Source organism: Massilia sp. ZL223, from assembly GCF_018119395.1.
Taxonomy (GTDB): Bacteria; Pseudomonadota; Gammaproteobacteria; order Burkholderiales; family Burkholderiaceae_D; genus Telluria.
This window is the reverse complement of sequence record NZ_JAGPWD010000036.1, coordinates 1-55,932: the sequence shown is the minus strand read 5'-3', so window position 1 is coordinate 55,932 and position 55,932 is coordinate 1. Positions and strand designations below refer to the sequence as shown.

Below are 55,932 nucleotides of genomic sequence, written 5' to 3'. Positions count from 1 at the left end.
TGGTGGGGGGGCGGGGGTGGGGTTGGGGGCGGGGGGGCAAACTTGGGGCCCGGGCGGGCGCGGGCACGACGTTGATGCGTACGTGACCAAGGGTCAGGGCAGCGTAATCGTCACATTCGCCGCCTTCGGCGGCAGCTTCACCAGATCGTTATACTGCGCCATCGCCACCTCGGACTCCCGCGCCAGCACCGTCCGGAATCCCAGGTACCCCCCCAGCCCCGCCAGCGTGAACACCGCCATCAGCACCCACAGCGACAAATCGCTGCGCAGCCGGTTGACGATCTGGTCCGGCCTTTCCGCATGCGGCGCGAACCCCCGCGTGCGCCCGCGCATGCGCGAGATTTCGTCTCCCAGCCTGGCCACCAGGTAATCCAGCTTGTCCCGCCCGTCCAGCGCATAGCGCCCCTGGAAGCCCAGCAGAAGGCACATATGGAAAACTTCCAGCGCCTCCACATGCACCGCCCCCTTGGCGCGCAGGTCTTCCAGCCGGTGGAAGAAGTGCTCCCCGGCAAGCTGGTCGCCGAACACGCGCAGCTGGAGCGGCCGCGTTTCCCATGCCTCGCGCACCTCGTAGCTCGAGCCCAGGATGATCTCGTCCACCGCCGAGCAATAGGCGTACTTGGCCGCCGTGACGTCGTCCGCCGGTATCCCCTGGGCCTTGGCGTTGCGGTCGACGTCCGCCAAGAACTGGGTCATGTTGTCGGCGAAGGCGCCCTTGTCCTGCGGCCCGCAGCCGTTCTTGAGCAGGAACAGGGCGTAGAAGCCTTCGTACATGATATCGACCAGGCGCGGGACGCGGCCGGGTGCGCGTTGCGGCGCCGCGCGGCGCTCGACGAAGGCGCTCATGCCGCCACCGCCATCAGTTCCAGGTGGAGGTCGCGAATTCCATTGCCCTTGCCGCCGCCCTCGTCGGGCACGTAGATCGAGATCGCCTGCGACTTGAGCATGGCCTCGTACAGTGTGCCACGGTTCTCCAGCACGAAGTAAAAGGTATCCGGCCGCACCGGCAGCGCCGCCGGCACCTGCGGGGCGTGCACCAGCTTCACGCCGGGCAGGGCCGACAGGACGAACTTGTCGACGTCCTGGGGCGCGCCGACCTTGAATTGCAGCGGCACCACCTCCACCAGCTGCAGCGCCGGCATGTCGGCCGACACGGCGAGGTAGAGCGTGGTGTGGGCGTCGATCTTGCCTGAATCGAGCCGGCCCAGGTAATAGGAGCTGCGCTCGTGGCGCAGGGCGATCGTGAAGTAGCGCGAGGAGATCACGGTGTCGAGCAGTTCGCGGATGATGCCGTCCAGGCGCGCGAACTGGGGCCCCGGGTCGGCGTGCACATAGGAGGGCAGGTCTTCCAGCTTGACCGAACGCGAATAGGTCATCAGGCCGCCGGCCAGCGACAGCAGGGTGGCGAACAGGCGCTCCGGATGCAGCTCGCGGTGATGGAACAGGTGCGACAGCTCGGCATAGCCCGCGCTGGCGGTGTGCAGCAGCCAGAACGAGGACATGTCGCCGCCGCGGATCTCGACCACGTTGCGGCTCGGCTCGCGCAGGTGGCCGTACAGGGCGTTCACCTTGGCCAGCATTTTCTCCATGAGACGCGCCAGGCTGGCCTGCAGCGCCGGCACCGCATTGATCGCCAGGCAGGGCGGCATGAAGGAGGGATCGGGTTCGAAGCCGCCGGTGGCCACGCGGCGCAGGCGCACCAGGGGGAAGCTTTCGAAGGCTTCCAGCGCTTCGCTCTCCGGCACCAGGCGCAGCGCCTTGCGCAGGTAGGTCACCGGCGCCTCCGCGGCCTGGGTGTACAGGTCCTGGGTCTCGCGGTCGTGGCGCGCATAGCGTACCCCGGTGAGTTCTCCCGCCTCCTCGCCGATGGCGCAGTTGTCGCCGTGCGCCTTCAGGATGGGCAGGGCGGCGTGATAGGTCACGGTCTGCACCTCGGGCGGCAAGTCGCCCAGGCGCACCTGCAGCGGCAGCACGTCGCCGTCCGGCGCGCGCACCACCTCGCCGTCCGGGAACAGCAGCGACACTTCCTCGATGCGCAGCAGGTCGTTGCGCAGCGCGTCGTGGTCGATCACCAGCTTGCGCACGCCCCAGGCATAGGGATGCAGCGCGCACGCCGTCTGGTTCAGGCGGGCTTCATGGTAGCGGTCCTGCTGCTGGAAATGCTGGGGGCGCAGGAACAGTCCCTCGCCCCAGAGCACCTTGGATGGCATGCTCACGTTGTCCTCGCTATGTTTGTCGGAAGAGATTAGCTTGCAGGAAACTGTTTGAAACTTATTGACAGCGCACAGACCCGAGCGTCGCCGTTCCCACGCTCATGGCGCAGGTGTGCAGGCCGACGGTGATGCCCTCGCGCTCGGCGTCCAGCGCATTGAATGCGGCGCGCCAGCGCTGGGCGGCGGGGCGGTGGAACAGCGCGACGATGCCGATGTGGCCCGCCTCGCGCCCGACCTTTTCCGTCACCTCGTAGCGCTGGCCCGGCACCAGCATGATCTCGCGCACCTCGATCAGGTCGGCGCCCAGGCTTTCGCGCTCCAGCTGGGGATTGAGGAAGGCGGCGTAGGGCATCTGCTCGAAGGCCGCCTTCTGGCGCAGCTTGTACAGGCGCGCCGACAGCGCCAGCGGATGCCCCTCGCTGTCGGCGTTCAGCTTGCCGGCCGCGTGCAGGCGCAGCGGTACGTTGCGCGGCGGCTTCTGCGACTCCGGCAGCTCGGGCGGCTTGCGGATGCCGGCCGCCTCGAGGGCGACATTGGCCAGCGGCGCCAGGGCCGCGCCGCCGCAGCCAGCCAGGATGATGGATAAAGAAAGGGACACCAGGATACGGATGGTCGGCATGCTTTCTCCGGAGAATTGTCGCTCCGTAGATTGAACTCGAATGCCGCGGACATGGCCTGCGCGGGCGCAAGTTTCACGCGCATCAGGGCCCGGCATGCCAAGTCATCGAAAGTTGACAGCGCACAACTTCGCCGGGGCGGCCATGCGAATAATGGTGGCTTGTTCATAGTCCTGGAGAACACGCATGATCCGCAAACAGTTGATGCCCCTGATGGTCGTGGCCGCCCTGGCCGGGTGCGCCACGGGAAGCGGCGGTACGGCCGCCGTGTCCAGTACCGTCGCCGCCGACACCGCCTTCGCCGAGGCCGACGCCGCGCTGGCCGCGGGCCAGGGCGAGAAGGCGGTTTCGCTGCTGAAGGCCGTCGCCGTCGCCCATCCGGTCGACAAGAAGCCCTGGGTGCGCATGGCCCAGATCCGCTTCGACGCCAACGATTACGGCGACGCCATCACCCACGCCCAGGAGGCCTTGGAGCGCGACCCCGACGACACGCTCGCCTACAGCATCCTGGCCGTCAGCGGCTTGCGCGTCGCCAGCAAGGCCCTGGCCGACCTGACCCGCAAGAACAACCTGCAAGGATCGGTGCGCAGCGAGGCTCAGGACCTGGCCAAGCTGCTGCGCACCAGCCTGGGCGAGGACATTCTCGTGAACCAGCGTCCGGCCGCGCGCAAGGAGACGGTGCGCTCCAGGTCCGCGGCGCCGGCGCCGGCGCCGGCCGTATCCAGCGCGCCACGCAGCCAGGCCAAGTCGGACAAGGATCCGTTCGACATCCTCAAGTAATCCTTATTTAGTCGAATTCGCCCCCTCACACCAGGAGTCGCCATGCCCAAGAGTGAAAGCGTGCAGAAGCGCTTGCAAAAGGTGCGCGCCCCGCGCATCCAGATGACCTATGACGTCGAGATCGGCGACGCCATCGAGAACAAGGAACTGCCTTTCGTCGTCGGTGTCCTGGGCGACTTCGGCGCCGATCCCGACGCCGAGAAGAAGCGCCTGAAGGACCGCAAGTTCGTCAACGTCGATCCCGACAACTTCGACGAGGTGCTCGGCGGCGTGGCGCCCAAGACCAGCTTCAAGGTCGACAACCACCTGACGCCGGAGGGCGGCCAGATCGGCGTCACGCTGCAGTTCCGCGAGATGGCCGACTTCCGGCCGGAGTCGGTGGTGAAGCAGGTGGCGCCGCTGGCCGGCCTGCTGGAGGCGCGCAACAAGCTGGCCGACCTGCGCAACAAGCTGGCCGGCAACGACAAGCTGGAGGACATCCTCAGCGAAGTGCTGGGCAATACCGAAAAACTCGACAGCCTGCGCAAGCAGGGCAAGGAGGGCTGAGATGTCGGCGGTACTCGAAACTTCCAACACCAGTCCCGCAGCGGCGGTGGAACTGGACAGCTCGCTGCTCGACCAGATCGTCGAAGAGAGCAGGGTGGCCAAGTCCAGCAGCGAGCACGAACGGGCGCGCGACATCATCTCCGAGCTGGTCACCCAGGTGATGCAGGGCACGATGGTGATCTCGAATAACCTCTCGGCCACCATCGACGCGCGGCTGGCGGAACTGGACCGCATGATTTCGGAGCAGCTCTCCGCCGTCATGCACGCGCCCGAGTTCCAGAAGCTGGAACGCAGCTGGTCCGGCCTGAACTACCTGGTCAAGAACAGCACCACCAGCACCAGCCTGCAGATCCGCATGCTCAACGTCACCAAGCGCGAGCTGGTGAAGGACTTCCAGGGCGCGATGGAGTTCGACCAGAGCGCCATGTTCAAGAAGATCTACGAAGAGGAATTCGGCACCTTCGGCGGCGCCCCCTACGGCACCCTGATCGGCGACTTCGAGATCTCGCGCCAGCCCGAGGACATGTACTTCCTCGAGCAGATGTCGCATGTGGCGGCCGCCGCCCACGCGCCCTTCATCACCTCGGCCGCGCCGGAACTGTTCGGAGTCGAGAGCTTCGGCGACCTGGGCAAGCCGCGCGACCTGGCCAAGGTCTTCGACACCGTCGAATACGCCAAGTGGAAGGCCTTCCGCGAGTCCGAGGATTCGCGCTACGTCGGCCTGACCCTGCCGCGCTTCCTGGGCCGCCTGCCTTACCACCCGGTGGACGGCATGACGACCGAAGGCTTCAACTACGTCGAGGACGTCGACGGCAGCGACCACTCCAAGTACCTGTGGTGCAACGCCGCCTACGCCTTCGGCGCCCGCCTGACCAAGGCCTTCGCGGACTACGGCTGGTGCGCGGCGATCCGCGGCGTGGAGGGCGGCGGCCTGGTGGAGAACCTGCCGACCCACACCTTCAAGACCGACGAGGGCGAAGTGGCGCTCAAGTGCCCGACCGAGGTGGCGATCACCGACCGCCGCGAGAAGGAGCTGTCGGACCTGGGCTTCATCTCGCTGGTGCACTGCAAGAACACCTCGTATGCGGCCTTCTTCGGCGCCCAGTCGGCACAGAAGGCCAGGAAGTACAACACCGACGCCGCCAACGCCAACGCGGTGCTGTCCTCGCAGCTGCAGTACATCTTCGCGGTCTCGCGCATCGCCCACTACATGAAGGCCATGATGCGGGACAAGGTCGGCAGCTTCGCCGCGGCCTCCAACGTCGAGGACTACCTGAACCGGTGGCTGACCCAGTACGTGCTGCTGGACGATAACGCCAGCCAGGAGCAGAAGGCCCAGTTCCCGCTGCGCGAAGCTTCGGTCCAGGTGTCCGAGGTGCCCGGCCGGCCGGGCGTGTACCGCGCGGTGTCCTTCCTGCGTCCGCACTTCCAGCTCGACGAGCTGTCCGTTTCCCTCCGTCTGGTCGCGGAGTTGCCGCAGTCGACCAAAGGCTAGACCTTTCCTTTAACTTGAATGGAGTAGAACATGGCAATTGACGTGTACCTGCAGATCGATGGGATCAAGGGCGAATCGCTGGACGACAAGCACAAGGACTGGATCGAGTGCACCTCGGTGGCCTGGGGTGTGCTGCAGCCGCGCTCCGCCACCGCCTCGACCGGCGGCGGCCACACGGCGGAGCGCTGCGAGCACCAGGAAATCCAGCTGACCAAGCTGGCCGACCTGTCCTCGCCGATCCTGCTGCAGACCTGCTCGGCGGGCAAGACGATCCCCAAGGCCAGGCTGGAGTTCATGCGCGCCGACGGGCAGGGCGAGCGCATCAAGTACTTCGAGATCGAACTGGAAAACGTCCTGATCGGCGGCGTCAGCCCCAGCGTGGCCGAGGGCAGCATCATCCAGGAGAGCGTGGGCCTGAAGTTCTCGAAGATCAAATGGAAGTACACCCAGCAGAAGATCGGCGGCGGGTCTGGCGGCAATACCTCCGGCGGCTGGGATCTGGCGGCCAACAAGACCGTCTGAGGCCTGAAAGAAGTTCGTTAGCGTGTACGTCGTTCCGGCGAAGGCCGGGACGACGGTTTGGTAGCTTCCGGAGACACCATGAACGGATTTCTGCCTGGCTTGCTCGATCGCCTCATGGACGAGCGCAAGGACGCCGCTCCAGGTGCCCCCGTCAACCTCGAACAACTCAAGGACAGCGTGGCCCGCGACCTCGAAGCCCTGCTCAACACCCGCGTGGCGCTCCCGGCCTCCACGTTGGCCGGCTACCCTGCATCCCGCGCCTCGATCCTGCACTACGGCGTGAGCGATTTCGCCGCCTTTTGCCTGAGCAGCAGCGCCGACCGCGCCGCCATATGCGCGAGCCTGAAGGACGCCATCGAGATCCATGAACCGCGCCTGCGCGACGTCAGCGCCGCCCTGGTGCCGGAAGCCGGAAGCGTCAACCGGCTCACCTTCGTCATCCACGCCCGCCTGGCCGTCGATTCCGTGGCCGAGCCGGTGAACTTCAACGCCGTGCTGCAGCCCTCGTCGCTGCATTACGCGATCAACCGCAGCGCACGCCCTGCGAGGGCGTGAAGCGCCTGCCCACCACGAGGACACGATGGACATCAATCTCAAGACCCTGATCGGCAAGCTGAACGACACCACCCGCGCCGCGGCCACCCGCGCCGCGTCCATCTGCGTGGGCCTGGGGCAGTACGAAGTCGAGATCGAACACCTGTTCCTGGGCCTGATCGAACAGCCGGACAGCGACCTGGCGCTCATCGCCCGCCAGTGCGATATCAGCATCACCAGCCTGGAGAGCGACCTGCGCAACGAGATCGCCCGCTTCGCCACCGGCAGCGCGCGCACGCCGGTGTTCTCCCGCCACCTGCCGCTGCTGTTCGAGCACGCCTGGCTGATCGCCTCGCTCGGCAACGGCCATCCGAACCAGATCCGCTCTGCGCACCTGCTGCTGGCGCTGCTCACCGAGCCCTCGCTGGCCCAGCTGGCGCAGCGCGCCTCGCGCAGCTTCGCGCGCTTCCCGCTCGACCGGCTCAAGCACGACCTGGAGCGCCTGACGCGCGGCTCGATCGAGGCGCGCGCCGCTGCCGCCGCCGAAGAGGCGGAGGCGGCGACCGACCCGGCCACCGAGCTGGCCCAGGGCGCGGGCCGCGCCACCCCGGCCCTGGACCAGTACACCACCTGCCTGACCCAGCGCGCGCGCGACGGCAAGGTCGATCCCGTGATCGGGCGCGACGCGGAGATCCGCCAGGCGATCGACATCCTGATGCGGCGCCGCCAGAACAACCCGATCCTGACCGGCGAGGCCGGCGTCGGCAAGACCGCCGTGGTCGAGGGCCTGGCGCTGCGCATCGCCCAGGGCGAGGTGCCGGAGGTGCTCAAGGGCGTCGAGATCCACACCCTGGACATGGGCCTGCTGCAGGCGGGCGCCAGCGTCAAGGGCGAGTTCGAGAACCGCCTCAAGAACGTGATCGAGGAGGTGAAGAAAAGCCCGCACGCCATCATCCTTTTCATCGACGAGGCGCACACGATGATCGGCGCCGGCGGCCAGGCCGGGCAGAACGATGCCGCCAACCTGCTGAAGCCCGCGCTGGCGCGCGGCGAGCTGCGCACCATCGCGGCCACCACCTGGGGCGAGTACAAGAAATACTTCGAGAAGGACGCCGCACTGGCGCGCCGCTTCCAGGTGATCAAGGTCGAGGAGCCGGAGGAGGACATCGCCTGCGCCATGCTGCGCGCGATGGCGCCCCTGATGGAGCGCCACTTCAACGTGCGCGTCTACGACGACGCCATCCTTGAAGCGGTACGCCTGTCGCACCGCTACATCAGCGGCCGCCAGCTGCCGGACAAGGCGATCAGCGTGCTCGATACCGCCTGCGCCAAGGTGGCGCTGGGCCAGAGCGCGACGCCGGCCCTGCTGGAAGACTGCACCCGGCGCATCGAGCGCATCGCGGCGCGCATCGCGGCCCTGGAGCGCGAAGCCAGCGCCGGCGGCCAGCATGGCGACATCCTGGCGGAACTGCGCCGCGAGCGCGACGCGGCGAGCGCTGAACAGCAGGCCCTGCGCGCCCGCTGGGAGGAGGAGCAAGCCCTGACCGCCCAGATCGGCGAACTGCGCGCCGGGCTGGAGGCGGGCCGGGCCCAGGCCGACAGCGCTGCCTTGCAGGTTCGGCTGAATGAGCTGCTCGAACGCCTGCGCGGCCTGCAGGGCGAGTCGCCCCTGGTGCCGGTGCAGGTCGACGGCCATACGGTGGCCGAGATCGTCGCCGCCTGGACCGGGATCCCGCTCGGGCGCATGGTCAAGGACGAGATCCGCACCGTGGTCAACTTGCAGGCCATGCTGGACGAACGCATCCTGGGCCAGCAGCATGCGATGCAAGCCGTGGCCCAGCGGGTCCGCACCGCGCGCGCCAACCTGGACGACCCGAACAAGCCGAAGGGCGTGTTCCTGTTCGCCGGCACCTCGGGCGTGGGCAAGACCGAGACCGCGCTGGCGCTGGCCGACATCCTCTATGGCGGCGAGCGCAAGCTGGTCACCATCAACATGAGCGAGTACCAGGAAGCGCACAGCGTCTCCGGCCTCAAGGGCTCGCCGCCGGGCTATGTGGGCTATGGCGAGGGCGGCGTGCTGACCGAAGCGGTGCGGCGCAATCCCTACAGCGTGGTGCTGCTCGACGAAGCGGAGAAGGCGCACCCGGACGTGCTGGAGCTGTTCTTCCAGGTCTTCGACAAGGGCGTGATGGACGATGCCGAAGGGCGCCAGATCGACTTCCGCAACACCATCATCATCCTGACCTCGAACGCCGGCTCGAGCCAGCTGATGCAGGCCTGCCTGAACAAGCCGGCCAACGAATTGCCGACGCCGGAGCAGCTGTCCGAGCTGCTGCGCCCGGCCCTGATGAAGCATTTCAAGCCGGCCTTCCTGGGCCGCCTGAGCGTGGTGCCTTTCTATCCGATCCGCGACGAGGTGCTGTCCAACATCATCCGCCTCAAGCTGGACCGCATCGCCGGCCGCGTCATGGACAACCACCGCGCCGGCTTCGAGTACGACGATGCACTGGTGGCGGCGGTCCTGAACCGCTGCACCGAGGTCGATTCCGGCGCGCGCAGCGTCGACAATGTCCTGAACGGCAGCTTGATGCCCGAGATCGCCGACAGCGTGCTGGCGCGCATGGCCGAAGGCGGCGGCATCGCGCGCGTGAAGGTCAGCGCGACCAAGGCGGGCAAGTTCAAGTACACCGTCGAACCGGCATAAGGAGGCGTCCATGCTCAACATCGAGGCGCTCCTGGCGCCCATCGGCCCCGACGATCCCTGTGGCGAAGACCTGGCCTTCTCGCCGGAAGTCGACGAGATCGCGCGCGCCCGCCTGGCCGACGATCCATCGCTGGAGCAGGGCGCCTGGGTCACCGCGCTCAAGGAAGCGGACTGGAAGTTCGTGGGCAAGCGCTGCGCGCTGCTGGTCGAGGCGCGCAGCAAGGACTTGCAGCTGGCCGTCTGGCTGGCCGAGGCCAGCGCCAAGACCGGCGGCCTGCGCGGCCTGGCCGACGGCCTGCGCCTGGTGGCGGCCCTGTGCGAGCGTTACTGGGACGGCCTGCATCCGCGCGCCGACGAGGATGGCTTCGAGCGCCGCATCGGCAGCCTGGCCTGGATCGCGGCGCGCATCTCGCCCCTGGCGAAGGGCGTGCCGGTGCTGGAAAGCGGCGCCACCCTGATGCAATGGGAAGCCGCCCACGGCCGCGACGGCGAGGCGGCGGCCCAGCTGGAGACGGCGCGCACGCGGACTCCGGCCAAGTTCTCCGAGGCGTTGGCCCAGGATGCCGAGGCCTGCATCGCGGCGCTGGACGAGCTGGAACGGGTGGTCGACGAACGCCTTGGCGCGGACGGCCCCAGCTTCAGCGTGGCGCGCGCGGTGCTGGCCGATGTAAAGGACTTCGCCACGCCGGCGGCGGCGGCGCCACGCCAGGGACAGGAGCTGGCCCCGGCTTCGGGAACCGCCATCGTGCGCTCGGCCGCGCCGCTGCTGCTGGCCGAAGGACCCCTGCAGCACCGGGACCAGGCGCTGGCCCAGTTGCGGCAGGTGGCCGAGTTCTTCCGGCGCACCGAGCCGCACAGTCCGGTGGCCTACCTGGCGGAAAAGGCCGCGCGCTGGGGCGAACAGCCGCTGCATGCGTGGCTGCGCTCGGTCATCAAGGATGATGCCTCACTGGCGAGGCTGGAAGACTTGCTCGGTATCGAGCAGATAGACTGAAAGAATATTTCACCGGGCCCGGCCTGGTGAAATATTCTTTCAGCGAGTGCGGCTTAGCCTGCCTTTGCTTCGCCGCCGGCCTGGCCCATGCCGGGCTGCACCATCGAACTGGCGCGCTCGAACTGGGCCTCGACGGTCTGCACGGCCTGGCGGGTGGCCTGGGTCACCTGCTCATAGCCCTTGAAGGCATTGTCGATCGCTGCCTTCATGATCTCGACCGCGTTTTCCGAGCCTGGCTTGACGTTTTCCGTCAGGTCGTAGATCAGTGCGGACAAGGTGCTCTTCGCCTCGGCCACGTGCGAGTCGGCCGCGTGGCGGAAATCGTCGTGCATCTCGTCGATGATGGCCTTCAGCTGGGCGCGGTATTCGCTGGCATTGGCCACGCCCGGCTGCATGCGCGCGGCCAGGGCCTGCACCGCCGCCTTCGGATCCGTGGCCTGGGCCATATTGCGTCCGGTTTCCAGCGTACTCGCTACCGAATCCTTGGCGGCGCTCATATTCAGCGCCACCACTTGTTCCACGCCCTTGACCGTCTTGCTGGCCAGGGCGTTAAAGGTCTGCATCTGGAGTTCGAACAGGGTCTTGGTGGCGTTGGCGAACTGTTCCGGGCTGGTAAACATAGTGTCTCCTCAGTGAATGCTCAGTGAAATGAGTCGGAAGCGCTGCGCGTCTTGCGGGCATTACTCACTGCATTATTTAGCAACAATACGTTTTTCGCAATGCGCGTCCCGGTACGGACCGCTTGCCTTGACCCAGCCTTCGCCGAGCGGCGTCTGGGAACAGGCGAGGGCGCCATTGAGCGTGCTGCGCCATTGGTAATAGGGCGCGGGCGCGGCGACGGCCATGTGCGAGAACAAGACGAGGGCCGCGAGCGAGGCGGCGATCCGAGTGGAGATCATGGTCCGCCCAGCTTAACCGTACTATGAGGCAAGTCAAGCAAAGGCTTGACCTTCCCATCATGGGAAGGTGTATTCTTCGCCGGGATACAACAGGAGAGCACCATGAACCACTGCCAGACTTCGTCCTCCGCATTGAATATCGGCGACGCCGCGCGCGCATCCGGCGTCTCGGCCAAGATGATCCGCCACTACGAATCGATCGGCCTGATCGGCGCCGCGCGCCGCACCGAGGCCGGCTACCGCGTGTACACCGGCCAGGACGTGCGCGTGCTGCAGTTCGTCCACCGCGGCCGTGCGCTGGGCTTTTCGCTGGACCAGATCCGCGACCTGCTGGCGCTGTGGCAGGACAAGGGCCGGGCCAGCGCCGACGTGCGGGCGCTGGCCCAGACCCATATCGACGAGCTGAACCGCAAGATCGCGGAAATGGAAGCGATGCGCCGCACGCTGGAATCGCTGGCCGCCTCCTGCCACGGCGATGCGCGCTCGGACTGCCCGATCCTGGACGATCTCGCCGCCAGCTAGCCTGTCCAGCAAGCGGGCATTATTTTCCGTACACTAAGTGTCCGGATTATTTTTACTTACTGACATGCTCATCGACCTCAAAGGAATGGCGGCGGAATTTCCGACGGCCTGGAAATCGACGATCTTCGGCAAGGTGGCCAGCGCCAACCTGAAAGTATTGCGGATGGATGAATGCGCTTATGACGCGGAGACGCACGATTATGCCGAAGCCCTGATCGTGCTGGACGGATGCATGCACCTGTCGATCGCGGACCGCACGGTGACGGTGAAGGCCGGCGAAGTGTTCGTCGTGCCGCCCGGCCTCCACCATGGCGTGGCGCCGGGAAGCCATGGAACCCTGTTGATCGTCGATCCCTCCGCCGCTGCTTGAGTGAAGAGGGCAGGTAAACGCAAAACGCCGTAACCCTCTGAGAAAGGCTACGGCGTTTTGCGGAACAAACGTTCAATTCGGTAGAGTTTGGTGCCCACGGAGGGACTCGAACCCCCACACCTCGCGGCACATGGACCTGAACCATGCGCGTCTACCAATTCCGCCACGTGGGCACTGATACTGCATCAACTCAACTTGCTTACAACTAGGTAGCTTTTGGTGCCCACGGAGGGACTCGAACCCCCACACCTCGCGGCACATGGACCTGAACCATGCGCGTCTACCAATTCCGCCACGTGGGCATAACAAACAACATTCACTACCTGAGTCAGCTTTTGGTGCCCACGGAGGGACTCGAACCCCCACACCTCGCGGCACATGGACCTGAACCATGCGCGTCTACCAATTCCGCCACGTGGGCACTGCACTTGCTAACTCTGCTACAATATCAGGTCTTGTCATTTTTCGCTAGATCAACTTTCGTCGATCACCGCGTTGAATCCCACCTGCTACTGCTGCGTTCTTCGCTGCGACCTTGCAGTCGTTGCTGAAGAGACCGAGATTATAGCGGATGAATTTCAAAAGTCAAAGACCCTCGCGAGCGCTGCAAGCGCGTACGCTTGGGTGAATCGCGTTAGGCGAATCGCGCGGACCTCCGTTACACTACGCCTGCCAAGGTGTCAATGAAACCACGGCGCCTCCTGGACCATGTTCAGGCGCCATTATCACTAAGAAAAAGAACCGATTTGAAGCAACCTACTCATACCATTCCAAGCCGCGAGGAAATCCTCGCCGTCTTTCGCGACGCCCCCGAGCCGCTGGATGCGGCTGCGCTGGCGCGCGCCCTGAAGGTCAAGCCCGCCGCCCAGGAAGTGCTCGGACGCCGCCTCAACGCCATGGAGCGTGACGGCCAGATCCGCGCCGACCGCCAGTCCGGCACCTATATGCTGACCGATCACACCGGCTTCGTGGCCGGCCGTGTCAGCGCGCACCGCGACGGGTATGGGTTCGTGATTCCCGACGAAGGCGGCGACGATCTGTTCCTCTCCGACCGCGAAATGCAGAAAGTGCTGCATGGCGACAAGGTGATGGCGCGCGTGACCGGCACCGACCGCCGCGGCCGTCCGGAAGGCACGATCGTCGAGGTGGTCGAGCGCGCCAACACCCACGTGATCGGCCGCCTGCTGAATGAAGGCGGCGTCTGGATCGTCTCCCCGGAAGACCAGCGCATCAGCCAGGACATCCTGGTGTCCGGCTCGCCGGGCAAGGCCAAGGCGGGGCAGGTGGTCAGCGTCGAGCTGATCGAGCAGCCGGGCCGCTTCCAGCAGCCCACCGGCCGCATCGCCGAAGTGCTCGGCGAACTGGACGACCCGGGCATGGAGATCGAGATCGCCGTGCGCAAGTTCGGCGTGCCGCACGTGTTCTCGGCGGCCGCGCAGAAGCAGGCCGCCAGGCTGCCGAACGAAGTCATCGAGGCCGACTTGGCCGACCGCGTCGACCTGCGCGACGTGCCGCTGGTGACCATCGACGGCGAAGACGCGCGCGACTTCGACGATGCGGTCTACTGCGAACCGGTCAAGATCGGCCGCGCCAAGGGCTACCGCCTGCTGGTGGCGATCGCCGACGTCAGCCATTACGTGAAGCCGAACGATTCCTTGGACGCCGATGCGATCGAGCGCAGCACCTCGGTCTATTTCCCGCGCCGCGTGATTCCGATGCTGCCGGAGAAGCTCTCCAACGGCCTGTGCTCGCTGAATCCGGCCGTGGACCGCTGCTGCCTGGTGTGCGACATGGTCGTCACCGTCGATGGCGAAGTCACGGCCTACCAGTTCTATCCGGCCGTGATGCACTCGGCCGCGCGCCTGACCTATAACGAAGTGGCCGAGATCCTCGGCAACACCAACGGTCCGGAAGCCCAGCGCCGCCTGAATGTGGTGCCGCACCTGCTGAACCTGAACGAGGTCTTCCGCGCGCTGCTGAAGGCGCGCCAGGAACGCGGCGCGATCGACTTCGAGACCACTGAAACCTATATCGTCTGCAACCCGCTGGGCAAGATCGAAAAGATCATCCCGCGCACCCGCAACGACGCGCACCGCCTGATCGAGGAATGCATGCTGGCCGCCAACGTGTGCGCCGCCGACTTCCTGATCCGCCACAAGCACCCCGGCACCTTCCGCATCCACGCGATCCCGACCGAGGAAAAGCTGAACCAGCTGCGCACCTTCCTCAAGCAGGTGGGCCTGAACCTGGGCGGCGGCAGCAAGCCGACCGCGCGCGACTACGCCGAAGTGATGCAGCAGATTAAGGAGCGCCCTGACGCGGCCCTGCTGCAGACCATGCTGCTGCGCTCGATGCAGCAGGCGGTCTACAGCCCGGACAATGTCGGCCACTTCGGCCTGGCCTACGAGGCCTATGCGCACTTCACCAGCCCGATCCGCCGCTACCCGGACCTGCTGACCCACCGCGCCATCAAGGCCCTCCTGCAGGGCAAGCGCTACGACCCGAAGGGCATCGAGCTGGGCAAGCTGAATACGACCTTGTCGAATTCCGCGCGCAAGCAGGCCGCCAAGGACAAGGCCGAGGGCAAGCAGAAAGCCGAGAAAGACCTGACGGTCTGGGACGCGCTGGGCGTGCACTGCTCGGCCAACGAGCGCCGCGCCGACGAAGCCTCGCGCGACGTCGAGAACTGGCTGAAGTGCTACTTCATGCAGAACAAGCTGGGCGAGGAATTCACCGGCACCGTGTCCGGCGTCACCCCGTTCGGCATCTTCGTCACCCTCGACGAGCTGTACGTCGAGGGCCTGGTGCACGTGACGGAACTTGGCCAGGACTACTTCCAGTACGACGACGCGCGCCACGAGCTGCGCGGCGACCGCACCGGCAAGCGCTACCAGCTGACCGACCGCGTGACCGTCAAGGTGGCGCGCGTGGACCTGGAAGCGCGCAAGATCGACCTGGTGCTGGGCGAGTCCGCACCGGAGGCCGTCCCGACGCCGCTCGAGCGCGCGCGCCAGGCGGCCCAGGAAGCGATGGAGCCGAAGCCGCCCAAGTCGCGCAAGGCGCGCGCCAAGGCGCAGGCGGGCGAGCTCCTGAGCGCTGGGGCGCCAGCGCCCGTGTTTGAGGAAGAGGCCGAGGAAGAAGACGTTGTCTTCGTACCGCCGCCGCGCCGTCAGCGCACCGCCGTCAAGACCGCCGCGAAAGCGCCTGTGAAGGCGCCGGCGAAAACGGCCGCGAAGGGCGCGGCCAAGGTCGCAGCCAAGAAACCAGCAGCAAAAAAGAGCGCCGCCAAACAAGGCGCACAAGGTGTATCCAAAGCGGCCAAGACCGCATCCAAAACTAGCAAAAAGAAGTAACGAATGAAAAACAAAATGATTTTCGGGTTCCACGCGGTGACCTCGCGGCTGCGCCATGAGGCTTCGTCGGTGGAAGAAATCTTTGTCGACGCCGAGCGCAACGACCGCCGCATGCAGGACCTGATCGCCAACGCCAAGGCGGCCGGCGTGCGCGTCATGCCGGTGGAGCCTTCGCGCCTCGACAAGATCACCGGCACCCGCCGCCACCAGGGCGTGATCGCCTTCGCCAGCCAGCTGGCGCTGGCGCGCAACCTGGACGAGCTGCTGGATGCGATCGAGGGTCCGCCGCTGCTGCTGATCCTGGACGGCATCACCGACCCGCACAACCTGGGCGCCTGCCTGCGCGTGGCCGACGGCGTCGGCGCGCATGCGGTGATCGTGCCGAAGGACCGGGCGGTCGGCCTGAACGCGACCGCCGCCAAGGTGGCCAGCGGCGCGGCCGAGACCGTGCCTTACATCACCGTCACGAACCTGGCGCGCACCATGCGCGAGCTGAAGGAGCGCGACATCCTCCTGATCGGCACCTCGGACGATGCGGACAAGGGGCTGTACCAGGCCGACTTCACCGGGCCGGCGGCGCTGGTCATGGGGTCGGAAGGCGAGGGCATGCGCCGTCTCACGCGCGAGACCTGCGATGTGCTGGTGAGCATTCCGATGATGGGTTCCGTGGAGAGCCTGAACGTGTCGGTGGCCTCGGGTGTATGCCTGTATGAGGCGCGTCGCCAGAGGATGGCGCGGGAAGGCTGAGCGGATTGGCTTTATAGGTCTGCTGAGGAACTTGGGTCCCCGCCTTCGCGGGGATGACGTTGGTGAATACGCGTCGAAATCAACTGAGCGATTTCGGACAAGTACTTCAGAACGTCATCCCCGCGAAGGCGGGGACCCAAGTCCGTTGCACAGCCCTGGCGCACCCACCGCCCACAACTCTACAATCCGTATTGACCCCACATAAGCAAGCCACCCCAACATACGCTACCATGTTTGTGGACTTGCACCGGTACCCCATTATGTTTCCCAAGTTGCGCGAAGATATCAAGAGCATCATCGAACGCGATCCCGCCGCCCGCAATGGCTGGGAGGTGCTCACCTGCTATCCGGGCCTCCACGCGGTCATCATGCACAGCTGGGCGCACGCCTGCTGGAAGATGAACCTGAAGTGGCTCGGCCGCTTCATCTCCTACATCGCCCGCGTCATCACCGGCATCGAGATCCACCCCGGCGCCGTCATCGGCCGCCGCGTCTTCATCGACCACGGCTTCGGCGTGGTGATCGGCGAAACCGCCGTGGTCGGCGACGACTGCACCATCTACCAGGGCGTGACCCTGGGCGGCACCACGCTCACCGCCGGCACCAAGCGCCATCCGACCCTGGAGCGCGGCGTGATCGTCGGCGCCGGGGCCCAGGTGCTGGGCGCCTTCACCGTGGGCGAATACGCCAAGGTCGGCTCCAACGCCGTGGTCGTCAAGCCGGTGCCATCGGGCGCCACCGCGGTCGGCAACCCGGCCCACATCATCCGCAAGGAAGACCAGTCGCGCAGCGCGCGCATGTTCGCCGCCTATGGCGTCACGCCCAATGGCGACGACCCGCTGTCCAAGGCGCTGCGCAACCTGATCGACCACGTCGCCCGCCAGGACGAGCAGATCGAGCGCATGGCGGCCTCCATGAAAGCCGCCGGCCTGTGCTGTCCGAACATGAAGGAGGGTGATAAACTCGATTCGGAACAACTGAACCGACTGGTTGACTAAGGATACGCATGACGAATGAAGCAACCGGCGGCGCCGACGGCGCGGCCGTGCTGGACCCGATAGAGATCCGCGTGCTCGCGGTGCTGGCCGAGAAAGAAGCGCTCACCCCCGACAATTACCCGATGTCGCTCAACGCGATCGTCAACGGCTGCAACCAGCTGTCGAGCCGCGATCCGGTCATGCAGCTGACCGACGAAGTGGTGCAGGACACCCTGCAGCGCCTCATCGAGCGCAAGCTGGTCAACGGCATCTCGCAAGCCGGCGCGCGCGTGACCAAGTACGAGCACCGCATGCGCATCAAGTGGACCCTGGAGCAGGACAAGGTGGCCGTGCTCGCCGTGCTGATGCTGCGCGGCCTGCAGACCGCCGGCGAGATCCGCACCCGCACCGGGCGCCTGCACGAGTTCAAGAGCGTGGCCGAGGTCGAGACCGCGCTGCAATTCCTGATCGATAAATATCCGCCGCTGGTCGCGCGCCTGGAGCGGGCGCCGGGCACCAAGGAGCCGCGCTACGGCCATCTGCTGGGCGGGGAGATCACCATTGTCGCCGGCAGCGAGCAGGTGAACAGCGCGGCCGCCGGGATGACCCAGGGCGGCCGCATCGGGCAACTTGAACAGGAAGTCGCCGCCTTGCGCGGCGAACTCGAAGACCTCAAGGCGCAGTTCGAGGCGTTTCGCCAGCAGTTCCAGTGAGCGGAGCCGCGTAGCTCAACTCCACCACCGCGTCGTCGCTCCATTCCGGCGACGCGAGCGGCACCTCGAAGGAATCGCCTTTCGCCTTCAGCTCCAGGGTGCGATCGCCTTCGCGCAGCAGTGCGGCGCTGACCGGACCGTCGGCGTGGAAGCCGAAGCGGGCCTTGCGCTTCTCGTCGAAGAAGCCGCACCAGTCGCTCGTCAGCATGATCGTGTTGATGGTCAAGACCCAGAACAGCGGAATCTCTTCCTTGGCGATCGCCACCATCACCTTGCATTCCAGGCGCAGGTCGCCCAGCCGGCGCTGGTTGGCGGCCAGGCCGGGCGTCCTGATATCGGGCATGGTGCGGTAGAGGCGGCGCTTGCGGTTCAGTTCCAGCTCGCTGTCGGCGTCGGCCGCCGCTTCGCTGCGCGGCACCTCGAAGCGGCCGCCGGCGTCGATGGGAACCGGCAGGCTGAATCCGCCGTCCCCGACCAGGCGCGCCGCCAGGGGCGCCGGCGCGTCGTCCGCCTTGCGCGCCGTGAGCCGGAACACCAGCCGATCGACCGCCGGGGCCAGCTTGTGGTGCTTGTCGAAGGCGTCCAGGCCGGCCAGGATCGCCTTGTACTTGCGAAGCTCCGGATCGCGGATCGCGTTGACGTGAACCGGATCCAGCTCACGGACCGGTTCGTTCTCCGCGGCGATTGCGGCGCCGCAGAAAAGAAGGCCCGCAACAGCAGCTATGGCGAGGGCGCGCATGCCGCGATCAGCCCTCATCGCGCCAGCGGCGCAGGCGCATGGCCGCGAAGATCATCGCCGCGCCGGCCAGGGCGCCCAGCCACACACCCGGGCTGGCCAGTGCGGTGTACGAGTGGGCCAGCAGGATGGCGCCGTTCAGGTGGCCGTCCATCTGGGCCAGGCTCGAGTTGTCGAGGTCGGCGAGCCAGATGCCCGGCAGCAGACCCAGCAGGCCACGGGCCACGACTTCCTCGACGAACCAGTCGACATTCAGGGACAGGTTGGCGAAGCGGCCGATGATGAAGTCGACCCATTTCAGCACCACGATCGCGACCAGCGGCGTGCCCACGGCCCACAGGAAGACCTTCGAGCGAGCCCAGGCCGAGACCATCAGCAGCCAGCCCACGGTCGGCAGCGCGAACAGGATGTACAGCGGCAGGAAGGCGAACAGGTAGAACGGCGACAGGTACAGGTTGCCGTCGGCCAGCACCGGTGCGATCAGGTTCAGGCCCTTGGCGGCGGCGCCGACCAGGCCGATCATCAGCAGCAGGAGCGAGGAAGCAACGCCTACGGCGATCGTGATCATGGGCGCGACCACCAGCGCGGTCAGGACCTTGGACAAGACGGTTTCCTGGTCCGACATCGGCAGCGACTTCCAGAACAGGATGCTGCGGTCGCGGCGGTCGTCGTACAGGGCGGCCATGCAGTAGAAGAACACGACTACCGGCAGCATGATGAACAGCGGGGCCGCGGCGCCCAGGTAGCCCGAGGCGAGCAGGTCGGCGATCCTGCCGCGCACGTGGTGCGGGATGCCCTGGATCGACGCCACATGGGTGCCATCCACCTGGATGTTGGCCATGTCGGTGGTCGCCAATCCGTAGACGTAGCCGCCGCCCATGAGCAGGACCAGCGCGGCCGCCACTACCACGGGCGCCCAGAAGAAGGCGCCCTTGTGCTCCCAGAACTCGCGCCGGAGCAGCCATTTCATCGTATTCATGCGTAGGTTCCTTTCATGGTGGCGACGAACAGGTCGGCCACGCTGGGGTTGCGGGTTTCGCCGAGGGCGGCCAGCTGGTCGCGCGAGACACCGGCGCGGTTGGCGTCGAACAGCATCACGGACTTGCCGAACACGGTGCGCTGGTCGAGCGGCTGGAGGGCATTGGCGGCCGGGATCTTCTCGGCCGGCACCATCACTTCCATGTAGCGCTCGCCGATCTCGTCCATCGAGGCCGACAGCACGATCTTGCCGTCGCGGATGAACAGCAGGTCGGTCAGGATGTGCTCGACTTCCTCCACCTGATGGGTGGTGATGATGATCGTCTTGCCTTCGTCGAAATAGTCTTCCAGCAGGTTCTGGTAGAACTGCTTGCGGTAGATGATGTCCAGACCCAGAGTCGGCTCGTCCAGCACCAGCAGCTTGGCGTCGATGGCCATCACCAGCGCCAGGTGCAGCTGGACGATCATGCCCTTCGACATTTCCTTGACCTTCATCTCCGGGCGCAGCTTGGTGTGGGCGATGTAGCGCTCGGCCTTGCTGCGGTCGAAGCGTGGATGCACGCCGGACACGAAGTCGACCGCATCCTTGACGCGCAGCCAGCGCGGCAGGATGGCGACGTCGGCGATGAAGCAGACATCCTTCATCAGCTCGTCGCGCTGGGTGCGCGGGTCGAAGCCCAGCACCGACAGCTCGCCTTCGAAAGGCACCAGGCCCAGGGCTGCCTTGAGAGTCGTGGTCTTGCCGGAACCGTTGGGACCGATCAGGCCGACGATGCGCCCGGCCGGGATATCGAAGTCGACGCCGTCGACCGCCACCCGCTTGCCGTAGCGCTTGGTCAGGCCGCGCGCGGAAAGCACGGTGCTCATGCCGCACCTCCCGGGTTAGGCAACGAATCGGGCGACTGCGCCGCGGCGCGCAGCAGCTGCTCCAGGTTCAGGCCCAGGCGGCGGATGCGCTCGACCATCGCGGGCCATTCCTCGCGGATGAAACGTTCGCGTTCCGTCGACAGCAGTTTTTCGCTCGCTCCTTCGGTGACGTACATGCCAATTCCCCTTCGCTTTTCCACTAAGTTCTCGTCGACCAGTTCCTGGTAAGCCTTCGAAACCGTGATCGGATTCAATTGATATTCGGCCGCGATCTGGCGGACCGAGGGCAGGGCGTCGCCGGCCTTCAGCACGCCGTCGAGCATCATGCCCACCACCCGCTCCTTAAGCTGGCGGTAGATCGGGGTGTTATCGTTCCAGCCGACTGACATCGTGGGCCTCCCTAGCGTTGCGGCGCAGCGTGGTGATCATCCCTGCCTCCTTGTTGGTGATGTGATGAAGTGGTGTTGTAGTGAAGTATAACAGTGGTTTTGTTAGTGTCAACCTACATACGCCAACTATTTCGGCAGGGGCGAGCGGGCGCGGTCCGGCGCAGCGCTTTGGTAGGATGGCGGCTGACAAGCGAAGGAGATCGAACATGCTGAAATGCCCGAATTGCGGCGTCTCGCCCCTGGTGCACGCCACCCGGGACATGGTCTACACCTACAAGGGAAAGAGCACGACGATTCCGGACGTGATCGCGGATTACTGTTCCGGCTGCCGCGAGGTGGTGTGCACGCGCGGGGAGGAAGAGCACTACGGGGAGCTGATCAAGGCTTTCCGCAAGCAGGTCGACCTGGAGGCGGGGCAGGATATCCGCAACATGCGCAAGAAGCTGGGGCTGACCCAGCAGAAGGCGGATGAGTTGTTTGCGGACGAACCGGGCGAGTTCGCCAGGTTCGAGGGTGGGCAGGCGGAGCCGCCCGCGGCTCTGGTCAAGATGCTGCGGCTACTGGGTGCGCATCCGCAGCTGCTGGACGAGGTACGTTAGCCACAAAACCGTCGCACCGGCGAAGGCCGGTGCCTAAGTTCGTTGTACCGTCGGAGCGCAAAACTTGGGCGGAACAATGCCAGTGGCATTGTTCCGGCCGTCACCGGAACGACGTGCTAGCGGCGCGTGCTGGGTTTTAGAGCTCGGACAGGTCGTGGCGCGTGATCGTGCCGTCAGCGGCCAAGGCAATCCACCCGCCCCGCACCGGTTCCGCATCGAGCTCCCAGTCCGGCAGCACATAGCGCAGCCTGCCCTCCGTGTCGTGCACGGCGGGACGGTGCGTGTGTCCGTGAATGATGATCGAAGCCTCGGCCTGGTCGAACAGCTCCTGCACCGCTTCCGGCGTCACATCCATGATTTCGTAGGACTTGCCCGCATGCGCTTCGCGGCTGCCTTCGCGCAGCCCGGCGATGATGGCTTTGCGCTGCGCCAGGGGCATGCCGAGGAACTGCTGCTGCCACGCGGGATCGCGCACCTGGGCGCGGAACGCCATGTACCTGGTGTCGAGCGTGCACTGGGCGTCGCCATGCACGAGGGCGATACGGCGCCCGCCGGCTTCGATCAGGTGGGGTTCCCGCGCCAGGCTCAGTCCCGCGGCTTCGGCGAAACCGCTGCCGACCAGGAAGTCGCGGTTGCCGGCCAGCCAATAGACGGCGACCCCCGCATCCGCAACAGCGCGGATGGCGGTGATGACCTGCTGATGGAAAGGCTCGGCGAGATCGTCGTCGCCGGCCCAGTATTCGAAGATGTCGCCGAGCAGGTAGAGCTGCTCGGCATGCAGCGCCGGCCCGGCCATGAAGCGGAAGAAGGCCTCGGCCGTGCGCGGGTGCGATTCCTGCAAATGCAGGTCAGAAATGAAAAGCGCGAACGAGCGCGCGGGCATCGTCATTGGATCGACAGGTGCTGCATGTGCCTGCGCGCTCCCTGCTTAGACGACTTCGACTTTTTCGATCACGACCGGATCGACCGGCACGTCCGAGTGCATGCCGCTGCGGGTGGTCTTGACGTTGTTGATCGCGTCCACCACATCCTGGCCCGAGGTCACCTTGCCGAACACGGCGTAGCCCCAGCCGTCCTGGCCCGGGTAGTTCAGGAAGGCGTTGTCCTTGGTGTTGATGAAGAACTGGGCCGATGCCGAGTGCGGCGCCGAGGTGCGGGCCATGGCGAGGGTGTACTTGTCGTTCTTCAGGCCGTTCTTGGCTTCGTTCTCGACGGTCGCGTCGGTCGCCTTTTGCTTCATGCCCGGCTCGAAACCGCCGCCCTGGATCATGAAGTCCTTGATCACGCGGTGGAAGATGGTGTTGCTGAAGTGGCCCTTGTTCACGTAGTCCAGGAAGTTGGCAACGGTCTTCGGCGCTTTCTCATCATCCAGTTCGATGGTGATGTTGCCCTTGTTCGTGGTCATGAGTAAGGTGGTCATGAGAGTGTCCTGTTCAGTTGGTTATTGTTGATGGTGTTCAGTGGGCGCTATTTTACAAGCTTGTCGCCCTTCAGGAGGGTGGCGGACTTAATGAAGATCGGGGTGACCGGCACGTTTTCCATGCCGCGCACGTCGTCCACCACCACGGCCTTGATCTTGTCGACCACTTCCTGGCCCTTTACGACCTTGCCGAACACGGTGTAGCCGGAGCCGTTCACGTTCGGGAAGTCGATGCCGGAGTTGTCGGCCACGTTGATGAAGAACTGCGAGGTGGCGCTGTCCGGATGGTTCTCGCGCGCCATCGCGATCGTGTACGGCTTGTTCGACAAGCCGTTATCCGATTCGTTCTTGACCGGCTTGCGGGTATGGCGGCCCTCGAACTTCTCGTTCATGCCCCCGCCCTGGATCATGAAGCCGTCGATCACGCGGTGAAAGATCGTGCCCTTGTAAAAGCCCGATTTCACATAGGCCAGGAAATTGGCGACGTTCTTGGGAGCTTTTTCCTGGTCGAGCTCGACGACGATCTCGCCCATGCTGGTCTTGATCGAGACCTGGGGCAGGTCGGCGGCCAGGGCCGCGCCGCTCAGGAGCAGGGCGCCGGCGGCGGCGGCGAAACTGGCGAGGATGGAACGGCGGGACGTCTTCAACGTGGTCATCTGGCTTCCTCTGATGGACATGGCGCAAAGTGCTGTCAAGGGTTTACCCGAAAATAAAGCTGGGCCATATGCGGCCAGACGGGATTTTATCAATGCTATACTTTGTGCAGAACGACCCATTCTATCAAATAAGAACAACACCGAGGATACAGACGAACCCGACACTGGCCGCCAGGCTTTGCCCTTGGCGGCTATTGCTTTGCCGGTCCGACTTCCTCCCGGAACCAGATTTCAATGAGCCAACTCAAGATTTACAACACGCTCGCGCGTGACAAGCAGGTGTTCGTGCCCAAGGTGGCAGGCAAGGTCGGCATGTATGTGTGCGGCATGACCATCTACGATTACTGCCACGTCGGCCACGCGCGAATGATGATGGCTTTCGACGTCGTCTACCGCTGGCTGCGGGCTTCCGGCTACGACGTCACCTATGTGCGCAACATTACTGACATCGATGACAAGATCATCAAGCGCGCGGTCGAGAACAACGAAACTATTCAAGCGCTGACCTCGCGCTTCGAGAAATACATGGACGAAGACACGGCCGCGCTGGGCATCCTGCCGCCGACCGTGGTGCCGCACGCCACCGCCTACGTCCCGCAGATGCTCGACATCATCGAGAAGCTCGAGCAGAAGGGCCTGGCCTACAAGAGCGAGGACGGCGACGTCAACTACGCCGTGCGCGGCTTCGACGGCTACGGCAAGCTATCCGGCAAGTCGCTCGACGACCTGCGCGCCGGCGAGCGCGTCGACGTCAGCGGCGGCAAGCGCGACCCGCTCGACTTCGTCCTGTGGAAGGCCGCCAAGGAATCCGAACCCGAGGAAGCCAAGTGGGATTCGAAATGGGGCAGGGGCCGTCCGGGCTGGCACATCGAGTGCTCGGCCATGTCCTGCGCCACCCTGGGCGAACACTTCGACATCCACGGCGGCGGCGCCGACCTGCAGTTCCCGCACCACGAGAACGAGATCGCCCAGTCCGAAGGCGCCTTCGGCGGCACCATGGTCAACTACTGGGTCCACAACGGTTTCGTGCGCGTGGATAACGAGAAGATGTCCAAGTCGCTGGGCAACTTCTTCACGATCCGCGACGTGCTCAAGAAGTACGACGCCGAAGTGATCCGCTTCTTCATCCTGCGCGCCCACTACCGCAGCCCGCTGAACTATTCCGACGTCCACATCGACGACGCCAAGGGCGCCCTGAGCCGCCTGTACACGGCGCTGGCCGATGTCGACCTGGGCAGCGAAGCGCCGGCCGTCAACTGGGACGAAGAGCACGCCGTGCGCTTCCGCGAAGCCATGGATGACGACTTCAATACCCCGCTGGCCGTGGCCGAGCTGTTCGACCTGGCCAGTGAAGTCAACCGCACCAAGTCCGTGGAGACCGCGCGCCAGCTGAAGGCCCTGGCCGGCGTGCTGGGCCTGCTCGAGCGCACTCCCCAGGCCTTCCTGCAGTCGGGCGGCCAGGAACAGGGCGGCCTCGACGAAGCCGCGATCCTGGACGCCATCGCCCGCCGCGCCGACGCCAAGAAGGCGCGCAACTTTGCCGAAGCGGACAAGATCCGCGCCGAACTGACTGCTGCCGGGATCATCCTGGAAGACAAGCCGGACGGAACGGGCTGGCGCCGCGCGTAATGGCAGCGAACAAGGACAAGGCGGGCGTGGCCACGCCAGGGGCAGCCGTTGCCGACTCGGGGTCGGCCGACTCAGCGGGAGCCGCGTCCGACATGCTGTCGGTGCCCGCCTACTGGGCCGAGGCCAAGCTGGAGCTGATGCAGCGCGACCGCATCATGAACAAGCTGATTCCCCAGTTCGGCGACCTCCACCTGCGCGGCCACCCCGACCCCTTCACCACGCTGGCGCGCTCGATCGTGGGCCAGCAGGTGACGCCCAAGGCCGCCGATGCGGCCTGGGACAAGCTGCTCGTCCTGTGTCCGAAACTCTCGCCCAGCCAGGTCATCAAGGTGGGCGCGGCCCAGCTGGCCGGCTGCGGCCTGTCCAAGCGCAAGACCGAATACATCCTCGACCTGGCCGACCATTTCAAGGCCAAGCGGGTCCATGCCGACCTCTGGTCGCAGATGGACGACGAGGCCGTCATCGCCGAGCTGGTCCGGATCCGCGGCATTACGCGCTGGACAGCGGAGATGTTTTTGATATTTAATCTGCTCCGGCCGAACGTCCTGCCCCTCGACGACCCCGGCCTGATCCAGGGCATCAGCCAGAATTACTTCTCGGGCGAGCCGGTGTCGCGCAGCGATGCGCGCGAGGTATCGGCCAATTGGGAGCCCTGGCGAACAGTTGCTACATGGTATTTATGGCGCAGCCTCGACCCAGTATCTGGGGCGGGTACGGTAAAATAGCGCCCAGACTTGCCGCGCGCACGGAAACGCAGCGGCCACGAAATAATCCGGAGGTACAATGACTAAAACAACTTTCCTCAATTTTGAGCAGCCTATCGCCGAGCTGGATTCCAAGATTGAAGAGCTGCGGTTCGTGCAAGACGATTCCGCCGTCGACATCTCCGAAGAGATCGACCGCCTGGCCAAGAAGAGCCAGCAGCTGACCAAGGACATCTACGCCAAGCTGACCCCATGGCAAGTTTCGCAGATCGCGCGCCACCCGCAGCGTCCGTACACCATGGACTACGTGAACGCGATCTTCACCGACTTCCACGAACTGCACGGCGACCGCACCTTCGCGGACGACCAGTCGATCATCGGCGGCCTGGCCCGTTTCAACGGCCAGCCCTGCATGGTGATCGGGCACCAGAAGGGCCGCGACACCAAGGAGCGCGCGATGCGCAACTTCGGCATGCCGCGTCCGGAAGGCTACCGCAAGGCCATGCGCCTGATGAAGCTGGCCGAGAAATTCGGCCTGCCGATCTTCACCTTCGTCGATACCCCGGGCGCTTTCCCGGGCATCGACGCGGAAGAGCGCGGCCAGTCGGAAGCGATCGGCCACAACCTGTACGTCATGGCCGAGCTGAAAGTGCCGCTGATCGCCACCATCATCGGTGAAGGCGGTTCGGGCGGCGCGCTGGCGATCGCCGTCGGCGACGCGGTGCTGATGCTGCAATACTCGACCTATTCGGTGATCTCGCCGGAAGGCTGCGCCTCGATCCTGTGGAAGACCTCGGAGCGCGCCTCCGATGCGGCCGACGCCCTGGGCCTGACCGCGCACCGCCTCAAGGCCATCGGCCTGATCGACAAGATCGTCAACGAACCGCTGGGCGGCGCCCACCGCGACCCGGCCCAGATGGCCCAGCTGCTCAAGCGCGCCCTGGCCGACACCCTGCGCCAGTTCCAGGGCATGAAGACCAAGGACCTGCTCGAAGCCCGTCACCAGAAGCTGATGGCCTACGGCAAGTTCAAGGAAACCCTGCCGCGCGAAGAGTGAGTCGTTCCAAAGCCGGGGCCCTCCCGGCGGCATTTGCGCAGGCCCTCCACGGCCTGCGCACGCAGTATCCCTTTGCTTCCCTCGCAGTAGCCCTCAGCGGCGGACTCGATTCCATGGTCTTGCTGCGCCTTGCCCATGCCTGGGCGCGGGAAGAGGGCATGCCGCTGTTCGCCTTCCACGTCCATCACGGACTCAGCCGCAACGCCGACGACTGGCTCGTCCATTGCGAACGCGCCTGCGGGGAACTGGGCATCGCCTTCGACGTTCGCCGCGTCAATATCCCCAAGGACAAATCCGGCACGGAAGCCGCCGCGCGGAAGCTGCGCTACGCGGCCCTGGGCGAGATGTGCCGCGCGCATGGCGCCGGCGTCCTGCTGACCGCCCACCACCTCGACGACCAGGCCGAAACCGTGCTGCTGCAGCTGCTGCGCGGTTCCGGCCCGGCCGGCTTGTCGGGCATGGACGCCGCCAACCGCGCGCCCGGCCTGCTGGGCAGCGAGGAGCTGGTGATGGCGCGTCCGCTGCTGCCGCATGCGCGCGCGCAGCTGGAAGCGTATGCGTTTGAGGCGGGCCTGGCCTGGGTCGAGGACGAGTCGAACCTCGATCCGCGCTACGCCCGCAACGCCTTGCGCCACCAGGTGATGCCGGCGCTGGCAGCGAACTTTCCCGGCTTCCAGGACCGCATCGCCCGCAGCGCGGCGCACGCGGCCTCGGCCCAGCGCCTGCTCGACGAGCTCGCCGCCCAGGACCTAACCGCCAGCCTCGACGGCGATGCGCTCGACCTGGCGCGCATTGCCGGGCTGAGCCAGGACCGCATCCATAACCTGCTGCGCCACCTGTTCACGGTGCGCGGCCTCGCCATGCCCTCGACCGCCTGGCTGGGCGAGATGGTGGCCCAGCTGTTCTCGGCGCGCGAGGATGCGCAGCTGAAGGTGACCCATCCCGGCTGCCACATCCGCCGCCATCGCGGGAAGCTGCATATCACGCCGCGCCTGCCCGACCTGGACGGCATGCGCGATCCGGACGACATCGGCGTACTCCATCACGAAGGCGAGGCCTTCCGTTGGGCGGGCCAGGCGGCGATCGCTTTCCCGGCCTATGGCGGCGTCCTGCACATCGAGCCCGCCCAGCAGGGTTTCGACGCCGCCTGGCTGCGCAGCCAGGAGCTGACGATCGACTTCCGGCAGGGAGGCGAGCGCCTCAAGCCGGCCGCCAACCGTCCCACCCGCAGCCTCAAGGCCCACTTCCAGTCCCTCGGCGTGCCCGCCTGGGAGCGCGAGCGCCTGCCGGTAGTGAAGCGCGGCCTGGATCTGCTGTATGCGGCGGGAATCGGCATGGACTGCCATCACTTCGGACGGGAAGGGGCGCAGCTGGTCGCCCTGCGCTGGGAGTCGACGCCTGGCTAATGTATAGACAAATTTCTATGCGAAAACGGTATTACTTTATTTTCTTTTCGTATAGCTTTTTATCTTTACGAGCCTTGTGATGACGCGTTGCAGCATGCTAGAGTAAGGGTCCCCTTTGATCTTTCTACAAGCTGGAACCCTTCCCGATATGGCTTTAATTGTCCACAAATATGGCGGAACGTCGATGGGCTCGACGGAACGCATCAAGAATGTCGCGGCCCGCGTGGCCAAGTGGCATGACGCAGGTCACCAAATCGTTGTCGTCCCGTCCGCCATGTCGGGCGAGACCAACCGCCTGATTGCGCTGGCCAAAGAGATCATGCCGCAACCGGACCCGCGTGAACTGGACATGATTGCCTCGACCGGCGAGCAAGTCTCGGTCGGCCTGCTGGCCATGGCGCTGCTGGCGATCGGCAAGGATGCAGTCTCTTACACCGGCTGGCAAGCGGGCATCCGCACCGACTCGGCCTTCACCAAGGCGCGTATCCAGTCGATCGACGACACCCGCGTGCGCGGCGATCTGGATGCGGGCAAGATCGTGATCATCACGGGCTTCCAGGGCATGGACGAGGACGGCAACATCTCGACCCTGGGCCGCGGCGGTTCGGACACTTCGGCGGTGGCGATCGCGGCCGCGCTGAAGGCGGACGAATGCCTGATCTACACCGACGTGGACGGCGTATACACGACCGACCCGCGCGTGGTGACCGAGGCGCGCCGCCTGCAGAAGATCACCTTCGAGGAAATGCTCGAGCTGGCCTCGCTGGGCTCGAAGGTGCTGCAGACCCGCTCGGTGGAATTCGCCGGCAACTACCAGGTCCCGACGCGCGTGCTGTCGTCGCTGACCGACCCCCTGATGGACCTGGCCGAGGAAGCCAGCTCCGGTACCCTGATTTCGTTTGAGGAAGAGAGCAACATGGAACAAGCCGTCATCTCCGGCATCGCCTTCAATCGCGATGAAGCCAAGATCACCGTCCTGGGCGTCCCGGACAAGCCGGGCGTCGCCTTCCACATCCTGGGCCCGATCGCCGATGCCAACATCGAGGTCGACATGATCATACAGAACCAGTCGGTCGACGGTAAGACCGACTTCACCTTCACGGTCTCGCGCAACGACTACGTCAAGGCGATGAACGTGCTGGAAGGCCAGAAGGAATCGCTGGGCGCGACCAAGGTGATCGGCGACGCGAAAGTGTCGAAGGTCTCGGCCGTGGGCGTGGGCATGCGCAGCCACGTGGGCGTCGCTTCGCAGATGTTCCGCACCCTGTCGGAAGAGGGCATCAACATCCTCATGATCTCGACTTCGGAGATCAAGATTTCGGTGCTGATCGACGAGAAATACATGGAGCTGGCAGTGCGTGCACTCCATAAAGCATTTAATCTCGAGCAAGCTTAACAATTTTCAAAATTTTGGGCGTGCGTCCTTGACGCAAGACGCACCAGCCCTTAAGATGCGTGCACTCAGCGCTGACTGAAAGGTCGGAACTGATTGGAGGCGTGGCCGAGTGGCCGAAGGCACTTCCCTGCTAAGGAAGCATACGGGCTTAAACCTGTATCGTGGGTTCGAATCCCACCGCCTCCGCCAGGAAAAACTGTTTTAGGGAAACCTTTAACATTCATTAGACCCGCTAGCCATGGAGCTAGCGGGTCTTTTGTCTTTCTGGGGCTGGATTTGACATCAATATGAGTCCCGCCACAGGATTTGTACTGGTTGACTCTCTCTGCGGTGATCCGTCGCTGATGAGGGGCGCATAGCCAGTTGAGCGCAGACTTTGACGGTAGGTGCCGAGCTCTGCGGTGGTGCGACGTACAACGGTTACATCGCAGGAGGATAACTACCTAGCCGGCTACGCTAACCACTGGATGTAGCAGGAAGTGAACATGCAGCGCTACATTGAGATGTGGAAGAACCCGAACGGCCTGGTCTAGACCCGCGCCGCATCGTAAAGCGCAACCTGGGCTTCTTTGTGACGACACGCTGTTCCCGAACGAGGAAACCCGTTCCCGTGGATGAGCGAGATGATCGACCTGAAGAAGGAACGCAACTTTTTCGAAACCCGCGTGACCGAGTGCCAGACCGGTGGCGCTCAGCTGGGATTGATCGATCTTCAAACCGTGGACCAACAGACTTACTCAACTTAGTACGCTAGTTCATCTGTTGAGTGGAAAACTTCGGAATTACTAAGAGTATTGTCGATCGCGATTGGGATTGCCGACGAGCGCGGATCGGCTTTGTTTATGACTTACGTTAATTGGAGGGTACGCGATGGCTCGATTCAGCCTTGGGGCCCCAGATGGCCGAAGAGTGACAGATTATACCGTTGCGGGAGCGTCGATGACATCGAATCCGGGGCTTTGGTATGTCTGGGATTCCTTTGGCAAAGCCGGGCATTAACGGGCGGCATACGAGGTAATCTTGGGGGCTGGACTCCTCGTCGTCAATAGTTCTTCGTTTGGTTTGGTATGTGCCGCTAACATTTGCTATTGATCCGCTCTATCCCTAGATTTCGTTGGTGTCGTTTGCTCCGTCTACTGGGCGGGTTGACATGAATGGGATTGTTCATGGTAGCGATAGCAGTTGATGGGGACATGTGGGCGCGCATTGGCAGTGAGCGGCGTAGTCCGGCATTGACTCGGCTATGTTTTTCGATATTTGAAATTTAATGCTGATCGTGCAGGTTGGGTGGGAATAAGGAAATTTCTTCTACAAGCCGCACCAGCCTTTTTTCGGTCTCATGCCTGAGCTCGCATTCCCAGACGACAATCACGCGCCACCCGGCCGTACGCAGCATGCTTTCCTTGCGTGCGTCTCTTTCCATATTGGCATCGAACTTCCGCTGCCAGCGCTCAACATTGTTCGCCGGAGTTGTTGCATATTTGCATCCTACATGCCGATGCCAGAAGCATCCGTGAACGAGAATTGCGACGCGGTACTTAGGCAGCACGATGTCGGGCGAACCTGGCAGATCACGCGCGTGGAGGCGGTAGCGGAACCCTCGCGCATGAAGATATTTCCTAACGGTAATTTCCGGCCGGGTGTCCTTGGATCGGATACCCCTCATCATTCTTGACCGGGTTGCTGCATCGACTACATCCATTTTTCCTGGTATCCTGTCGCCCACCGCAAATTTATTAGCAAGGCAAAGTTGTTCATCGAACCGCAGTCCCGGTCCGCAACTCTGGACCACATTCCCGTAGTCGATCTCTTCGCGGGCCCTGGCGGGCTGGGCGAAGGATTTTCATCTGTCGATGGTGATCCGTTTCGGATAATTGTATCGGCAGAAATGAATTCGTCCGCGCACGCGACGCTTCGATTACGGGCGTTCTACCGTCTGCTTAAGCGCCAAGGTGGAAATGCGCTCGATTCCTACTACAAGTTCTGCAACGGTGAGTTGGAAGCCCCGCAGGACAGCGGCAACCAGAAAGTCTGGGATGAAGCAGAGCGCGAAGCGCGCCAGCTGGAGCTAGGAACGCAAGAGGGCAACGAGGAGCTCGATCAACGGATCAGTGCGCGCAAGCTTGGCCCGGCCGTGCCGTGGGTACTGATCGGCGGCCCCCCCTGTCAAGCGTATTCCGTCGTAGGGCGTGTCCGCAACCGTGGCAATGCCGAATACAAGCCGGAAGAGGATCAACGTCACTTCCTGTACAGAGAATACCTCCGCATCATTCAGAAATACCGACCTGCAGTCTTCGTGATGGAGAATGTGAAGGGAATTCTGACGGCTTCAGTGGGAGGCAAGAAGATCTTCGAGAGCATTCTGATGGACCTGTCCGATCCAGACAGGGCGATCGGACAGCCCGGAACGGGGGATGGTTACCGGATTTATTCCATGAGTTCCGCGACAAGCTTTTCGCGTGGCGATGACCCGCGACAGACCGATGTGCACGATTTTGTCATCAAGGCCGAAGAGCACGGCATTCCGCAAGCACGGCATCGAGTGATCTTGGTCGGCGTGCGCGAAGACATTACCCGTGCTCCGCGACAGCTGGACAAAAAGAAGGGACTGTCGGTTTACGACATCCTGCATCCTCTTCCCCGCGTGCGAAGCGGGCTCACGAAAGAGACGGATTCCAGCGAGCGCTGGGCCGATGTTGTCGCCGGTCATTTCGCGCGTATGGCGCGTGAGGTCGAGAAGCTTGAAGATCATCGTAAGCTTCATGCAGAGCTTAGGAAAGCGGCGACAAACGTCTTGCGTGGGCTCGGTACTGGTGCGCTTAGGCTCGGCCGGCAGGCCAGCGATGGCGACTCCTCGAAAGTGCTCGACGGCTGGTACCACGATTCGCGCTTGAAAGTCTGGTTGAACCATGAAGCACGCTCGCACATGAGTAGTGACCTGCAGCGCTATGCCTATGCTTCGGCTTATGCAAAGATTCATCTGCGGTCCCCGAAGGGACATGGCGAATTCGCCCTCGAAGGTCTGCGTCCGAATCACGAAAACTGGGAAACGGGCAAGTTTTCGGACCGATTCCGTGTTCAAGCCGGGCATCGCGTGTCGACCACAATTACCAGTCACATCTCCAAAGACGGTCATTATTTCATCCATTATGATCCGACCCAGTGCCGGAGCCTGACCGTAAGGGAAGCGGCGCGGTTGCAGACGTTCCCAGACAATTATTTTTTCCAAGGTAATCGGACTGAGCAGTTCCATCAGGTCGGTAATGCAGTCCCTCCGTTGCTGGCGAAGCAGATCGCCGACCGTGTATTTGCGCTGCTGACTCCGAACAGCAGTGCGGAATCTCACGACGAGGCAGAGCATCGCGGTCAAGGTCAAATACAGGACCATTTCATTTTTCCAACAGATTCTAAAAATTGCGTGAGGTCGTGATTATTCACGAGTTTTATTGAATAGCAAAAGCGGATAATCCTTGGCTATAGATTACTTTTCCTTTATTCAATATCATTTAGTAATCCGATGATAGTACCGCGCTGACCGGTAATCCATTTCCTTATTCCTTGCCCCTATCTGGTGCGCTATGCTGGCCATAGTGCAGGCCAGGCCGAAGCTTGGCGCGCTTTTCCGACTAGCCATTAGATCCTACGCGTCGGACGACATCGCGCTCCTCGTTTGGCGCGGCGAATGCGTCAGCGGCCACAATGGTGCCGGGCTCACGCCGCTGATGCTTAGCGCAATCCACAATCAGCTCGACGTGTCTCGAGCTGCTCGATGCAGGTGCTTATCCTCCTCTGTTGAGTTTGGAGGGGCCTGCTGCCAGCGAACTGGCTCTCGCACACGGTCACGTTGCGATTGCAAACCTGTTCGTTCCCAACACTAGCCCGGGGCCAAAGGCCGGTTTTAATTTAGGCTAGAGATCCGAGTCCTGGCCGCAATAGCCGATGTGGACGGGCGGCATCCTGGCTCAGCTGTGCTCGCGGCCACTGTCGGTGTCTAGGCGCAGCACGTAATCAATGATTTGCCGGCAGACGTCGGCCAATGCGTGACGACAGCATTTGTCGCATGAACAATTATGCTGGTGAAACCGACGAGAGTCGAAGACTAGCAGACTTCGCCATGTGCCTACTCTGTTGTATTGCCATCATTATATGTTGCCTGATTGCCTAAGATGTTCCAAAATGAAATATGCTGTGAGCAGTTGTCAGTTTGATCCACCAGTCTTTCGTCTTTGTAAATACGTTTTTGAGCATCGCATATGTGCAGATCCTTCATGCGGCCGTCCTGATGCTGTGTTCCACGCACGGTGGCTGCTGTCACAAAAGTATGCGACTGCACCAGCCTGTTGACCGGTCCAATCCGGCACCGCCTAGGTGAGGGTGGCTCCGCTGGTCATGTAACTAACAACCGCTTATCCCTTCGCATCGCAATCCTTCCCGTACAGGTCACTATGCCCGATTCCATTACCGATCCGAAATTTGATCCCTGCCGTGCGTTCGTCGAACGAAGCCGCCGCAACGGCAAGAGCTGGGATTTCTTGATGACCCTAAACCGTACTCCCGAGAAGCTCGACGCATGGTTTGTCGACCAAGAGGATATGGAATCGTGGCCATCGCTCGGCACTACGCCTTCGGCGCGGCACCAGATGTGGCTGGACATTGTGGCAGGCAAGAGGGCGGCGGAAGAAAGGTCGGTCGCGGCCACACGTCCGCTTGTCATCGTCGGGGCCGAGGAATCCGAGCCGGACATCAGGATCCCCGAAAGTCTTGAGACAGCCTGGCAGCTGTACCGTGGTCACCTGGAAGGACAAGGCTGGAAGAGGGAAGCCGTGGACAACATCGAATCCTCGGCCCTGCATATCCTGCGGCGCATGCGGCGGAACACGATGGGCAGGAAGCCGGTGAAGGGACTGGTGGTCGGCCATGTCCAGTCAGGAAAAACCGCTAATATGGCCGGCCTGATTTCCATGGCGGCCGATTACCGTTGGAATCTGTTCATTGTTCTAAGCGGCACGCTCGAGAACCTGCGGGTCCAGACACGCAACCGTCTGGTCAGGGACCTCTATCACCAAGGTAATCTCAGCTGGCAGGCCATCGAACATCCGTCGGTATCCAAGCCCGTCGGCGAGCGCGCGCAGGACATGCAGTTCCAGCAGGGTTCCAACGACCGTCACCTCATCGTCAGCCTGAAAAACGCGTCCCGTCTGGAGGCACTGATCGGGTGGATCACGAAGCACAGACAGTGCATGGGTCAGATGCGCATCGTGATCATCGACGACGAAGCCGACCAGGGCGGCATCAACACGGCAAATGTTTCGAAGGAGGAACGCTCGAAGATCAATGGTCTGATCGTCCAGCTGGTCAACCTGCCGGTGCAGAGCGTCAATTACGTTGCCTACACCGCGACACCGGCGGCAAACTTTCTCAACGAAGGGCCCGGTGACTCGCTGTACCCGGAAGATTTCATTGTGGCGCTGCAGCAGGCCGACGAGCATTTCGGCCCCGTCCAAATCTTTGGTCTCCCGGCAGCAGACAAACCACCTCTGGGCATCGTGCGCGAGGTCGGCAGTGAGGACCTGCAGGTGCTCGACGCGCTGCACAAGGATGAAAGCGATATCCTGCCGGACAGCCTGGAGGAGGCAGTTCTCTGGTTCCTCTGCTGTGTCGCCGCGATGCGCCACCAAGGCTTTCGCAAGCCGATCAGCATGCTGATCCACACCAGCGCGGCGCAGCAGCATCACGCCAGCGTGGAGACCGCACTGCGCGCCTTCCTCAGCAGGTATACGCACGACCTGCCTGGTCTTGTCGCGCGCTGCGCCGCAGTATGGGAGGCGCGTACCGCCGATCTCGACCGCGAGACTTTTGCCGAACGTTTCCCGACGTACGGGGCACTGGCGGACCTGCGCGACTATCCGGCGTTCGCCGCCTTCGCCGCGGAGTTGTCCGCGCTGATTTCGACAGTCACCGCCATCCAGCTCAGCGAGGATTACGAGCGACGCTACCATGAAGGCATCCACGTCTGTGTTGACAACTGCGCCAACAACAACATCACCGACGAGAACGAGATCCGGCGCCTGTTCTATCCGGACCCGGACCATTCGCAAGTGCCCGACACCGCGACAGCCTTCATTGTCATTGGCGGCGGTACCCTGTCGCGGGGCCTGACTATCGAAAATCTAGTCAGTACTTTCTTCCTGCGTGCATCCGCGCAGGCCGACTCGCTGATGCAGATGGGACGCTGGTTTGGATACCGCAAGGGCTACGAACTGCTGCCGCGCATCTGGATGCCGGAGGCGACCCGTGAAAAGTTCGAGTTCATGACCGCTGCCGAAGAGGACCTGCGCGACGACCTGCAGCGCTTCATGTACCGTGGGGCGCGCCCTGCCGAATTCGGACCGCGTGTCCGTGTGCATCCGACCATGTCGTGGCTGCGCCCGACAGCGCGGAACCGCATGCAGAGCACGATTACCGCGGATTACGATTTTTCCGGCGTGAACCGGCAGACGACGCTGTTCCATGCCGGTGCCGGCGCTGCCGCCATTCACCAGCAGAACCGCATTCACACCGAGGCTTTCCTCGCCGCTGCGGGCATACCCGGCAAAGGGCAGGGGAACAGTCTAGTCTGGCGTGGCGTTGACGTCGGAATGGTTACCGGCTTCCTGCAGGAATTCGTGTTTCATCCTGGCAGCCAGTTCTTCTCCGAAATCGGACCGTTCCTCGAATGGCTCAAAAGTCAGGCGGTCGAGACCGGTTACGGCGAGTGGAACGTGGTCGTTGCGGGCAGCACCCCGGGCGCTGGCCGGGACTGGCAGCTGCCGGGTGGCGCGGTGGGCATGGTGTCGCGCAGCCGCGTCCTTCCCGAACGTGGCGACGGCGCGGTCTCGATCGGCGCGCTGCGCGACCCGCGCGACCTGCTCGCGGACGCTGGTCCGGAAGCCGAGGGTGAACTGAAACGCACCCTGAACAACATCGAGGTTGACCGGCTACGCGATGAGCGTGGCGTCGGCGGCATCCCCCAGCTGCTCCTGTATCTCATCAACAAGGACAGTGAAGCCCGGGCTGGCGGAACTGTGCCGGAGAGCGGACGCACGCGCGGCGACCTGAAGGCGGACGAGGATATCGTGGGCATCAGCCTGTGGTTGCCGGGCGTGAGGGACCGCTCGAAAAGCTACGCGAAACGTCTTACCGTACGCATCCGTCCGGCACTGCTTGCGGACGACGATGACCTGCCCGGTACCGGCGAGGAGCCTGGTGCATGAGGTATTACGGACTGCAGCTCCAGCCCATGCAGGAATCGGGCGCGTTCCTGCTGCGCGCCATGCAGAACGAGCACATGCCACGCCTTGACCTGCTTGTTCGTGAATCCGTACAGAACGCCTTGGATGCCGCAAGTGACATGCGACTTGGGGGCGAGGTCAGGGTCGCCTTCCAGGTGAAGACGCATGCCACAGGATCGGTCGCATCGGTATTCGCCGACGGCCTCAACCTCGAGGTACTGCGTGCACGCTACCCGAGCGGCGGAAAACTGCTGGAAATCCGCGATACCCTGACCGATGGACTCACCGGGCCGCTGTCCTTTGACGAGATTGGCGCGGACGGGGATCACGGCAACCTGCTCAAGCTCGTCTTTGAGATCGGCCGGACCCGCAGCGATGATAGCGCGGGTGGTTCCTGGGGGCTGGGCAAGACCTGCTACTTCCGCATGGGCGCGGGTCTGGTCATCTACTACAGCCGTGTCCGGCATGGCGACGGTTACCAAGAGCGTTTGGTCGCCGGTCTGGTGGAGGACGAGACCAGACCAGACCGGCTGCAGCGCGATACGCGGACCGGGATCGGTTGGTGGGGTGGTGGCGATGACTCCGGACCACGGCCGATCACGCGGACCTTCGAGGTGCGGCACGTACTTGGCATGCTTGGTATCTCGCCATTCGCGGATACCGAGACCGGCACGGCGATCATCATCCCGTTCCTGCGCGACGACCTGGTGCCGGCCGCGGAACATGACGAGGATGGCGCTCCTCTGCGCCGGCCGTCCTGGTGCAGCAGCTACGAGTCGTACATCAAAGTTGCGCTGGCGCGCTGGTTTTGCGCAAGGCTGGACAACCCGCTGTTCGCCACCGGCCCGCGTCTGACCGCGGAGGTCAACGGCACGCCCATCCGGCGCCGTGACATGCTTCCGGTGTTTCAGGCTGCGCAGGCGCTGTACAACCGGGCGGTTCACGGCAGTCCGGGGCAGAGCGACTATCTTGAAAGCGTGAATGTCGCTGCGGACGCAGTCCTGCACAGGGCCGTGGCACCGCGCGCCATCCTCGCCGGCGCGGGGCCGGCAGGTCACGTTGCAGCCGCGCTGCTCACGGCTGAACAACTCGGCATGAGTGAACCGGAAAACCGTCCCGACCCCAGCATGTGCGTGTTCGGCCGCTCCGATACCACGCCGCCCTACCGGCCATTGGTCACATTCATGCGCAGGCCTGGCATGTGCGTGTGCTGGGAAGACAGCACCGAAAGTCGGGGCTGGGCGGGTGGCCTGGCAGGGGTGCCGGACAACCGTTACCTCGTTGCCGTGTTTGTCCCGTTGCACAACCGCGTGCTGGCCCCTGGCGACAGGCGCGCTCAGGCGGCCGCGCCCGTCACGCTCGAGGCCTATCTGCGCAGCTGCGAGCGGGCCGATCACGCGGCCTGGCATGACGTCAGCGGGTACAGGGTCATCGAACGGATCCGTTCGAACTGCGGCAGGATCCTGCGTGAGTTCGGCAGCCGGGCCGCGCCTGCAACGACCGTCGCCCCTGCAATCCGGATGGCGCGCAATCTGGCAGATCTCGTACTGCCGGAGCGCGGTATGGGCATGGATGGACGCACGGGCAGGCCAACCCCGCCGGGGCCGTCGCCAGACAAAGGCGGGGGCGGACGTGGCCGGGCAGGCCCGTCCACACCCGCGCTCGATGTGCTGGACGTCCGCTACGCAGCGCATGGTATGGAGGTTCACTGGTCGCTGGTCTGGGGGGCCATGAATCCCCAGGCGGTGCGCCAGATCACGCTGCAGGTGGATTCCGAAAGCGGGCCGATTGCAATGCAGGACTGGCAGGGCGACGGCCTGGGTACCTTCCCGTTCCGTGTCGTCGGTGCCAGACTTGAGCCGGAAGTGGCGGCCACTGTCGGCATTGGAAGCGACGAGCAGGGCGGTGTCATGCTCCAGCTGAAGGGAGACAGGGCTCCCGTCACGGTCAGGGGTACCCTGAAAATCCGCTTCGCACCGGAGGCGGCGGGAACCCTGCGTCCGCTGCTTGCGGCCGGGCTCGCGGAGAGCGTGAGGGAGAACGCATGAGTACAGCGGTTCTGAGCGCCTGCCGCGTCCTGCCCGCGAACCTGCCAGAGGATTTCCGGCTGAAGATGCATCCCGTATTCGGATCCGCCAGCCTTGATCCCGGTGCACGCTATCTGGGTAGCGGCGAGTATTCGCTTGGCACCGACAGCGACTGGAACCCTGATCTGCACAACCTGACGGTGACCTGCACTCTCGGCAACGTGGCCGACCTCGAACCGCTCTTCGGACCAGGTGGTGTTGCCGCCGCCGATGCCGTGCTTTTGGTCGCGCTGGAGTGGACCTCCGCGGATTCCGGCTGGCGCCGGCTTGGTCCTCCGCTGCGCCTGACACGCGCAGGGCTGCCAGCCGCGGATGACGGGGTGACGCTGTCACTTGAACTGCCGCCTGGCAGTGTCCGTGGCACGGGAATGATTGCGGTGCAGCTGTTCATGGGGGAGCCCGGCAGCGCGGAAGTCGGCGATGCCGGCACGGTGCGCCAGAAGGGCGTGCGGCTGGGCGCCCTGTCCGGACTCCTGTGCGTGGTGATTGACGGGGACGGTTCACTGTTTCCGGTCCAGGAAGAGGAACTCGGGCGTGACGGTCCACTGTGGAAAATGCACACCGCATGGGATGACCCGAGGGAGGAACCGTTCGCGAGCGAATACGTCGCCCTCGTACTGAACCGTGATCACGAGCTGTTTGACCAGCTGCGCGACCGGCGTGCCGGACAGAACCGGCAGACGCCGCTGATGCGGCATGTGCTGGCCTCGTGGATCGCGCTTCTGGTGCACGAGGTCAGGACCGGGCTCGGCGAGGATTTTGACGGCATCGTGCGCCGCCAAGTCCCGACCGTCGACTTTGCCAGCATCGCCGAGGCTGCGGCGGCATTCGTGCGCGCAGGCGACCTTGATACCAGCTCGGCCCATGTCCTGTTCGCCTCGGTGCAGCAGTGGCTGGACCGCAGGGTCCGCGAAACGGAGGCCACGAAATGAAATGGTCGACACTGAACCCGGTCCTCGCGCGGCGCCGTTATGGCGAGATGGCTGCCGACCGCAGCTTTGTCCCGGCTGAACTGACGGCCGAATACGCCAGCCTGCGTGAACAGCTGCTGCAGGCGATTCCGCACTTCGACATGCGGCAGGATACCGGTGTCAGCAGGTATGACGTCGCGGCCGGGCTAGCGCTGTACCGCATTCTGGGCGCGGCCGGGCTGGATGTGCGCACTGCAGCCGACGACGGCGTCTGGCGCTTCCTCTCGCTGAAAGTCGTGCCCGACCTCGTGGCCGGGCGCTGGCCCCAGCTGCAGGAAGACCGGTTCTGGCGCGGCCGCAGCCGCATCTGGCTGCGAACGGTGTGGTGGCTGGTCCATCTCACCTGGCAGGGCTCCGCAGAAGCGACTGAGGCGATTCTGTCGGATGTGACGGCGGACACGATCGTCCAGCTGGTGGAGCGGCCCGGACGGGGCGGCTTCCGTATCGAGCTGACGCGCGCCCTGTTCCGCGAGCGCAGCCGCAGGAAGCTCTCCCAGACCGCTTTCCGGGCCCTGATGAAGCTCAACACGGCACGGGTGGTGGTCACCGAACCCACATTCTGTGACGGTGGCGTCGACGGCTACGTGGGAGAGCTGCATGCCTACATATTTGGCCGGGCCGGCAGGCCGCGGCAAACGGAAGGATGACGGGAATGGATGTACTTGAAGAGATCCGGCGCGGACTGGCAAACCTGGACGGCAGCGGGCGGATGCTGTCCCTGCGCGCGCTGCCTGCGAACGCGCCGGCCTGGGTGTTCCGCGAGGATGCCTCGTTCGGGGTTGCGGTCGGGCTGCCGGACGGGCCGGTGGTGGCCGAAGGGTTTGCGGGCGCGAGGCTGGTAACTGCCGACCGTGTCGTCGATGGCGTGTCGGGCCGCCTGCTGCGCCTCGAATCATCGATCGAAGCACTGCGCAACGAATTCGCCGTGGTCTGTGCGCAGATGGTGGCGCCGGGGCCGAATGGCGCCGCCCGCGCCGCGCTGGTGGCGGATCCCGCCGGCTGGTGGGAGCGCTGGCGTCATCTGCTGGGCAACGCGATGGTCAGCCAGACCAGCTACGGCACGCTGGCCGAGCTGCTCGCACTGGAGCGGCTGCATGCTCGCGGTGACGAGGTGGAGTGGCGCGGCCCGCTCGGTGGCTCGATTGACATCGTGACGCCGTCGGCCGGCTACGAGGTCAAGTCGACCGTCAGCCGCTACGATTCGCGGATCCATGTGTCCGGACAGTTCCAGCTGGCCCTGTCCGACACCAGACCGCTCAGTCTCCTGCACTTCCGTTTCGAGCCCACCGTGTCTGGAGAATCGATCAATTCGGTGTGCAGGCGCCTCGTGGCCGCAGGGTTTCCGGCCGCAACGCTTGAGGGTCTGCTCACGCGCTGTGGCCTCAAGGCCGGGTGCTCCGCCCGGAACGAAACGTTTACGCTCCTCGAGTCCCGGCTGTTCACGGTGGACGCGGCATTCCCGGGCATAACGCCAGCAAGTTTCGCGGGCGGCACGCTGCCTGCCGGGGTCGTGCACATCGAATACCAAGTCGATCTTTCCGGCCTGGCAAACCAGCCGTTCTGAACACTGCGGAAGTGCTGTGGCGGTGTACGGTCAGGCAGGAGCGCCCTGCAGTACCGCAATCCGGCCGGACGGAAAAGCCGTTCCGCCAAAGGCGCAGGTAGCGCGCAATCCCCTGTGAGGCGGCCGGTGACGATTCCTTTGTGACGCAGGCGTGCTTTGAATGTCACGATACTTGCAAGTAAGAAAAGGCACGTTAGACTCGTTCCACATTTTCTCCACGGCGCTGGTACCGCGGTCACTGGATGACCCGGCCATGTGGCGCCCAAGATTTCCCGGGAGCATGAGATGATAGTAAGAAAAAGCGCGAGAGAACTGAAGTCATCGAGGCGCGCGAGCCTCTGCCGAGTGTCGAAGTGCAGTCGGACAGCCTTGAACAGCACGGCCTGTATCTCGGCATGATTGTGGAAGAAGCGCTTTCGCGTTATGCCGGACAACATCCGTCAGCCGTGGCGACGGTGTATCTGTCCGGCATGATGAGCCTGAATTTCATCAACGAACCCGGCTGGTCGGAGTTCCTCGTTGTTGCAGGTGACAAGGCCGCCCTGCGGGCGCTCGGCGACGCGTTCTCGCGACTGCGAAACGTCAGATCGAGATATAGCGATTACATTCGCCCCGGCGCCGGCAGCGCGACATATCACATCGAGGCAGGCAGGCTCTGGCAGGCGGAGGATGTGCTCACTTGGTATTCGAATGCCGGCAAGGGAACTGGTGCTGGAGAAGATCTTCCTCCGGCACCCGAAAGTCAAAGTGGTGTGGAAGAGTTCACTGCCGGAGAAGAATTGGAAGCGGACAATGAAGCCGATGGCGAACACGAACCGGGTAACGGTGTGGCTGCCCAGCTGGCACCAAGGCGGTCGGGCCGGCTCAATGCCGCCCGCTCCGATGCCAGTGTGGCAACAATCCGCGGAAAAATCGAGGAACTGTTCGGACTGCCAGTCGGGTCGGTGGCGCTGTGCGGACCGGACGGCCGGGCCCTGCGGGGCGATGCATTGATCAGGACACTCCGGCGCAGGTGGGAAGAGAACTGAGCCCGGGAAGCTATTTGGCGGACGGCATGGGGGCAGCAGCATGCTCGCATGGCATTAGGGAGTTCGCTATTCGTAAAAGCCAAAACGGCCTGCAAAGCCGTCGTCAAGTCGTTGTCGGCCGCAGCGTGTCTTCAGCGGCGACTAGCGGCCTTGAGAACGCTATCTACGGGTAGAATGTAGTCTTGGGAAGTAAGGCGATGACGCGTGCAGGATCGTCCATCATTGCCCTGCTTCGACCGACACATGTAAGGGAATCAGAACGGGTAAGCGCTAAAGTGGTATTGGGCGAACGCTAGTGCCTATGCAGGCGTTGGGCCGCAATAGGAATTCCACCGCCTCCGCCAAGTTACAAAGAAAGAAGCGACCGCAAGGTCGCTTTTTTCTTTTCCGCGGCCGAACAGGCGAGTAGAGCGCCTGCGCGCTCTACGGGTGGGAGTCGAAGCTGCGCGCGTATTCGCGCGCAGGCGGCCTGGAGGATGGAGGCGAATCCCACCGCCTCCGCCAAGTTATAAAGAGAAAAGCGACCTTGCGGTCGCTTTTCTCTTTTCTGCGGCACATCAGCCCGGTAGAGCGCCTGCGTACTCCACCGGTGTCGCCCTGGTCTGGTTTATTCGACAAAAGCCTCTTCGCGCTTCTTACGCATGGCGGGCAGCATCACCATCACGAGTGCTACCAAGGACGCGGCGAGCATCGTGGCGCTGATCGGGCTGCTCAGGAACACCATCGGATCGCTGCGCGAGAGCAGGAGGGCGCGGCGCAGGTATTCTTCCATCATCGGTCCGATAATGAAGCCAAGCATCAGCGGCGCCGGCTCGCATTCCAGCTTCGCGCAGAGATAGCCGAACAGTCCGAACAAAGCCATCAGGTAAATATCGAAATCGCTATTGTTCAGGCTGAATACGCCGATTGCGCAGAACAGCAGGATGGCCGGATACAGCATGTGGTAAGGCACCATGATCATGCGTACCCAGAGGCCGATCATCGGCAGGTTCAGCACGATCAGGAAGAAGTTCCCGATCCACATCGAGGCGATCATCCCCCAGAACAGGGCCGGCTGCTCGGTGATCACGCCGGGGCCGGGCTGGATACCCTGGATGATCATTGCGCCGATCATCAGCGCCATCACGGGGTTCGACGGAATTCCCAGGGTCAGCATCGGGATGAACGAGGTCTGGGCGCCGGCATTGTTGGCCGCTTCGGGCGCTGCAACGCCTTCGATCGCGCCATGCCCGAATTCCTTTCTGTTCGGGGAGAGTTTCTTTTCGATCGAATAGGAGGCGAACGACGAGAGCATCGCGCCGCCGCCGGGAAGGATGCCGAGCAGGGCGCCGAGGCCGGTGCCGCGCAGGACCGGGGCGACGATGCGCCGCAAATCGGCCCTGGTCGGGAACAGGCCTTCCACCTTCTTGATCGTCATCGTGCGGGTTGCCTCGTGCTCCAGGTTGCGCACGATCTCGCCCAGCCCGAACATCCCCATCGCCACGATGACGAAATTGATGCCGTCCGCCAGCGGTGGCAGGTCGAAGGTATAGCGCGTGGCGCCGGAGTTGACATCGGTACCGATCAGTCCGAAGATCAGGCCGACCACGACCATGCCCAAGGCCTTGATCAGCGAGCCGTGTGCGAGCACGACGGACGCTACCAGGCCGAGCGTCATCAGGGAAAAATACTCGGCAGGGCCGAACGCGAGCGCGAGCTGGGCCAGCGGCGGCGCGAACCACGCCAGCAGGAAGGTGGCGACGGTGCCGGCAAAAAAGGAGGCGATCGCCGCCGTGGCCAGCGCGCGCCCCGCCTGGCCCTTGCGCGCCATTTTGTAACCGTCCAGCGCAGTCACCACCGACGAGGCCTCGCCGGGAAGATTGACCAGGATGGCGGTAGTCGATCCGCCGTACTGCGCACCGTAGTAGATACCGGACAGCATGATCAGCGCCGATACGGGCGGCAGGCCGAAGGTGATCGGCAGGAGCATGGCGATCGTGGCGGTCGGGCCGAGGCCCGGCAACACGCCGACGGCAGTCCCGACGAACACGCCGAGCAAGCAGTAGAACAGGTTGGCGAGCGTGAAGGCGGTATCGAAACCCAGGCCCAGATTGGCAAGCATCTCCATCATGGCCTCCCGTCAGGCGCCGAGCCAGGGGCCCACGACGGGCAATGGCAAGCCGAGCGCCTTCACGAACAGCAGGACGCAGAAGACGGTCGCGCCTATCGCCAGTCCAAGGGACGGCAGCCAGCGGAACTTGACGCTGCCGCAGGCACTGACGAGGATCAGCACGGGAATGGCGACCACCAGTCCGGCGCCGCGCACCAGGAACCCAAACAGCAGGACCGCGCCGAGGATCAAGACCATGTCCTTCCAGGCGAACCGTTCGAGCGGTTCGCCAGCTGTCGTGAGCGAACCGATCAATGTGATCATGCCGATGGCGCCCAGCACCCAGCCCAGCATGGTCGGGAAAAACCCCGGCCCCATCTGCCCCGCGGTGCCCATGGGGTATTCACGAGCAATGAGCACGGTGGCGAGGCTGATGGCGAGGAACATGATCCCCGACCAGAAATCCTTCGGACTGCGTATAGTGGATCGCATGGCGATGTCTCCTGCTTGATGTTGACGAGAGTGGGCGAGACGCGGCCTCACCCGCCGCCGATGGCGGCCGGTGGGACGTTTGCTGGCAAGGAAAGGGAGGATGCAGGCGGCAGCCGCGGTTCCGTCGCAGACGCCTGGCCGGGCGCCTGCACCGCGTCGCCTCTGCTGCTGGACCCTAGCGCGCGGCTTTCAGGTTCGAGGTTTTGGTCACCTCGCGCCACAACGCGAGTTCGCTGCCCAGCATCGAGCCGAACTGGGCCGGTGTTCCGCTGAAGGATGAGGCGCCTTCGCTGGCCAGGCGGGTTTTCATCGACTCCGAGGCGCTCAGCTCGTTGATCGCCTTGTTCAGCTTGGCCACGACCGGTGCGGGCGTGTTCGCCGGCGCCAGGACGCCCCACCAGGTGGTGATGTTGTAGTTGGGGACCCCGGTTTCCGCAATCGTCGGCGTGTTCGGGAACAGCGGCGAGCGCTCGCCGCCCGTCACCGCGAGCAAGTCCAGGGCGCCTGTCTTGACGTGCTGGGCGATGGCGGGGATCGTGGTGAAGAAGATCTGGGTGCGGCCCGCCAGCAGGTCCGCCGTCGCCGGCCCGCTTCCCTTGTAGGCAACGTGGGTCATGTTGGCCCCGGTCCGCTGCTTGAACAGTTCTCCCGCAAGATGCAGCACGGTGCCGGGACCGGAGGACGCGAAGTTGATTCCTTCCGGTTTTTTTTTGGATGCCGAGATCAGCTGCGGGACCGTTTTTGCACCCACATTCTTGTTCGATACCAGGATCAGCGGCGCGCGTCCGATCATGGCCACGGGCGCGTAGTCCTTGACGACATCGTAGGAGGGCGTGCTCTCGGTCGCCGCATGGGTGACGAACGACGAGCTGACGAAGAGCAGGGTGTAGCCGTCCGGATCCGACTTGGCCACCATCTTGGAGCCGATCGCGCCACCGCCGCCGCCGCGGTTATCGACCACCACAGGCTGGCCCAGCTTCTCGGACATCCCTTTGGCCAGGGCGCGGGCGACGTTGTCGGTGCCGCCGCCGGCGGCGTAGGGAACCACCAGGGTGATGGCCCGGGTCGGATAATCCTGCGCCATGGCGGCCAAGGGCAGCGACAGCAGTGCGGCTGCGGCGGTGGCGAACAGATGCGGGAAGGTCGTAAATTTCATTGCAGTCTCCTAGTTGTATTCAACACGTTGGACAATTTCCTGTCGAGTCCTATCGACGTGCTGCCTGTCGCAGGACGACACTGTGGCGCTTTCACAAATACAGTCTCGCGCGCCGCGATTGATTTGTATATTGCAAATTTTCTTGTTATTGATGCGGGATGCGCATTAGCGGCGGCGCATGCAGGCATGCCGATCAGTCGCCAGATGCCAGCCCGCGCGTGTTCTTGGCTGCACGGACGACAGCCCGCCATTTCTCGAGCTCGGATTGCACCAGGCTGCGTAGTTCCGCAGGCGTGCTGGTTTTCACCTCCGCACCATCCTGTTCGATACGGCCGATGACCACGGGATCGGCCAGGACCTTCCGCAGCAGCTCGTTGAGCCTGTCGACCACCGGAGAGGGGGTTCCTGCGGGAGCGAACAGCGCATACCACTGGGTGACATCGACGCCGTCGACCCCGGTTTCCGCCAATGTCGGGACCTCCGGCAGGACAGGAGTGCGCCTGGGTCCGGCAACGGCCAGCGCACGCAGCTTGCCGTTCTTGATCAGGCGCGCCGCCGTAAACAGGCTGGGGAACATGAAGTGCGCCTGTCCCGCCATCGTCGCGTCGACCGCGTGGGCAGCGCCATCGTAAGGCCGGTGCTGCATGTCCGTCCCTGCATTCAGCGCGAACATGGCGCCGGCGAAGTGCGGCGCCGTACCGATGCCGGCCGAGGCATAGCGATACTTGCCCGGCTCACTCCTGAGCCGCGTCACCAGGCCGCCGACACTGCTGATGTCAAGGTCCGGGCAGGCCACCAGCAAGGTCGGCGAATAGCCCACCAGGCTGATCGGCTCGAAATCGGCCACCGGGTCGTAGCGCAGTCTTTGCAGCGCCGGGTTCATGGCATGCGTGGCGATATAGCCGAACATGAGCGTGTGGCCGTCCGGCGCACTGCCGGCGACGTACTCGGCGGCGATCGTCCCGTTGGCGCCGGCCCGGTTGTCGACGATGACAGGCTGTCCCAGCAGCTCGCCGAGTCTTTGCGCGATGGTCCGGGCGATCGTATCGTTGCCGCCGCCCGCAACGGTAGGCACGATGATCCTGACCGGCCTGGAAGGGAAGAGGGGGACTGCGGACACCGCGACGGACGGATTCGCTACATGTTCCCGTTCTTCGGCAGGCTGCGCGCTCATGGCTTCGACCGCCTTGGACAGAACATAGTCCGGGATATGCAGTTCGCCCTGCAGGATCTTGCGGGCGGTCCGCAGCAGCGACGCGCGTTTGACCTGCGCCGACGCCCCGGTTCCTTCCACGTCCACCTCGATATCGATGCGGCCGGCAGGATGGAGCACAGAGACCTTGCCGACGCCCGCGGCGGACTCGCTGCGGCTGGCCACGGTCCCGGACAGTGCGAATGCGCTCGCCACCCCGATGGCGCCGGTGACGGCATGCGAGGCGTGGCAGCGCCGCGGCGTGAAATAGCGCGACGTGATGCTTTCGGCGCTGTCGCCCGCGCTGACCAGGACCGGCTTCGGTACGACGCTGTTCGACACGTCCCCCAGGCCCATCATGTCGCCCGCAGCCCTGCGCAGCGCCTCGAGCCGCTCGAGCAGGCCCTGGTTCGAATCGAGTTCGGCCGGGCTCTCGCTGCCATGCAGGCCGAGGTCGCCGGCGCGGACGATCATCAGGGGCATCGCGGCGTCAATGCAGGTGACCTCGACGCCATCGATGGTGTCGATCCGCCGGCCGGTCGGGAACACGCTTCCCGTGACGGCGCCCCAGGCATCGAGGAAGTTCAGGTGGATGGGCGCCGCGGTTCCGGCGACGCCATCGATCCGTGCGTCGCCGTCGTAGGTGATCCGGCGTCCCGGCGTCTGCACGGTGACTTCGATGCGCGAACCGGTATTCACGTTGAAGATGCGCGCGGTGGTCGTGCCGTCGGCGGCTTCGATCAGGCCCTGCTCGAGCGCGAACGGGAGCACGCCCGACAGCATATTGCCGCAGTTCGGGCGCGTGTCGACGGAGCGCTGGCCGACCCCGACCTGGGCGAACAGGTAGTCGAGATCGCAGTCCGGCCGGGTCGAGCGCGACACGATCGCCACCTTGCTGTTGAGGGTGCTGCCGCCGCCCACGCCGTCGAGCTGCAGCGGGTCGGACGCGCCGATGGCGCCGATCAGGACCTGGTCGCGTGTCTCGTCGTCGTCGGGCAGCCACTCGCGCAGGAAGAAAGGGCCGCGCGAGGTGCCGGCGCGCATCAGTACGCAGGGAAGAGTTTTGCTCATGATGATGACTGCCGTCAGAAGTTGTGGCGCACGCCGAGATTGAAGGCCTTGTCGCCGCTGCCGCTGTCGGTGGCGTTGCCGACCTTGAACGCGGCGCCGTTGCGGTTGTTGATCACCGCGTATGCGGCATAGAGGTCGGTCCGCTTCGACAGGTACACGTGGTAGGCGATACCCCACTGGGACGCATCCCTGCCGGCGGCCGTCTTGTCGTCGTGGCGGACGTGGGAGAACAGCAGCTTGTTGGCGCCGAAGGGCACCGCCACGCCTGCCAGCATGTCCTTGCTGTCCGCCGGGCCCGGCCCCTTGTTGACCGCATACGAGGCGTAGACGGTCACCGGCTTGAACTTGTAATTCCCGGATAGCAGCGTATTTCGCGTGGTATCGGTCGCGGTGGCGTTGTTGACGCGGTGGTGGGCCAGCTGGATGGTCAAGGGACCGCCGGCGTAGCCGACCGAGCCCCCCATCTGGCGGCTCCTGCTGCTGTCGCCGGCCACTTCGCCGGCCGCGTAGGCAAGATCGACCCGGACCCCGGCAAATGCCGGGCTCACGTACTCGACCATGTTGTTGGCGCGGGTATTGGTGACGAACAGGTTCCCCGAACGCCCGGCCAGGCTGACCGCGCCGAACGGGTCGCCGATATCGCGCAGGGTCTTGTAGTACGGCGTGTACTGGCGCCCGAGCGTGACGGCGCCGAACTTGCCGCTCAGGCCCACGAAGGCCTGGCGCCCGAACAGCGCGCCGCCCTGGCCGGATGCGCCGGTATCGATATTGAAGCCGCTTTCGAGCTGGAATACCGCCGCCAGGCCGCCGCCCAGGTCTTCCTTGCCTTTGAAACCGAGGCGCGAGCCCGACGCGACACCGCTGCTGATGTTGGTGACAGGACCCGCCTCGCCGCCGCTTTCGCGCACCAGGCCGGCGTCGACGATACCGTAGATGCTGACATTGGTCTGGGCCATCGCGCCTGTCGAGAACAAGGCCAGCAATGCCAGCCCGAGTTTGGATATGTTCATGGATGTCTCCTTTCGGTGTTTTGGATATGCAGCGCCGCACGGCGTACGGACGTGTCGGGTCCTTGCGTACGTCGCACAGCGAAAAACCATGGCTGGGTGCGTGCCCCGGGCGCTTTGGCACCCCAGGGCCGCAAGCCCGCTTATTGCGGGTCGGCGCGTCCGGCGCGGCTGCGCAGGACCCGGTCCACCATTTCCCCCGACAGGCCGAGGTAGTTGGCCGGATCGCACAAGGAGGCCAGTGCGGTCCGGTCCAGGTGCCGGGAGATTTCCGCGTTCTCGGCCAGCAGGTCGAGCAGCGGGCGGTTCTCCCTGATCGCGATGCGGCAGATGTCGTACACGAGATCGTGGGCGTATTCGCGGCCGATGTAGGGGCCGAGCCCCATCATGACGGCCTCGGACACCACCAGGCCATTGGTGAGGTCGAGATTGGCGCGCATCCGGGCCGGATCCACCTCCAGTCCTTCCAGCACGAAGCGCGACTGGGCCAGCGCGCCCGCCGTGAGACAGAAGATTTCCGGCAGGACGATCCATTCGATTTCCCATGGACCGGTCGAACGTTCGTGATCCGCCACATTGGCGTCGAGCAGGGCGGCGGCATGCTGGCGTACCACGCTGATGCAGGCGTGGATATAGCAGGACGAGATCGGATTGCGCTTCTGCGGCATCGTGCTGCTCGAGCCGCGGCCGTGTGCGAACGGTTCGTAGACCTCGCCGACTTCGGTCTGCATCATCAGCTTGACATCCATCGACAGCTTGCCCAGGGTGGCGCTGACCAGGCCGAGGAAGCAGCCCACCTCGGCGATGTTGTCGCGGATCGTGTGCCAGGCGATGTCGGGCTGGCCCAGGCCGAGCTCCCGCATCAATCCTGCCTGGATGTCGAGTCCGCCTTCGGCCAGGGAGGCGAGGGTGCCGGAAGCGCCGGCGAATTCCCCCACCAGCACCCGTGGGCGCAGCTGCGCCAGGCGCTCGCGATGGCGCTCGATGGCGCTCAGCAGGCCGGCCATCTTGTAGCCGAAGGTGATCGGCACCGCCTGCTGAAGGTTGCTGCGCCCGATCATCGGGGTATCGCGATGGCGCGCGGCCAGGTCGGCCATCGCGGCCGAGATGGCGGCCAGTTCGCTGTCCACCAGATCGAGCGCCTCGCGGATCTGCAGCACGGTGGCGGTGTCGGTGATGTCCTGGGTCGTGGCGCCCCAGTGGCAGTATTCACCCAGCTTGTCGCGGCACAGCGCGTTGATTTGCGATACGACGCCCAGGACGGGATAGCCGATGCGCTGGGTTTGCTCGGCAAGTTTTGCCATATCGATTTTCTCGAGTACGCAGTTGCGCACGATCTCCTCGGCGGCTTCCGCCGGGATGATGCCCAGGCGGCCCTGGACCCGGGCCAGCGCGGCTTCGATGTCCAGGTATTTACGGGTGCGGTTCTCGTCCGACCAGATCTGGCGCATCGCTGCGGTGCTGAAGATGTTGCCGAAAATGGCCGAGTCGATGATGGTAGCGGGCATGGGAGTCTCCTGGATTCGTCTAGCAAGCGGGATGGGCCGGGGATGCCGGCGGCTGGTTCAGAATGGCGCGGGCCCTGAGCAGGACCGGCTGGTCGACCATTTTTCCGTCGACCTGGACGGCGCCGGAGGCGGACTGCGCCGCCGCCAGCACCCGCGCCGCCCATTCGCGCTGCGCCTCGGTGGGCGCCAGCATCGCGTGGACGGTGGCGACCTGGCGCGGATGGATGCACATCTTGGCGCCGAAGCCGCATGCGCGCGCCAGGTCGAAGTCGCTGCGCAGCGCGGCGTCGTCGTCGAGTGCGGCCGTGATGCCGGCCACCGGCGGCGCCAGCCCGGCGACCCGCGAAGCCAGGGCGATGCGGCTGGCCGGATACAGCAGGCCGCGCGGATCGTCCGTCAGGCCGAGGTCGAGGGCATAGTCGAGGGTGCCGAAGGCCAGCCGTTCCACGGCCGGCGCCGCGGCGACGGTGTCCACCGCGTGCAGCCCGCTGGCGGTTTCGATCAGCGCGATCACGCCCGTGCCTGGAACCAGGGCGGCGGACAGGCGCTCGAGCTGCCGGCGCGATTCGGCCTTGGGCAGCATGACCGCGCAGGAATCGAGGGTGCGCACCAATGCCAGGTCGGCCTCGAACCATGGGCTGGCATCGTCATTGATGCGCACCACCAGCTGCGCTCGGTTTCCGCGCGCCACGGCGCACCAGGCGGCGAGGGCCGCGCGGGCCGCGTCCTTCTGGTCCGGGGCGACCGCGTCCTCGAGGTCGATGATGACGGCGTCGGCGCCGGCATCGAAGGCTTTCGCGAAGCGGTCGGGGCGGTTGCCCGGAACGAAGAGATAGCTGCGCGCGCTGTGCGGGGCGTCCGGGTTCATATTGCCTGCTCCGTGCGCAGCTGCGCGATCCGCGGCGCGCCGTAGCCGAGTTCGGCCAGGATCGCATCGGTGTGCTGCCCCAGCGCCGGCACGGCATCCATGCGCGGCTTCTGCTGTTCCCAGGAACCGGGAGGCAGCAGGGCCGGAATGTTGCCGACCGGCGACGCGACTTCGGCCCAGCGGCCGCGCGCGGCCAGCTGCGGATGGGTCCACACCTCGCTCATCGTGTTGACGTTGGCGTTGGCGATCTGCGCCTCGTCCAGGCGGGCGACCACCTCGGCCGCCGTCAGCGGCGCGAAGGCGGCGACGATCAGCGCACGCAACTCCGCGCGGGCGGCGCTGCGTTTCGAATTGCTGGCAAAGCGTGGATCGGCGGCCAGTTCCGGCTTCAGCAAGACCTTGCTGCAGAAGAGCGCCCATTCGCGCTCGTTCTGCAGGCCCAGCATGACCGTCTTGCCGTCGCCTGCCGGGAAGGGGCCGTACGGATAGATCGTCGCGTGGCTGGCGCCGGTGCGCGGCGGCGGCGCGGCGCCGTCGAAGGCGTAGTAGAGCGGATAGCTGGTCCATTCGACGAGCGACTCGAGCATCGAGATGTCGATGTGCTGGCCGCGCCCGGTTCTCCCGCGCTGCAGCAGGGCGGCCAGGATATTCGTGTACGCATACATCCCGGCCGAGATGTCCGCGATGGACGGTCCCGCCTTGGCCGGTTCGTCGGGACTGCCGGTCACCGAGACGAATCCGGCCTCGCTCTGGATCAGCAGGTCGTAGGCCTTCTTGTCGCGGTAGGGACCGTCGCTGCCGTAACCGGAGATGTCGCATACGATCAGTCCGGGCTTGGCCTCGGACAGCGCGGCATACGACAGGCCCAGGCGGGCTGCGGCGCCCGGCGCCAGGTTCTGCACCACGATGTCGGCCTGTTCCATGATCAGCCTTTGCAGGATGAGCTGCGCCTCCGGATGCTTGACATCGAGGGTCAGGCTTTCCTTGGAGCGGTTGGTCCAGACGAAGTGCGAGGCCATGCCGCGCACCCGTTCGTCGTAGCCGCGGGCGAAGTCGCCCACGCCGGGACGTTCGATCTTGATCACGCGTGCGCCGAGATCGGCCAGCTGGCGCGTCGCGAACGGGGCGGCGATCGCATGTTCGAGCGTGACGACGGTGATGCCCTCGAGCGGTCTCATCGCGCGCTCCCGGCCGGGGACCGCAAGGTGGCGCGGGCATCCATCGTCAGCCAGCCCTGGTGATCGCGGGCCCACAGGTGGATGCCGCCGTCGGCCAGCCGGCGCCCGCAGACGTAGAAGTGGTGGATGTCGAACACCGGCCGCAGCGCGCGGAACGCGAAGCTGGCCACGACCGCGTCGGGGAGGTGCTCGCGCAGCAGGTCGAGCAGCAGGGTGGCCACCAGGGGGCCGTGCACGATCAGGCCCGGATAGCCTTCGACTTCGGTCACGTAGCGGCGGTCGTAGTGGATACGGTGGCCGTTGAAGGTCAGGGCGGAGTAGCGGAACAGGAGGACGTCGTCGGGGACCACCAGGCGCTCCCACTGGGCCTCGGCGGGGGCGGCCGTGGGCGCCGGCTCTGCCGCATCCGGCTGCGCCAGGTCGCGGTAGACGATGTCGTGGAATTCGGTCAGTGCCGCGTCGGTGTCGCTCCGGCGGCGCACTTCGTGCTTGACCTTGACGAACACCAGCTTCCCGGTACGGCCTTCCTTTTCGGTCACGTTGTCGATGGTCGAGGTCCGGACGACTTCTTCGCCGATGTGCAGCGGCGCATGGAAGCTGAACTGGCTTCCCGCCCACATGCGGCGCGGCAGCGCCACCGGCGGCAGGAAGCTCCCGCGCTTGGCGTGCCCATCCGCGCCGACCTCGGACTGGCGATACAGGGGAAGGAAATACAGCCAGTGCCATAGGGGCGGCAGGGCAGTGCCCGGCAGCGGCCGCTCGGCGGGCCGGTCCAGGGTCGCGGACAGCGCCGCGTAAGGCGTGGCGGTCAAGGTATCGGTCACGGTCTCGCTCCTGCCGATCCACTCTTTCAGGTTCATCGTCGTCTCCCCGCTATTCCGTTCTTGCAATACCTATAGTTTCGCGCTAGGGTATTGATTTGTATATTGCAAATTTTCTTGGGATTGATGCGTCATGAACATGAATTTCGACCTGGCCGATTTACGTGCGTTCGTCGCGGTGGCGGAACTGAACAGCTTCCGGGCCGCCGCCGAATCCATCCATTTATCGCAGCCGGCACTCAGCCGCAGGATCGAAAAACTCGAGGCGGCGCTCGGCGTGCGCTTGTTCGAACGCACGACCCGTACCGTGAACCTGACCGCCGTCGGACGGGATTTTTCGCACAAGGCGCGCAGCCTGCTCGACGATCTCGAAAATTCGCTGCTGAGCATGCAGGCAATCGCGGCGTCGCAACTGGGCGAAGTGGTGATCGCCTGTATACCGTCGGCCGTGTATTACTTCCTGCCAAAGGTGCTGCAAACCTTCCATGAGCAGTATCCGCGTATTCGGGTTCGCATCGTGGACGACAGCGCCAATGGTGTACTGGAAAGCGTGGCGCGGGGGGAGGCCGACTTCGGGATCAATATCGTCGGTACGCAGGAACCGGAGATTGCCTTCCAGGTGATCCTTAAGGAACCATTCGTCGTGGCCTGTCATCGCGCGCATCCGCTGGCTGGACGGCAGCAAGTGACATGGGCGGAACTCGCGCAGTACGACTTCATGACAGTCGACAAAAGCAGCGGGAACCGGCTGCTTGTCGACCTCGCGCTTGCCAACTCGAACGTGCGTCCAAGCTGGTGTTTCGAGGCGAAACACGTCTCGACGCTGCTTGGACTGGTGGAGGCGGGACTCGGCATTGCGGTCGTACCGCGCTTGTCGATGCCCCAGGGCGAGCATGCGACCCTGGCGCAGGTGGCCCTGGTCGAGCCCACGATCGACCGCAATGTGGGCTTGATTCGCCGTCACGGCCGGGAGCTTTCTCCATCGGCGCGTAAGCTGTATGAGCTGATTGAATCGACATGGCCGCTCGCCGGCGGCCAGCCGGAAAGCTAGGCAGCTGCGCGCAATCCTGCTCCTGGTCCAGCGGCCCATCAGGTCACCAAGGACCTGCTCACCAATGTAGGAGCAGATCGTGCTCGGCCGGCTCGGTCACGCGCGTGCCGAACTGGCGTCCTTCGCGGTTCAGCGCCGTCATCAGCCACCAGACATCCGATGCGGGCGCGGAGTTCACCTGCAGGTGGCGGATTTGGGCGGGCGTCATGACAAGGCGGACGAGCCTGCCGGCGTGAAAGGTCGGAAAATACATCAGCGCCAGGTCGCTGCGGAATTGTTCATAACCGGTGATCCCTTCGTAATCGTTGAGGAAATCGCCGCAGCCGTAAAGTATGGGTTTGCCGCGGTAGACCTCGATGCCTTTCACATGATGCGAGGAATGGCCGTGCACCACGTCGACCGCTGCCGCTTCGATGAGGCCGTGCGCGAATGCCTGCTGTTGCGCCGGTATGTCGAAGCCCCAGTTGCCACCCCAATGGAGGGATACCACGACCAGGTCGCCAGCCTGCTTTGCCGCGCGCACCCGGTGTGCGACGGTCTCGAGCTGGCATGCCGACAGCCCGGGCAGGAAATTGACGCCAGGCCGGCCCGGACCAGCGCGCCATTCCGGCGGCACACCGCTGTCTTCCGTGGCCCAGGCGAATACCAGCACCCGGCCTTTTCCAGGGACATGCAGTACCGGCGGCGCCGCCCCCCGGGGGGGGGGGCGGCCGGGGCCGGGGGGGGGGGGGGCGCCGCCGGGGGGGGGCGGGGCC

At 64.5% G+C, this 55,932-nt stretch carries 51 protein-coding genes, 4 tRNA genes and 2 pseudogenes; 30 read left to right on the top strand and 27 right to left on the bottom strand.

Annotated elements, in window-relative coordinates; all coding sequences use genetic code 11:
* Window positions 1–93: 93 nt before the first annotated feature.
* From icmH to tssJ, 3 genes are read right to left on the bottom strand one after another with little or no spacing between them, the layout of a single operon-like run.
* Window positions 94–846, bottom strand: a complete 753-nt coding sequence (icmH, locus tag KBW95_RS19585; RefSeq protein ID WP_211529127.1) for a type IVB secretion system protein IcmH/DotU — start codon at window positions 844–846, stop codon at window positions 94–96.
* Entirely contained in the window at window positions 843–2,216 is a 1,374-nt protein-coding gene (gene tssK, locus KBW95_RS19580) for a type VI secretion system baseplate subunit TssK (protein WP_373888827.1), read from the bottom strand. Before tssK ends, icmH begins: the two co-directional genes overlap by 4 nt.
* 55 nt (window positions 2,217–2,271) lie before the next feature.
* A complete protein-coding gene (tssJ, locus tag KBW95_RS19575) occupies window positions 2,272–2,832 on the bottom strand; it encodes a type VI secretion system lipoprotein TssJ (RefSeq protein WP_211529126.1) in 561 nt (186 codons plus the stop codon).
* A 184-nt stretch (window positions 2,833–3,016) separates the two neighbouring features.
* On the opposite strand from tssJ, the gene KBW95_RS19570 reads away from it, so the two are divergent.
* The 7 genes from KBW95_RS19570 (at window position 3,017) to tssA (ending at window position 10,405) form a co-directional block, all read left to right on the top strand.
* Window positions 3,017–3,610, top strand: coding sequence for a M48 family metallopeptidase (locus KBW95_RS19570; protein WP_211529125.1), 594 nt, complete (start codon window positions 3,017–3,019; stop codon window positions 3,608–3,610).
* 42 nt (window positions 3,611–3,652) lie between these two features.
* Window positions 3,653–4,156 carry a type VI secretion system contractile sheath small subunit gene (gene tssB, locus KBW95_RS19565; protein WP_211529124.1) on the top strand — a complete coding sequence of 168 codons (504 nt, stop codon included), beginning with the start codon at window positions 3,653–3,655 and terminating at the stop codon, window positions 4,154–4,156.
* Between the two features lies 1 nt (window position 4,157).
* Window positions 4,158–5,651 (top strand): type VI secretion system contractile sheath large subunit, encoded by a 1,494-nt coding sequence (tssC, locus tag KBW95_RS19560; RefSeq protein ID WP_211529123.1) that lies wholly within the window; start codon window positions 4,158–4,160, stop codon window positions 5,649–5,651.
* Window positions 5,652–5,681: 30 nt separating this feature from the next.
* The gene (locus KBW95_RS19555) at window positions 5,682–6,173 is read left to right on the top strand and encodes a type VI secretion system tube protein Hcp (protein ID WP_211529122.1); all 492 of its coding nucleotides are present in this window, start codon (window positions 5,682–5,684) and stop codon (window positions 6,171–6,173) included.
* Between the two features lie 78 nt (window positions 6,174–6,251).
* The gene (gene tssE, locus KBW95_RS19550; protein ID WP_211529121.1) at window positions 6,252–6,728 is read left to right on the top strand and encodes a type VI secretion system baseplate subunit TssE; all 477 of its coding nucleotides are present in this window, start codon (window positions 6,252–6,254) and stop codon (window positions 6,726–6,728) included.
* A 25-nt stretch (window positions 6,729–6,753) separates the two neighbouring features.
* The gene (gene tssH / locus KBW95_RS19545; RefSeq protein ID WP_211529120.1) at window positions 6,754–9,411 is read left to right on the top strand and encodes a type VI secretion system ATPase TssH; all 2,658 of its coding nucleotides are present in this window, start codon (window positions 6,754–6,756) and stop codon (window positions 9,409–9,411) included.
* A 10-nt stretch (window positions 9,412–9,421) separates the two neighbouring features.
* The gene (gene tssA / locus KBW95_RS19540) at window positions 9,422–10,405 is read left to right on the top strand and encodes a type VI secretion system protein TssA (protein ID WP_211523944.1); all 984 of its coding nucleotides are present in this window, start codon (window positions 9,422–9,424) and stop codon (window positions 10,403–10,405) included.
* Window positions 10,406–10,458: 53 nt separating this feature from the next.
* Here tssA and phaP read toward each other — a convergent pair whose 3' ends face one another.
* Window positions 10,459–11,025: a TIGR01841 family phasin gene (gene phaP, locus KBW95_RS19535; protein WP_211523945.1), complete on the bottom strand. Its 567-nt coding sequence runs from the start codon at window positions 11,023–11,025 to the stop codon at window positions 10,459–10,461.
* A 72-nt stretch (window positions 11,026–11,097) separates the two neighbouring features.
* Window positions 11,098–11,304, bottom strand: a complete 207-nt coding sequence (locus tag KBW95_RS19530) for a hypothetical protein (RefSeq protein ID WP_211523946.1) — start codon at window positions 11,302–11,304, stop codon at window positions 11,098–11,100.
* A gap of 102 nt (window positions 11,305–11,406) precedes the next feature.
* Between KBW95_RS19530 and cueR the strand changes: the two genes are divergently transcribed.
* The gene (gene cueR / locus KBW95_RS19525; RefSeq protein ID WP_307727504.1) at window positions 11,407–11,826 is read left to right on the top strand and encodes a Cu(I)-responsive transcriptional regulator; all 420 of its coding nucleotides are present in this window, start codon (window positions 11,407–11,409) and stop codon (window positions 11,824–11,826) included.
* Between the two features lie 64 nt (window positions 11,827–11,890).
* Entirely contained in the window at window positions 11,891–12,196 is a 306-nt protein-coding gene (locus tag KBW95_RS19520; protein ID WP_211523947.1) for a cupin domain-containing protein, read from the top strand.
* A gap of 88 nt (window positions 12,197–12,284) precedes the next feature.
* On the opposite strand, the gene KBW95_RS19515 is transcribed toward KBW95_RS19520, so the two are convergent.
* The 3 genes from KBW95_RS19515 to KBW95_RS19505 form a co-directional block, all read right to left on the bottom strand.
* Window positions 12,285–12,369: transfer RNA gene (locus tag KBW95_RS19515), tRNA-Leu, on the bottom strand.
* A gap of 44 nt (window positions 12,370–12,413) precedes the next feature.
* Window positions 12,414–12,498 (bottom strand) — tRNA-Leu (locus tag KBW95_RS19510).
* A 34-nt stretch (window positions 12,499–12,532) separates the two neighbouring features.
* Window positions 12,533–12,617, bottom strand: a tRNA-Leu gene (locus tag KBW95_RS19505).
* A 325-nt stretch (window positions 12,618–12,942) separates the two neighbouring features.
* On the opposite strand from KBW95_RS19505, the gene rnr reads away from it, so the two are divergent.
* The 4 genes from rnr (at window position 12,943) to KBW95_RS19485 (ending at window position 17,986) form a co-directional block, all read left to right on the top strand.
* Complete coding sequence (gene rnr / locus KBW95_RS19500) at window positions 12,943–15,549, top strand: ribonuclease R (RefSeq protein WP_211523948.1); 2,607 nt, start codon at window positions 12,943–12,945, stop codon at window positions 15,547–15,549.
* 3 nt (window positions 15,550–15,552) lie between these two features.
* Entirely contained in the window at window positions 15,553–16,296 is a 744-nt protein-coding gene (rlmB, locus tag KBW95_RS19495; protein WP_211523949.1) for a 23S rRNA (guanosine(2251)-2'-O)-methyltransferase RlmB, read from the top strand.
* 260 nt (window positions 16,297–16,556) lie between these two features.
* Window positions 16,557–17,294: a serine O-acetyltransferase gene (gene cysE, locus KBW95_RS19490; protein WP_211523950.1), complete on the top strand. Its 738-nt coding sequence runs from the start codon at window positions 16,557–16,559 to the stop codon at window positions 17,292–17,294.
* An 8-nt stretch (window positions 17,295–17,302) separates the two neighbouring features.
* On the top strand, window positions 17,303–17,986 hold the full coding sequence (locus tag KBW95_RS19485; RefSeq protein WP_211529118.1) for a YceH family protein: 684 nt from the start codon (window positions 17,303–17,305) through the stop codon (window positions 17,984–17,986).
* Here the strand turns inward: KBW95_RS19485 and KBW95_RS19480 are convergent.
* From KBW95_RS19480 to KBW95_RS19465, 4 genes are read right to left on the bottom strand one after another with little or no spacing between them, the layout of a single operon-like run.
* Window positions 17,946–18,725 (bottom strand): hypothetical protein, encoded by a 780-nt coding sequence (locus KBW95_RS19480; RefSeq protein WP_211529117.1) that lies wholly within the window; start codon window positions 18,723–18,725, stop codon window positions 17,946–17,948. The genes KBW95_RS19485 and KBW95_RS19480 overlap by 41 nt on opposite strands.
* Before the next feature lie 7 nt (window positions 18,726–18,732).
* Window positions 18,733–19,701, bottom strand: coding sequence for a hypothetical protein (locus KBW95_RS19475; RefSeq protein WP_211529116.1), 969 nt, complete (start codon window positions 19,699–19,701; stop codon window positions 18,733–18,735).
* A complete protein-coding gene (locus KBW95_RS19470) occupies window positions 19,698–20,567 on the bottom strand; it encodes an ABC transporter ATP-binding protein (RefSeq protein ID WP_211529115.1) in 870 nt (289 codons plus the stop codon). Before KBW95_RS19470 ends, KBW95_RS19475 begins: the two co-directional genes overlap by 4 nt.
* On the bottom strand, window positions 20,564–20,956 hold the full coding sequence (locus KBW95_RS19465; RefSeq protein WP_211523955.1) for a GntR family transcriptional regulator: 393 nt from the start codon (window positions 20,954–20,956) through the stop codon (window positions 20,564–20,566). The genes KBW95_RS19470 and KBW95_RS19465 overlap by 4 nt, the downstream gene beginning before the upstream one ends.
* A 206-nt stretch (window positions 20,957–21,162) precedes the next feature.
* Here KBW95_RS19465 and KBW95_RS19460 point away from each other — a divergent pair, with 206 nt between their 5' ends.
* Window positions 21,163–21,555, top strand: coding sequence for a type II TA system antitoxin MqsA family protein (locus KBW95_RS19460; RefSeq protein WP_211523956.1), 393 nt, complete (start codon window positions 21,163–21,165; stop codon window positions 21,553–21,555).
* 136 nt (window positions 21,556–21,691) lie between these two features.
* Here KBW95_RS19460 and KBW95_RS19455 read toward each other — a convergent pair whose 3' ends face one another.
* The 3 genes from KBW95_RS19455 to KBW95_RS19445 are packed head-to-tail and all read right to left on the bottom strand — an operon-like array spanning window position 21,692 to window position 23,631.
* On the bottom strand, window positions 21,692–22,444 hold the full coding sequence (locus KBW95_RS19455) for a UDP-2,3-diacylglucosamine diphosphatase (RefSeq protein ID WP_211523957.1): 753 nt from the start codon (window positions 22,442–22,444) through the stop codon (window positions 21,692–21,694).
* Window positions 22,445–22,483: 39 nt separating this feature from the next.
* A complete protein-coding gene (locus tag KBW95_RS19450; RefSeq protein ID WP_211523958.1) occupies window positions 22,484–22,975 on the bottom strand; it encodes a peptidylprolyl isomerase in 492 nt (163 codons plus the stop codon).
* Window positions 22,976–23,022: 47 nt separating this feature from the next.
* Window positions 23,023–23,631, bottom strand: coding sequence for a peptidylprolyl isomerase (locus tag KBW95_RS19445; protein WP_211529114.1), 609 nt, complete (start codon window positions 23,629–23,631; stop codon window positions 23,023–23,025).
* 234 nt (window positions 23,632–23,865) lie between these two features.
* Here KBW95_RS19445 and cysS point away from each other — a divergent pair, with 234 nt between their 5' ends.
* The 8 genes and pseudogenes from cysS to KBW95_RS24760 all read left to right on the top strand — a co-directional run.
* Window positions 23,866–25,260, top strand: a complete 1,395-nt coding sequence (cysS, locus tag KBW95_RS19440; RefSeq protein ID WP_211529113.1) for a cysteine--tRNA ligase — start codon at window positions 23,866–23,868, stop codon at window positions 25,258–25,260.
* 92 nt (window positions 25,261–25,352) lie between these two features.
* Complete coding sequence (locus KBW95_RS19435; RefSeq protein WP_373888828.1) at window positions 25,353–25,985, top strand: DNA-3-methyladenine glycosylase; 633 nt, start codon at window positions 25,353–25,355, stop codon at window positions 25,983–25,985.
* Window positions 25,986–26,043: 58 nt separating this feature from the next.
* A complete protein-coding gene (locus tag KBW95_RS19430; RefSeq protein WP_211523962.1) occupies window positions 26,044–27,021 on the top strand; it encodes an acetyl-CoA carboxylase carboxyltransferase subunit alpha in 978 nt (325 codons plus the stop codon).
* Entirely contained in the window at window positions 27,018–28,427 is a 1,410-nt protein-coding gene (gene tilS, locus KBW95_RS19425; RefSeq protein WP_211529111.1) for a tRNA lysidine(34) synthetase TilS, read from the top strand. The genes KBW95_RS19430 and tilS overlap by 4 nt, the downstream gene beginning before the upstream one ends.
* A gap of 148 nt (window positions 28,428–28,575) precedes the next feature.
* Window positions 28,576–29,823, top strand: coding sequence for an aspartate kinase (locus KBW95_RS19420; protein ID WP_211523964.1), 1,248 nt, complete (start codon window positions 28,576–28,578; stop codon window positions 29,821–29,823).
* A gap of 95 nt (window positions 29,824–29,918) precedes the next feature.
* Window positions 29,919–30,012 (top strand) — tRNA-Ser (locus tag KBW95_RS19415).
* A gap of 245 nt (window positions 30,013–30,257) precedes the next feature.
* A pseudogene (locus tag KBW95_RS24635) lies at window positions 30,258–30,400 on the top strand (ribonucleotide-diphosphate reductase subunit beta); the annotation flags it as partial.
* Window positions 30,400–30,528 (top strand): annotated as a pseudogene (locus KBW95_RS24760) (ribonucleotide-diphosphate reductase subunit beta); the annotation flags it as partial. The pseudogenes KBW95_RS24635 and KBW95_RS24760, both read left to right, overlap by 1 nt.
* A gap of 559 nt (window positions 30,529–31,087) precedes the next feature.
* Here KBW95_RS24760 and KBW95_RS19410 read toward each other — a convergent pair.
* Entirely contained in the window at window positions 31,088–31,525 is a 438-nt protein-coding gene (locus tag KBW95_RS19410; protein WP_211529110.1) for a very short patch repair endonuclease, read from the bottom strand.
* A gap of 48 nt (window positions 31,526–31,573) precedes the next feature.
* On the opposite strand from KBW95_RS19410, the gene KBW95_RS19405 reads away from it, so the two are divergent.
* The gene (locus tag KBW95_RS19405) at window positions 31,574–33,253 is read left to right on the top strand and encodes a DNA cytosine methyltransferase (RefSeq protein ID WP_229429891.1); all 1,680 of its coding nucleotides are present in this window, start codon (window positions 31,574–31,576) and stop codon (window positions 33,251–33,253) included.
* A 690-nt stretch (window positions 33,254–33,943) separates the two neighbouring features.
* Here the strand turns inward: KBW95_RS19405 and KBW95_RS19400 are convergent.
* The gene (locus KBW95_RS19400) at window positions 33,944–34,093 is read right to left on the bottom strand and encodes a hypothetical protein (protein ID WP_211529109.1); all 150 of its coding nucleotides are present in this window, start codon (window positions 34,091–34,093) and stop codon (window positions 33,944–33,946) included.
* A gap of 175 nt (window positions 34,094–34,268) precedes the next feature.
* Here KBW95_RS19400 and KBW95_RS19395 point away from each other — a divergent pair, with 175 nt between their 5' ends.
* The 6 genes from KBW95_RS19395 to KBW95_RS19370 all read left to right on the top strand — a co-directional run bounded on the left by KBW95_RS19395 (window position 34,269) and on the right by KBW95_RS19370 (window position 42,744).
* Window positions 34,269–37,076: a Z1 domain-containing protein gene (locus KBW95_RS19395; RefSeq protein ID WP_211529108.1), complete on the top strand. Its 2,808-nt coding sequence runs from the start codon at window positions 34,269–34,271 to the stop codon at window positions 37,074–37,076.
* Window positions 37,073–39,142 (top strand): hypothetical protein, encoded by a 2,070-nt coding sequence (locus KBW95_RS19390; RefSeq protein WP_211529107.1) that lies wholly within the window; start codon window positions 37,073–37,075, stop codon window positions 39,140–39,142. The genes KBW95_RS19395 and KBW95_RS19390 overlap by 4 nt, the downstream gene beginning before the upstream one ends.
* Complete coding sequence (locus tag KBW95_RS19385) at window positions 39,139–40,113, top strand: hypothetical protein (RefSeq protein WP_211529106.1); 975 nt, start codon at window positions 39,139–39,141, stop codon at window positions 40,111–40,113. The genes KBW95_RS19390 and KBW95_RS19385 overlap by 4 nt, the downstream gene beginning before the upstream one ends.
* The gene (locus tag KBW95_RS19380) at window positions 40,110–40,799 is read left to right on the top strand and encodes a hypothetical protein (protein WP_211529105.1); all 690 of its coding nucleotides are present in this window, start codon (window positions 40,110–40,112) and stop codon (window positions 40,797–40,799) included. The genes KBW95_RS19385 and KBW95_RS19380 overlap by 4 nt, the downstream gene beginning before the upstream one ends.
* 5 nt (window positions 40,800–40,804) lie before the next feature.
* Window positions 40,805–41,716, top strand: coding sequence for a PD-(D/E)XK motif protein (locus tag KBW95_RS19375; RefSeq protein ID WP_211529104.1), 912 nt, complete (start codon window positions 40,805–40,807; stop codon window positions 41,714–41,716).
* A 353-nt stretch (window positions 41,717–42,069) separates the two neighbouring features.
* Window positions 42,070–42,744, top strand: coding sequence for a hypothetical protein (locus KBW95_RS19370; RefSeq protein WP_211529103.1), 675 nt, complete (start codon window positions 42,070–42,072; stop codon window positions 42,742–42,744).
* Window positions 42,745–43,351: 607 nt separating this feature from the next.
* On the opposite strand, the gene KBW95_RS19365 is transcribed toward KBW95_RS19370, so the two are convergent.
* The 9 genes from KBW95_RS19365 to KBW95_RS19325 all read right to left on the bottom strand — a co-directional run bounded on the left by KBW95_RS19365 (window position 43,352) and on the right by KBW95_RS19325 (window position 54,165).
* Complete coding sequence (locus KBW95_RS19365; protein WP_211524051.1) at window positions 43,352–44,851, bottom strand: tripartite tricarboxylate transporter permease; 1,500 nt, start codon at window positions 44,849–44,851, stop codon at window positions 43,352–43,354.
* A gap of 12 nt (window positions 44,852–44,863) precedes the next feature.
* A complete protein-coding gene (locus tag KBW95_RS19360; RefSeq protein ID WP_211529102.1) occupies window positions 44,864–45,325 on the bottom strand; it encodes a tripartite tricarboxylate transporter TctB family protein in 462 nt (153 codons plus the stop codon).
* 175 nt (window positions 45,326–45,500) lie between these two features.
* Window positions 45,501–46,481 carry a tripartite tricarboxylate transporter substrate binding protein gene (locus KBW95_RS19355; RefSeq protein WP_211529101.1) on the bottom strand — a complete coding sequence of 327 codons (981 nt, stop codon included), beginning with the start codon at window positions 46,479–46,481 and terminating at the stop codon, window positions 45,501–45,503.
* Window positions 46,482–46,674: 193 nt separating this feature from the next.
* On the bottom strand, window positions 46,675–48,744 hold the full coding sequence (locus KBW95_RS19350; protein WP_211529100.1) for a 4-oxalomesaconate tautomerase: 2,070 nt from the start codon (window positions 48,742–48,744) through the stop codon (window positions 46,675–46,677).
* 14 nt (window positions 48,745–48,758) lie between these two features.
* The gene (locus KBW95_RS19345; protein WP_211523968.1) at window positions 48,759–49,754 is read right to left on the bottom strand and encodes a porin; all 996 of its coding nucleotides are present in this window, start codon (window positions 49,752–49,754) and stop codon (window positions 48,759–48,761) included.
* A gap of 140 nt (window positions 49,755–49,894) precedes the next feature.
* Window positions 49,895–51,259, bottom strand: coding sequence for a 3-carboxy-cis,cis-muconate cycloisomerase (gene pcaB, locus KBW95_RS19340; RefSeq protein WP_211529099.1), 1,365 nt, complete (start codon window positions 51,257–51,259; stop codon window positions 49,895–49,897).
* A gap of 19 nt (window positions 51,260–51,278) precedes the next feature.
* Window positions 51,279–52,127, bottom strand: coding sequence for a CoA ester lyase (locus KBW95_RS19335; protein WP_211529098.1), 849 nt, complete (start codon window positions 52,125–52,127; stop codon window positions 51,279–51,281).
* On the bottom strand, window positions 52,124–53,305 hold the full coding sequence (locus tag KBW95_RS19330; protein WP_211529097.1) for a CaiB/BaiF CoA-transferase family protein: 1,182 nt from the start codon (window positions 53,303–53,305) through the stop codon (window positions 52,124–52,126). Before KBW95_RS19330 ends, KBW95_RS19335 begins: the two co-directional genes overlap by 4 nt.
* Window positions 53,302–54,165, bottom strand: a complete 864-nt coding sequence (locus KBW95_RS19325) for a MaoC family dehydratase N-terminal domain-containing protein (protein WP_211529096.1) — start codon at window positions 54,163–54,165, stop codon at window positions 53,302–53,304. The genes KBW95_RS19330 and KBW95_RS19325 overlap by 4 nt, the downstream gene beginning before the upstream one ends.
* A 94-nt stretch (window positions 54,166–54,259) precedes the next feature.
* On the opposite strand from KBW95_RS19325, the gene KBW95_RS19320 reads away from it, so the two are divergent.
* Window positions 54,260–55,177, top strand: a complete 918-nt coding sequence (locus KBW95_RS19320) for a LysR family transcriptional regulator (protein WP_211529095.1) — start codon at window positions 54,260–54,262, stop codon at window positions 55,175–55,177.
* Window positions 55,178–55,235: 58 nt separating this feature from the next.
* On the opposite strand, the gene KBW95_RS19315 is transcribed toward KBW95_RS19320, so the two are convergent.
* On the bottom strand, window positions 55,236–55,932 hold a 697-nt coding region (locus tag KBW95_RS19315), incomplete at its 5' end, for a CapA family protein (RefSeq protein WP_211529094.1).

What these genes read in the sequence shown, in the direction of transcription:
- KBW95_RS19410 (WP_211529110.1), bottom strand. Translation starts at nt 31,525, where the DNA reads ATGGATGTAGTCGATGCAGCAACCCGGTCAAGAATGATGAGGGGTATC.
- pcaB (WP_211529099.1), bottom strand. Translation starts at nt 51,259, where the DNA reads ATGCCCGCTACCATCATCGACTCGGCCATTTTCGGCAACATCTTCAGC.
- rlmB (WP_211523949.1), top strand. Translation starts at nt 15,553, where the DNA reads ATGAAAAACAAAATGATTTTCGGGTTCCACGCGGTGACCTCGCGGCTG.
- phaP (WP_211523945.1), bottom strand. Translation starts at nt 11,025, where the DNA reads ATGTTTACCAGCCCGGAACAGTTCGCCAACGCCACCAAGACCCTGTTC.
- tssA (WP_211523944.1), top strand. Translation starts at nt 9,422, where the DNA reads ATGCTCAACATCGAGGCGCTCCTGGCGCCCATCGGCCCCGACGATCCC.
- KBW95_RS19445 (WP_211529114.1), bottom strand. Translation starts at nt 23,631, where the DNA reads ATGACCACGTTGAAGACGTCCCGCCGTTCCATCCTCGCCAGTTTCGCC.
- KBW95_RS19325 (WP_211529096.1), bottom strand. Translation starts at nt 54,165, where the DNA reads ATGAACCTGAAAGAGTGGATCGGCAGGAGCGAGACCGTGACCGATACC.
- tssE (WP_211529121.1), top strand. Translation starts at nt 6,252, where the DNA reads ATGAACGGATTTCTGCCTGGCTTGCTCGATCGCCTCATGGACGAGCGC.
- KBW95_RS19470 (WP_211529115.1), bottom strand. Translation starts at nt 20,567, where the DNA reads ATGAGCACCGTGCTTTCCGCGCGCGGCCTGACCAAGCGCTACGGCAAG.
- tssB (WP_211529124.1), top strand. Translation starts at nt 3,653, where the DNA reads ATGCCCAAGAGTGAAAGCGTGCAGAAGCGCTTGCAAAAGGTGCGCGCC.
- KBW95_RS19355 (WP_211529101.1), bottom strand. Translation starts at nt 46,481, where the DNA reads ATGAAATTTACGACCTTCCCGCATCTGTTCGCCACCGCCGCAGCCGCA.
- KBW95_RS19375 (WP_211529104.1), top strand. Translation starts at nt 40,805, where the DNA reads ATGGATGTACTTGAAGAGATCCGGCGCGGACTGGCAAACCTGGACGGC.
- cysS (WP_211529113.1), top strand. Translation starts at nt 23,866, where the DNA reads ATGAGCCAACTCAAGATTTACAACACGCTCGCGCGTGACAAGCAGGTG.
- tssJ (WP_211529126.1), bottom strand. Translation starts at nt 2,832, where the DNA reads ATGCCGACCATCCGTATCCTGGTGTCCCTTTCTTTATCCATCATCCTG.
- tssC (WP_211529123.1), top strand. Translation starts at nt 4,158, where the DNA reads ATGTCGGCGGTACTCGAAACTTCCAACACCAGTCCCGCAGCGGCGGTG.
- KBW95_RS19365 (WP_211524051.1), bottom strand. Translation starts at nt 44,851, where the DNA reads ATGGAGATGCTTGCCAATCTGGGCCTGGGTTTCGATACCGCCTTCACG.
- KBW95_RS19520 (WP_211523947.1), top strand. Translation starts at nt 11,891, where the DNA reads ATGCTCATCGACCTCAAAGGAATGGCGGCGGAATTTCCGACGGCCTGG.
- KBW95_RS19395 (WP_211529108.1), top strand. Translation starts at nt 34,269, where the DNA reads ATGCCCGATTCCATTACCGATCCGAAATTTGATCCCTGCCGTGCGTTC.
- KBW95_RS19465 (WP_211523955.1), bottom strand. Translation starts at nt 20,956, where the DNA reads ATGTCAGTCGGCTGGAACGATAACACCCCGATCTACCGCCAGCTTAAG.
- KBW95_RS19335 (WP_211529098.1), bottom strand. Translation starts at nt 52,127, where the DNA reads ATGAACCCGGACGCCCCGCACAGCGCGCGCAGCTATCTCTTCGTTCCG.
- KBW95_RS19475 (WP_211529116.1), bottom strand. Translation starts at nt 19,701, where the DNA reads ATGAATACGATGAAATGGCTGCTCCGGCGCGAGTTCTGGGAGCACAAG.
- KBW95_RS19400 (WP_211529109.1), bottom strand. Translation starts at nt 34,093, where the DNA reads ATGAAGGATCTGCACATATGCGATGCTCAAAAACGTATTTACAAAGAC.
- KBW95_RS19360 (WP_211529102.1), bottom strand. Translation starts at nt 45,325, where the DNA reads ATGCGATCCACTATACGCAGTCCGAAGGATTTCTGGTCGGGGATCATG.
- KBW95_RS19530 (WP_211523946.1), bottom strand. Translation starts at nt 11,304, where the DNA reads ATGATCTCCACTCGGATCGCCGCCTCGCTCGCGGCCCTCGTCTTGTTC.
- KBW95_RS19455 (WP_211523957.1), bottom strand. Translation starts at nt 22,444, where the DNA reads ATGACGATGCCCGCGCGCTCGTTCGCGCTTTTCATTTCTGACCTGCAT.
- KBW95_RS19430 (WP_211523962.1), top strand. Translation starts at nt 26,044, where the DNA reads ATGACTAAAACAACTTTCCTCAATTTTGAGCAGCCTATCGCCGAGCTG.
- tssH (WP_211529120.1), top strand. Translation starts at nt 6,754, where the DNA reads ATGGACATCAATCTCAAGACCCTGATCGGCAAGCTGAACGACACCACC.
- cueR (WP_307727504.1), top strand. Translation starts at nt 11,407, where the DNA reads ATGAACCACTGCCAGACTTCGTCCTCCGCATTGAATATCGGCGACGCC.
- KBW95_RS19390 (WP_211529107.1), top strand. Translation starts at nt 37,073, where the DNA reads ATGAGGTATTACGGACTGCAGCTCCAGCCCATGCAGGAATCGGGCGCG.
- KBW95_RS19385 (WP_211529106.1), top strand. Translation starts at nt 39,139, where the DNA reads ATGAGTACAGCGGTTCTGAGCGCCTGCCGCGTCCTGCCCGCGAACCTG.
- icmH (WP_211529127.1), bottom strand. Translation starts at nt 846, where the DNA reads ATGAGCGCCTTCGTCGAGCGCCGCGCGGCGCCGCAACGCGCACCCGGC.
- KBW95_RS19420 (WP_211523964.1), top strand. Translation starts at nt 28,576, where the DNA reads ATGGCTTTAATTGTCCACAAATATGGCGGAACGTCGATGGGCTCGACG.
- KBW95_RS19330 (WP_211529097.1), bottom strand. Translation starts at nt 53,305, where the DNA reads ATGAGACCGCTCGAGGGCATCACCGTCGTCACGCTCGAACATGCGATC.
- KBW95_RS19350 (WP_211529100.1), bottom strand. Translation starts at nt 48,744, where the DNA reads ATGAGCAAAACTCTTCCCTGCGTACTGATGCGCGCCGGCACCTCGCGC.
- KBW95_RS19345 (WP_211523968.1), bottom strand. Translation starts at nt 49,754, where the DNA reads ATGAACATATCCAAACTCGGGCTGGCATTGCTGGCCTTGTTCTCGACA.
- KBW95_RS19435 (WP_373888828.1), top strand. Translation starts at nt 25,353, where the DNA reads ATGCTGTCGGTGCCCGCCTACTGGGCCGAGGCCAAGCTGGAGCTGATG.
- cysE (WP_211523950.1), top strand. Translation starts at nt 16,557, where the DNA reads ATGTTTCCCAAGTTGCGCGAAGATATCAAGAGCATCATCGAACGCGAT.
- KBW95_RS19460 (WP_211523956.1), top strand. Translation starts at nt 21,163, where the DNA reads ATGCTGAAATGCCCGAATTGCGGCGTCTCGCCCCTGGTGCACGCCACC.
- KBW95_RS19320 (WP_211529095.1), top strand. Translation starts at nt 54,260, where the DNA reads ATGAACATGAATTTCGACCTGGCCGATTTACGTGCGTTCGTCGCGGTG.
- KBW95_RS19485 (WP_211529118.1), top strand. Translation starts at nt 17,303, where the DNA reads ATGACGAATGAAGCAACCGGCGGCGCCGACGGCGCGGCCGTGCTGGAC.
- KBW95_RS19380 (WP_211529105.1), top strand. Translation starts at nt 40,110, where the DNA reads ATGAAATGGTCGACACTGAACCCGGTCCTCGCGCGGCGCCGTTATGGC.
- KBW95_RS19570 (WP_211529125.1), top strand. Translation starts at nt 3,017, where the DNA reads ATGATCCGCAAACAGTTGATGCCCCTGATGGTCGTGGCCGCCCTGGCC.
- KBW95_RS19555 (WP_211529122.1), top strand. Translation starts at nt 5,682, where the DNA reads ATGGCAATTGACGTGTACCTGCAGATCGATGGGATCAAGGGCGAATCG.
- KBW95_RS19450 (WP_211523958.1), bottom strand. Translation starts at nt 22,975, where the DNA reads ATGACCACCTTACTCATGACCACGAACAAGGGCAACATCACCATCGAA.
- KBW95_RS19480 (WP_211529117.1), bottom strand. Translation starts at nt 18,725, where the DNA reads ATGCGCGCCCTCGCCATAGCTGCTGTTGCGGGCCTTCTTTTCTGCGGC.